The organism is Providencia sp. 6390 (assembly GCF_058148425.1).
In genome coordinates, this window is sequence record NZ_JBYVYL010000005.1 from 346,029 (window position 1) to 393,743 (window position 47,715).

36 protein-coding genes and 5 tRNA genes are annotated in these 47,715 nt (G+C 42.1%); 10 read left to right on the forward strand and 31 right to left on the reverse strand.

The window, feature by feature from the left end:
* Positions 1-117: 117 nt before the first annotated feature.
* Positions 118-435: an iron donor protein CyaY gene (gene cyaY, locus AC3Z9T_RS13220; RefSeq protein ID WP_490126576.1), complete on the forward strand. Its 318-nt coding sequence runs from the start codon at positions 118-120 to the stop codon at positions 433-435.
* Between the two features lie 7 nt (positions 436-442).
* Here the strand turns inward: cyaY and AC3Z9T_RS13225 are convergent, their stop codons facing one another.
* Positions 443-3,019 carry a class I adenylate cyclase gene (locus AC3Z9T_RS13225; RefSeq protein ID WP_490126577.1) on the reverse strand — a complete coding sequence of 859 codons (2,577 nt, stop codon included), beginning with the start codon at positions 3,017-3,019 and terminating at the stop codon, positions 443-445.
* Positions 3,020-3,621: 602 nt separating this feature from the next.
* On the opposite strand from AC3Z9T_RS13225, the gene hemC reads away from it, so the two are divergent.
* The 4 genes from hemC to hemY are packed head-to-tail and all read left to right on the forward strand — an operon-like array spanning position 3,622 to position 7,740.
* A complete protein-coding gene (gene hemC, locus AC3Z9T_RS13230) occupies positions 3,622-4,566 on the forward strand; it encodes a hydroxymethylbilane synthase (protein WP_490126578.1) in 945 nt (314 codons plus the stop codon).
* Positions 4,563-5,318 (forward strand): uroporphyrinogen-III synthase, encoded by a 756-nt coding sequence (locus tag AC3Z9T_RS13235; protein ID WP_490126579.1) that lies wholly within the window; start codon positions 4,563-4,565, stop codon positions 5,316-5,318. The genes hemC and AC3Z9T_RS13235 overlap by 4 nt, the downstream gene beginning before the upstream one ends.
* A gap of 2 nt (positions 5,319-5,320) precedes the next feature.
* Positions 5,321-6,547: a uroporphyrinogen-III C-methyltransferase gene (gene hemX / locus AC3Z9T_RS13240; RefSeq protein ID WP_490126580.1), complete on the forward strand. Its 1,227-nt coding sequence runs from the start codon at positions 5,321-5,323 to the stop codon at positions 6,545-6,547.
* A gap of 2 nt (positions 6,548-6,549) precedes the next feature.
* Positions 6,550-7,740: a protoheme IX biogenesis protein HemY gene (hemY, locus tag AC3Z9T_RS13245; protein WP_490126581.1), complete on the forward strand. Its 1,191-nt coding sequence runs from the start codon at positions 6,550-6,552 to the stop codon at positions 7,738-7,740.
* 105 nt (positions 7,741-7,845) lie between these two features.
* Here the strand turns inward: hemY and AC3Z9T_RS13250 are convergent, their stop codons facing one another.
* The 20 genes from AC3Z9T_RS13250 to trxA form a co-directional block, all read right to left on the reverse strand.
* Complete coding sequence (locus AC3Z9T_RS13250) at positions 7,846-8,904, reverse strand: hypothetical protein (protein ID WP_490126582.1); 1,059 nt, start codon at positions 8,902-8,904, stop codon at positions 7,846-7,848.
* A 1,680-nt stretch (positions 8,905-10,584) separates the two neighbouring features.
* A tRNA-Pro gene (locus AC3Z9T_RS13255) sits at positions 10,585-10,661 on the reverse strand.
* Between the two features lie 41 nt (positions 10,662-10,702).
* Positions 10,703-10,789: transfer RNA gene (locus tag AC3Z9T_RS13260), tRNA-Leu, on the reverse strand.
* 15 nt (positions 10,790-10,804) lie between these two features.
* Positions 10,805-10,880 (reverse strand) — tRNA-His (locus AC3Z9T_RS13265).
* Positions 10,881-10,961: 81 nt separating this feature from the next.
* Positions 10,962-11,038: transfer RNA gene (locus tag AC3Z9T_RS13270), tRNA-Arg, on the reverse strand.
* A 153-nt stretch (positions 11,039-11,191) separates the two neighbouring features.
* Complete coding sequence (gene thrP / locus AC3Z9T_RS13275) at positions 11,192-12,583, reverse strand: bifunctional threonine/serine APC transporter ThrP (RefSeq protein WP_490126583.1); 1,392 nt, start codon at positions 12,581-12,583, stop codon at positions 11,192-11,194.
* Between the two features lie 387 nt (positions 12,584-12,970).
* Positions 12,971-13,708 carry a lipopolysaccharide N-acetylmannosaminouronosyltransferase gene (gene wecG, locus AC3Z9T_RS13280; protein ID WP_490126584.1) on the reverse strand — a complete coding sequence of 246 codons (738 nt, stop codon included), beginning with the start codon at positions 13,706-13,708 and terminating at the stop codon, positions 12,971-12,973.
* 9 nt (positions 13,709-13,717) lie between these two features.
* On the reverse strand, positions 13,718-15,073 hold the full coding sequence (gene wzyE / locus AC3Z9T_RS13285) for an ECA oligosaccharide polymerase (RefSeq protein ID WP_490126585.1): 1,356 nt from the start codon (positions 15,071-15,073) through the stop codon (positions 13,718-13,720).
* Positions 15,070-16,152, reverse strand: a complete 1,083-nt coding sequence (locus tag AC3Z9T_RS13290; RefSeq protein WP_490126586.1) for a TDP-N-acetylfucosamine:lipid II N-acetylfucosaminyltransferase — start codon at positions 16,150-16,152, stop codon at positions 15,070-15,072. Before AC3Z9T_RS13290 ends, wzyE begins: the two co-directional genes overlap by 4 nt.
* The gene (wzxE, locus tag AC3Z9T_RS13295; protein WP_490126587.1) at positions 16,149-17,399 is read right to left on the reverse strand and encodes a lipid III flippase WzxE; all 1,251 of its coding nucleotides are present in this window, start codon (positions 17,397-17,399) and stop codon (positions 16,149-16,151) included. Before wzxE ends, AC3Z9T_RS13290 begins: the two co-directional genes overlap by 4 nt.
* Complete coding sequence (gene rffA, locus AC3Z9T_RS13300) at positions 17,399-18,529, reverse strand: dTDP-4-amino-4,6-dideoxygalactose transaminase (RefSeq protein WP_490126588.1); 1,131 nt, start codon at positions 18,527-18,529, stop codon at positions 17,399-17,401. Before rffA ends, wzxE begins: the two co-directional genes overlap by 1 nt.
* On the reverse strand, positions 18,516-19,256 hold the full coding sequence (gene rffC, locus AC3Z9T_RS13305; RefSeq protein WP_490126589.1) for a dTDP-4-amino-4,6-dideoxy-D-galactose acyltransferase: 741 nt from the start codon (positions 19,254-19,256) through the stop codon (positions 18,516-18,518). Before rffC ends, rffA begins: the two co-directional genes overlap by 14 nt.
* On the reverse strand, positions 19,234-20,115 hold the full coding sequence (gene rfbA / locus AC3Z9T_RS13310; RefSeq protein ID WP_490126590.1) for a glucose-1-phosphate thymidylyltransferase RfbA: 882 nt from the start codon (positions 20,113-20,115) through the stop codon (positions 19,234-19,236). The genes rffC and rfbA overlap by 23 nt, the downstream gene beginning before the upstream one ends.
* A gap of 9 nt (positions 20,116-20,124) precedes the next feature.
* Positions 20,125-21,192 carry a dTDP-glucose 4,6-dehydratase gene (gene rffG, locus AC3Z9T_RS13315; protein ID WP_490126591.1) on the reverse strand — a complete coding sequence of 356 codons (1,068 nt, stop codon included), beginning with the start codon at positions 21,190-21,192 and terminating at the stop codon, positions 20,125-20,127.
* The gene (gene wecC, locus AC3Z9T_RS13320) at positions 21,189-22,451 is read right to left on the reverse strand and encodes a UDP-N-acetyl-D-mannosamine dehydrogenase (protein WP_490126592.1); all 1,263 of its coding nucleotides are present in this window, start codon (positions 22,449-22,451) and stop codon (positions 21,189-21,191) included. Before wecC ends, rffG begins: the two co-directional genes overlap by 4 nt.
* Positions 22,448-23,578, reverse strand: coding sequence for a non-hydrolyzing UDP-N-acetylglucosamine 2-epimerase (wecB, locus tag AC3Z9T_RS13325; RefSeq protein WP_490126593.1), 1,131 nt, complete (start codon positions 23,576-23,578; stop codon positions 22,448-22,450). The genes wecC and wecB overlap by 4 nt, the downstream gene beginning before the upstream one ends.
* Positions 23,579-23,674: 96 nt before the next feature.
* On the reverse strand, positions 23,675-24,733 hold the full coding sequence (wzzE, locus tag AC3Z9T_RS13330) for an ECA polysaccharide chain length modulation protein (RefSeq protein WP_490126594.1): 1,059 nt from the start codon (positions 24,731-24,733) through the stop codon (positions 23,675-23,677).
* 31 nt (positions 24,734-24,764) lie between these two features.
* Positions 24,765-25,850: a UDP-N-acetylglucosamine--undecaprenyl-phosphate N-acetylglucosaminephosphotransferase gene (wecA, locus tag AC3Z9T_RS13335; RefSeq protein ID WP_490126595.1), complete on the reverse strand. Its 1,086-nt coding sequence runs from the start codon at positions 25,848-25,850 to the stop codon at positions 24,765-24,767.
* A gap of 1,308 nt (positions 25,851-27,158) precedes the next feature.
* Positions 27,159-28,418 (reverse strand): transcription termination factor Rho, encoded by a 1,260-nt coding sequence (gene rho, locus AC3Z9T_RS13340; protein WP_140182136.1) that lies wholly within the window; start codon positions 28,416-28,418, stop codon positions 27,159-27,161.
* 681 nt (positions 28,419-29,099) lie between these two features.
* Positions 29,100-29,426 (reverse strand): thioredoxin TrxA, encoded by a 327-nt coding sequence (trxA, locus tag AC3Z9T_RS13345; protein ID WP_070928555.1) that lies wholly within the window; start codon positions 29,424-29,426, stop codon positions 29,100-29,102.
* A gap of 117 nt (positions 29,427-29,543) precedes the next feature.
* Between trxA and rhlB the strand changes: the two genes are divergently transcribed.
* Both rhlB and gppA read left to right on the forward strand, forming a co-directional pair.
* Complete coding sequence (gene rhlB / locus AC3Z9T_RS13350) at positions 29,544-30,830, forward strand: ATP-dependent RNA helicase RhlB (protein WP_490126596.1); 1,287 nt, start codon at positions 29,544-29,546, stop codon at positions 30,828-30,830.
* A gap of 11 nt (positions 30,831-30,841) precedes the next feature.
* Positions 30,842-32,347, forward strand: a complete 1,506-nt coding sequence (gene gppA, locus AC3Z9T_RS13355; RefSeq protein ID WP_490126597.1) for a guanosine-5'-triphosphate,3'-diphosphate diphosphatase — start codon at positions 30,842-30,844, stop codon at positions 32,345-32,347.
* Between the two features lie 57 nt (positions 32,348-32,404).
* Here the strand turns inward: gppA and rep are convergent, their stop codons facing one another.
* Both rep and ilvC read right to left on the reverse strand, forming a co-directional pair.
* Positions 32,405-34,426: a DNA helicase Rep gene (gene rep, locus AC3Z9T_RS13360; protein ID WP_490126598.1), complete on the reverse strand. Its 2,022-nt coding sequence runs from the start codon at positions 34,424-34,426 to the stop codon at positions 32,405-32,407.
* Between the two features lie 160 nt (positions 34,427-34,586).
* Positions 34,587-36,062 (reverse strand): ketol-acid reductoisomerase, encoded by a 1,476-nt coding sequence (gene ilvC / locus AC3Z9T_RS13365; RefSeq protein ID WP_490126619.1) that lies wholly within the window; start codon positions 36,060-36,062, stop codon positions 34,587-34,589.
* Positions 36,063-36,243: 181 nt separating this feature from the next.
* On the opposite strand from ilvC, the gene ilvY reads away from it, so the two are divergent.
* Positions 36,244-37,140 carry an HTH-type transcriptional activator IlvY gene (gene ilvY / locus AC3Z9T_RS13370; RefSeq protein WP_490126599.1) on the forward strand — a complete coding sequence of 299 codons (897 nt, stop codon included), beginning with the start codon at positions 36,244-36,246 and terminating at the stop codon, positions 37,138-37,140.
* Here ilvY and ilvA read toward each other — a convergent pair.
* The 6 genes from ilvA to ilvL all read right to left on the reverse strand — a co-directional run bounded on the left by ilvA (position 37,132) and on the right by ilvL (position 43,710).
* Positions 37,132-38,706, reverse strand: coding sequence for a threonine ammonia-lyase, biosynthetic (gene ilvA, locus AC3Z9T_RS13375; protein ID WP_490126600.1), 1,575 nt, complete (start codon positions 38,704-38,706; stop codon positions 37,132-37,134). The two genes, ilvY and ilvA, sit on opposite strands and share 9 nt — an antisense overlap.
* Before the next feature lie 2 nt (positions 38,707-38,708).
* Positions 38,709-40,559: a dihydroxy-acid dehydratase gene (gene ilvD, locus AC3Z9T_RS13380; RefSeq protein WP_490126601.1), complete on the reverse strand. Its 1,851-nt coding sequence runs from the start codon at positions 40,557-40,559 to the stop codon at positions 38,709-38,711.
* Between the two features lie 63 nt (positions 40,560-40,622).
* The gene (locus tag AC3Z9T_RS13385) at positions 40,623-41,552 is read right to left on the reverse strand and encodes a branched-chain amino acid transaminase (protein WP_490126602.1); all 930 of its coding nucleotides are present in this window, start codon (positions 41,550-41,552) and stop codon (positions 40,623-40,625) included.
* A gap of 11 nt (positions 41,553-41,563) precedes the next feature.
* Positions 41,564-41,833, reverse strand: a complete 270-nt coding sequence (gene ilvM / locus AC3Z9T_RS13390; RefSeq protein ID WP_490126603.1) for an acetolactate synthase 2 small subunit — start codon at positions 41,831-41,833, stop codon at positions 41,564-41,566.
* Entirely contained in the window at positions 41,830-43,476 is a 1,647-nt protein-coding gene (gene ilvG, locus AC3Z9T_RS13395) for an acetolactate synthase 2 catalytic subunit (RefSeq protein WP_490126604.1), read from the reverse strand. Before ilvG ends, ilvM begins: the two co-directional genes overlap by 4 nt.
* Before the next feature lie 132 nt (positions 43,477-43,608).
* Positions 43,609-43,710, reverse strand: a complete 102-nt coding sequence (gene ilvL, locus AC3Z9T_RS13400; protein WP_071599630.1) for an ilv operon leader peptide — start codon at positions 43,708-43,710, stop codon at positions 43,609-43,611.
* Between the two features lie 481 nt (positions 43,711-44,191).
* On the opposite strand from ilvL, the gene AC3Z9T_RS13405 reads away from it, so the two are divergent.
* Positions 44,192-45,718 carry a YifB family Mg chelatase-like AAA ATPase gene (locus tag AC3Z9T_RS13405; RefSeq protein ID WP_490126605.1) on the forward strand — a complete coding sequence of 509 codons (1,527 nt, stop codon included), beginning with the start codon at positions 44,192-44,194 and terminating at the stop codon, positions 45,716-45,718.
* A 192-nt stretch (positions 45,719-45,910) separates the two neighbouring features.
* Here AC3Z9T_RS13405 and AC3Z9T_RS13410 read toward each other — a convergent pair whose 3' ends face one another.
* A complete protein-coding gene (locus tag AC3Z9T_RS13410) occupies positions 45,911-46,249 on the reverse strand; it encodes a MaoP family protein (RefSeq protein ID WP_490126606.1) in 339 nt (112 codons plus the stop codon).
* A gap of 111 nt (positions 46,250-46,360) precedes the next feature.
* Between AC3Z9T_RS13410 and hdfR the strand changes: the two genes are divergently transcribed.
* Positions 46,361-47,206, forward strand: a complete 846-nt coding sequence (gene hdfR / locus AC3Z9T_RS13415) for an HTH-type transcriptional regulator HdfR (RefSeq protein WP_490126607.1) — start codon at positions 46,361-46,363, stop codon at positions 47,204-47,206.
* A 429-nt stretch (positions 47,207-47,635) separates the two neighbouring features.
* On the opposite strand, the gene AC3Z9T_RS13420 is transcribed toward hdfR, so the two are convergent.
* Positions 47,636-47,711 (reverse strand) — tRNA-Trp (locus AC3Z9T_RS13420).
* Positions 47,712-47,715 lie beyond the last annotated feature (4 nt).

Sequence of the window (47,715 nt, forward strand, 5' to 3'; positions counted from 1 at the left end):
GATTTTCTTCCCTATCCACAATGTGATAACCACCTGAAAAAGGGCTGATTGACCCTCATCCACTTTCCCCCCTATAATTTCTATTAGCAAATTATTTGAGCAGATAGGAATTTAACCGTGAATGACAGTGAATTTCACCAACTTGCAGACACAATGATGTCATCCATTGAAGAACATTTGGATAACTATGATGGCGATGCTGATATTGATTGCGAGACAAATGGCGGTGTAATGACGCTCAGTTTCGAAGATGGCAGCAAGATCATCATCAATCGACAAGAACCTTTTCATCAAATATGGCTAGCCACCAAACAAGGCGGTTATCATTATGATTATAAAGATAATCATTGGGTATGTGACCGCTCAGGCCAGCGATTTACTGACATGTTAGCGCAAGCCATCGCTTTTCAAAGTGGTGAGCCGTTTACTTTTTAATTATTGATTAATAGTAGTGTGCTTGGTGCTGAGGTGATGGCTCAATCGACTTTACCTCCACTGAGTCATCATCTTTTTCGATATCAAAAGGCCAAGTTCCCCCTGAAAAGGGTATCACTTGGCTTTTGCCTTGCTGGCTCACGATTTGATAGAACTGCGGCAAGTTAAAGTTAATAAAATTAGCGCCATAAGTAAAACGGTCGTGAGACGATGAGTAGAAGCGGCTGACATCACGCACCAGATCTTCTTTTGAGCCTTCACAATGTGAATATATTTCAACCCGATTGGCTTCATCTAACACATAAATATTAAACCCTGTGTTATCGGCGGTATTTTCAAAGAAAAACTGCACGATCCCTTCGCTCGCATAACCATCAACCACCGCAGGTAAGTGGTGCTCTTCTTTTGCATTTAGTTTAACAGGCCAACCATGCAGTTTGTTATGAGAAATCGCCCCATAAAACTCAACCGCATTTTCCAATTTTTGCACAGAAACGTTTAAACGCTCAAAGAACAAACCCCATGTCTGCCCAGCAATACGCAATGCTTTAAAACGACCTGGATCATGGCGGTTGCTAGATAAACGTAATTCAATACACTCAGATACCAGTTGTTGCACACGAGTTCTCACTAAACCACGTAAGTGCTCGCTATAGCAGAAGACTTCAACTGCATCAGGTGGAGCTGCATCTTGATGCATCTTACCTAAAATGGTTTTTAACGCCTCTAACATGCACTGATCACCACTAAAATGCAGTGTTCTCACTTCATTCCATGAGTTGCGATACAGCAGGTCAATACTGCCAATTAAGCAACGTTGCTCTTCACCAAAACTAAAGACATCCAGCTTTCTGAAATCAAAGTGAACCACCTGATCAGAATAGATTTGTGTTGGATCATTCTCTAAATTGACAATGATCGCCAAATGACGAATTTCACAAGGACTATATAAGGCTTTTGGTGTTGGAGCCGGTAAACGGATCGGGAAATGCCCTGAAACATCGTGCATCAACTCAAGCAATTTTTTCTCATCACACTGAGATTTACCATGGTGCATATACACTTGAGTATTTTCAGTTAACAACCCATTAAAATACGCCCAAGCGACCAATTTATTTAAGTAGCGGTTATATTCTAATGGTTGGTGACCAATGATGGTTTCAATATGCGGTGCTTGATTATAAAGATACCAACCACTACGGTTTGCACGACCCGCAGGCACATAAATAAAGGTGAGATGTTGTTCACTTAAATCAGGGGTAATTTGCGGGTTCACTAATGTCACTTTGCCCGGCAAAGCTTCAAATGCGGCATATAACTTACGGGTCAACACCCCAATATCTTGTGGGCTCGCGCTGACACTTAAATTATTACGACGAGCAAAACGAATTAAGTTGCGGTAACTTTGCATCATCGTGTCGAGTAATTCGTTATGGGCTTCGCGGACCTGCTCAATTTTCCACTGATTACGTGAATCAAGCATCGCTAAACGTTCTGCCCCCCAACCCCACGATTCAACTAACTGAGAGAGCACGTCACGGCGCCAACCTGAGCAGGTATTTTCAGCGTCATCTTCGGAGAGTTTTTCACAAACTTTAAGGTAGAAACAGCGGCGAATTAAATCTAGACGGGTAGTGTCATTGATTTCAATTAAATAACGAGTAACGCGTTCTAACATTAAACAATAGGAATCTAAACCATAACAGACGATCTCACCTGCATGCAGATGACGTTTAAATTCTAAGGCTAGCAATTTACCTTTAGGGTAATCCCATGAATAAGATTCGAGTAATAAGCTTTTTAAAACCGCTTTATACGGCGAATCGACACTTTTATAAAGTTGCCATAAACTCGCGCCGAAATACTCAGCGGCAGACAATTCACCTAAGCCGCCAAGATCGAGCCATTCATTCGGCGTTAATACACCTTGTGCATAGAGAGCCATAACATATTCATCATAGTGCTGTTCTTCTTCAACAGGCACCATCGTCCACAACAATCTTTTACCCGCCATGCGTACTGCGGTACGGTAAAATTCATCCAGCAATAAAATATGTTGTGTCGAACCACAATCTTCACCGCCAATATGACCACTGGCGTGGTGACGAAAACGATTTTCATCAATTAAAAATACGGTGACATCGATGCCTAATGAAGCTGCCCACTGTTCTATCAGTGTGCATTTTTTCTGTAGTAAGCGTTTCTCTTCATTATCTAGCCATGCAGGATGGCAAACCCAAATATCAATATCAGAGCATTGGCTTTGCCCTACTGACGAAGTACTGCCCATCGAATAAATACCAGTAATCGGCAATTCACCGTTCGCTTTATCTGCTTGTGGGAGGTATTTTTCGAATTGAGACAACCAAATTTGTTGGTCACTATCTGGGGTAAAGAAACAAACGCCGTGGGGAACATGACCTTCTATATAGCCAGGCATCATTGGGTGATGATAATGAAACAAGACAGGCAGCAGGCTGTAAACCTTACAAAAGGTTTCATCCATTGACGCTGTTGCGCGATCTAACCGAAGTTGGTTTATCGCATCAAGTCTCTGTTTTAAAGTTTCAATATAGAGATACAAGGGATACGCCTGGCTGAATAACTAAACGACAAATCTGGGAAACCCCAGCACCCACTAGCAATAGATAAAGATATGTTTAAATTTTTTTTCAAATGAATTGTTGGAAACGTGATCAATTTAACACCTTGCCGCAAAAGGGTAAAGTAGATCACATAATTTTCTCTGTGTATTTTTGATACAAATTAATTTTCAACATATTGTATAAAAAGACTTTTTATTTTTTATACACAAAGAATATCCCTTGTTTATCAATGGAATAATAACAAATTGCTTGCATACACAGAAAAAGCACTTCTTACACTCATTTTATATGTAATTCGCATTGTGCCTAAGCTTGCACGCTTCACCATAAAATGGTCGTGGTGTGATCTTTTTTTATCCACATAACAGCACAATTAGCTAAATTTATTTGAGCAACTCACTCTGCTTTTGATGATCTCCTCCCTTATTTATCCATCATAAAAAGATGCAATCTATCAATAATCGTCTTAATGTTTAACAAGCTTTAATGGCGTTAACTGGAAAACCAGCTGCTAAAATGTTAAAACTAGGGATAATTGTATGGTTAATCTATGGCATTGAATGCCTGAGAAAGCAGCGAAATGACAGCAACGAATATCGTCCGTATTGCGACGCGTAAAAGCCCTTTAGCCATGTGGCAAGCTCACTTTGTTAAAGAAAAACTCGAGCAACTTCATCCAAATTTACAGGTTGAACTTGTTCCGATGGTGACTAAAGGCGATATCATTTTAGATACTCCGTTAGCAAAAGTCGGTGGTAAAGGGCTTTTTGTTAAAGAGCTAGAGTTAGCACTACTTGAAAAACGCGCTGATATTGCGGTGCACTCAATGAAAGATGTGCCTGTTGAATTCCCTGAAGGGCTTGGATTAGTCACCATTTGTGAACGTGAAGATCCGCGTGATGCCTTTGTTTCTAACCACTTTGCTAACCTTGATGCACTGCCAGCAGGGAGTATCGTTGGCACTTCTAGCCTACGTCGCCAATGCCAAATCAGAGAGCTACGCCCTGATCTGATTATTCGTGATCTACGTGGTAACGTTGGAACACGTCTTTCAAAACTGGATAACGGTGAATATGACGCCATCATCCTTGCTGTTGCAGGCTTAAAACGCTTAGGTCTAGAAGACAGAATTCGTACCGCACTCGCACCTGAGCAATCACTCCCTGCGGTTGGGCAAGGAGCCGTTGGTATCGAATGCCGTTTAGATGATCAATACACACGTCAATTGCTTGAAAAACTTAATCACGATGACACGTCAGTATGTGTTCTCGCAGAACGCGCCATGAATATGCGCCTTGAAGGCGGTTGCCAAGTTCCTATCGGTAGCTACGCGATTTGGCAAGAAGGCCAAATTTGGTTACGCGCACTCGTTGGCTCGCCTGACGGCAGCCAAGTGGTTCGTGGTGAGCGCTTAGTTTTCCCTGAACAAGCAACACAAGCGGGTATTTCCCTTGCTGAAGAATTGCTCGACAAAGGTGCCCGTGAAATTCTAGCCAAAGTTTATGCAGGAAATGCACCTGAATGAAAGTGCTTGTCACTCGGCCGGCACCATCAGGTGCGGAATTGATAGCAGCTATTCATGCGCAAGGCGGTGAAGCTTTTGCTTCACCCCTAATTGAAATTGGGCCGGGGGCTGAACTTGATTTATTGGCAACAAAGCTTCATCAACTCGATAAAAACGATTTAGTGTTTCTTTTGTCCAAAAATGCGGTCTGGTATGCAGATTTAGCCCTTAAGCATGCGGGACTCAACTGGTCAGATAAGTTATCCTATTATGGAATTGGTCGTTCAACTGGCCAGTATTTTGAAGAGCTCACAGGATGTACTATTCGCTGGCCTGAACATGGCGAAACGAGCGAAGCACTGCTTAGTCTTCCTGAATTACAGTTTCTTGAAGGTAAACGTGCACTATTAGTACGGGGTAACGGCGGAAGAGAGCTTCTTGCCTCAACATTAAGGTCTCGTGGCGCACAAGTTGAATATTGCGAATGCTATACAAGACACCCTGTTGCATACGATAAAACTGAATTTAATCAAAGATGGGTTGACGCTGACATAACTGATATTGTTATTAGTAGTGGTCAAATGTTAACCTTACTAAACAAATTAATTGCTGAGAATACAAAAGCATGGTGGTTTAAACGCCGCCTATTGGTTGTCAGCGAACGAATTGCAGACCAAGCTCGCCAAGATGGCTGGCAAAAGGTCTGTGTGGCAAATAGCGCAGATAATAATGCTTTATTGGAAGCATTGATTTCAACCGACATGGGATGCTAATTATGACGGAACAAGATAAATCCACCGAGGCGGTTAACAATGAAACGGTAGCGGATACTCCAAAAAACCGCCAAACAAAGCCGTCTTCGGAACAAAAACGTTCAGGTCTCATCGGTAGTGCCATCGCTATCGCTATTATCATCGCTATTGGCGGTGGTATCTATTATTTCACTCAACAAAATAATGCTCAGCTTATTAATGAGAACAATGAGTTGAAGCAGCAACTGAGTGATTTAGTCGAACAACAGAAAGCAGATAGGCAACGTTTAGATTCACTGATTGCCTCACAATCAGCGATTAAGTCGCGCGCTAATGAATATGAAGAGCAGCTCAACCGCCGTATGCAAGAGCTACAAGCTCATGTTAATGCCCTATCCAGCTCTGATGTCAAAAACTGGTTATTGGCTCAAGCCGACTTTATGGTCAAAATGGCAGGCAGAAAACTATGGAATGATCATGATCCTGTCACCGCAGCTGTTTTACTGAAAAGTGCCGATTCCAGCCTTGCTGAAATGAACGACCCAAGCCTGCTGGATATTCGTAAAGCGATTGGCAATGACATCGCTGCTCTCGCAGCAATAAATCAAGTCGATTACGACGGTATTATTTTACGTTTAAACCAACTCAGTAATGACGTTGATAATTTACGCCTAGATGACATCAACAGTGGTGACGCTAAGGCCGATGATGGCCAAGTTTCCAGTGACATCGCTGATTGGAAAGACAATTTAGCCCGTAGTTGGAAAAGCTTCACCAGCGACTTTATTACCGTTCGTGCTCGCGATGGCTCAGAAGCGCCACTACTCGCACCAAATCAAGATATCTACCTGCGTGAAAACATCCGCTCTCAATTGCTGATCGCAGCGCAAGCCGTACCTCGTTATCAAGAAGAGACTTATAAACAGTCTTTAGAGCAAGTCTCAACATGGGTTCGTGCCTACTTTGATGTTGATGCACCTGCCACAAAAGCGTTCTTAACCGAAGTCGATGATCTGATTAACCAGCCAATCGCGGCAGAGATGCCTGATGCATTAGAAAGCCAACCAAAACTGGAAAAAGTGATGCAAACGCGTGTGCGTAACTTGCTATCACAGTCAGGTGAAAATACCTCAGCGCCTGCGGTAGAAGAACCCACACAACCAGCAGAAACTGAAGCACAGCCTACTGAGCCAGCAGTGAAACCTGAAGCTCAGCACCCAGAGATAGCAACCAATGAGCAGAAGGGGTAACTATGATTAAGATACTCATACTGTTTATCGTCCTAATTGCTGGCGTGATTTTGGGGCCGCTACTCGCGGGGCACCAAGGTTATGTTTTTATTCGTACTGACAATTACGACATTACCACTAGCGTCACAAGCCTAGTATTGTGCTTTATTTTACTGCAATTTGTTTTGCTATTCTTTGGCTGGTGCTATCGCCGCTTTATTAGCACCACATCGAGAACCAAAGGCTGGGTCAGTGGTCGTAAATACCATAAAGCACATTCACAAACCCAAAAAGCGCTCCTCAAAATGGCCGAAGGTGACTTTGATCAGGTTGAGAAACTGATGAGCAAACATGCTGATTTTTCTCAACAACCTGTGGTCAACTATTTGTTAGCCGCTGAGGCTGCACAACAACGTGGCGATGAACATCGTACTCACCAATACCTCGATAGAGCCGCCGAAGTTGCAGGTAATGATCAGCTCCCTGTTGATATCACCCGCGTTCGTATCCAATTGGCCGAAGATGAAGTGTATGCAGCGCGCACTGGCATTGATAAGCTACTTGATCAGGCGCCAAGGCACCCTGAAATTTTACGCCTTGCGGAACAAGCTTATTTACGTTCAGGTGCATATCAGGCATTGATTGAATTATTACCTGTCATGGCTAAAGTGCAGCTGCACAATGAAGATGAATTAGAAGCATTGAGACTCAAAGCCTATAAAGGGCTAATGAACCAGTGCATCGCGGAAAATGGCAGCGAAGGACTTAAAAACTGGTGGAAAGGCCAGCCACGTAAAGTTCGCCATGAAACCGCTCTACAATCTTTCTTAGCTGAACATCTTATTGAATGTAATGATATGCCAAGTGCTGAGAAAATCATTATCGACGGTTTAAAACAGCAATACGATGAGCGCTTACTGCTCTTGGCACCAAGGCTACGTACTGATAAACCTGAATCACTTGAGAAAGTGTTGAAACAGCTGATTAAACAATCAGGTGCAACACCGCTGTTAAACAGTACCATGGGGCAAATTGCGCTACAGCATGCACAATGGGAACCAGCGGAAGCTTATTTCAAAGCCGCACTAGCTCAGCGATTTGATGCCCATGATGCCGCATGGTTAGCCGATGCCTTAGATAAACTGCATAAAGCAGAAGAAGCTGCAAAAATTCGCCAAGAAGCTTTATTACATTCATTAAAAGAAGGGCGATAACTGTGGGTCTGCTCCACCGTTAAATTATATACTCGTCATACTTCAAGTTGCAGGGCTGTTGACTACCTGCAACTTGAATTTTCTAAAGTAGAGTTATAAAAATCATCAGTGAAGATCAACAGGACCTATATATGGGGCATAAAGGATCCTATGATTCTTATTAAATATTACATCCGCATGATTATTTCTACTAACAATCTCTGCTGTTTGAGGTAATTGTGACATTAAACCAGCCAAACTTGGAAAGTTAAATACAGTATTCACAAAAGCGACATCTTTTTGATTGGAGCTCTGTATCCTTGCTTTCATTGCCTTGATACTATCCTTTCCATTAATATCTTTATAATATTTTTCTAAAAGAGTATCTGGTTTAGGCCTGTTTCTTCCACGCTGAACCCATGTGGTAAAAGCATCATGCCTACCCATTTCAACAATTAATTTAAGAGTGCTAATGTCAGAGAGATCCTTTGCTTTCAGATCGGAAATATTACTCGCTGACTCATACAAATTAGATAATGATTTTTCTAAGCCTTTTCTTGCCATCTCGCTTTTAGGATTTTGTATAAGTTCTTTCATTGAGCTATTAGCTTGATCTAATAAATCAATAAATTCAATTTGATTATTCAATTCAGTCAGAGTTATAGATTTATTTGTTTTGTTATATTCTTCAACGAATTCTATTCCAATTTTCAAGAACTCTTCAGAAGTTTCACGCTGTACTCTATTGAGAGATCCAATTACAGGTATTGATCCTAATTTTACAACATCTTGATAGGTAGTATTTTTAGTTATCCGATTAATATCAGAGAATAGTTTTTCAATATTTTTCTCACCATTACCTTCAATAAATGAAGTCAATAATGATATCAGTTCATTTATACCATTATTAATTTTTACACTGAATTTATCTAACTTGTCTAAGTCATCGAAAACAGCTTTAATATCATATGAATGCTGACCTTGAATATATCTATACTCGGTTCCCAAAAAATCTCCATCTGTTGTACGAACCGAGACAATAGTTATTCCATTATAAATTTCAGTTATACACTCTGAATGGCTCTCATTATGCCTATTAAGAGTATCACGCAAGCCAGCTATTTTTCTTTCCAGAAAATTTTCCATCGGTGAAGCCATTCTATGCGAGTTATTTCTTTTGAACATAAAAAATCCTTATTTAAGTTCTATTATCATTAATTTTTAAAATATGTATTTTCAAAGCAACTATATTATTACACGCAAAAATAGAAAAATGAAAGAACAAAACCAAAGAAATTACTCTTGATAATTATTTATTAAATACAAAGAAAATCACTTTAAATTAATATCATGCAGTTAAAAAATCAAAATTAGAATATTAATATATAAACCTTCATGTGGTTTATATATTAATAACAATTACTTTCTCACACAAAAGTCTTTCTGCTATATAATATACCATTCACCTAGTATATACTTATCTTACATTAAGTTGTTATGTGACTATAAATGATGATAATTGCGCTTATTTTATAAACTAAAAAGTTCTATTGGTATCATTTTTCTCATCACTTAACGACATAAAGCAACGATTAGAACACACACAATTGATACCGTCGGTGTAACAAAACTTAGGATAATCATATGAATGTAATTAAAACTATTTGGCGCTGGATAATTTCTACCCCAAATCGCCTGCAAGTCTTTTTTGATCTGTTACTTTTGATTTGTTCACCCTTTGTTTTTATCACCATTGTCGGTTTTAACACTGTCGACCTAAACAAAGATGTTTTCATCATTACATTCATCATTCTTTGCTACGCCTACATCACCCGTTGGTTCAGCAAATGGTTTTGCAGTAGAAACCGTTAATTGATTGTGCTCCTCTTCATCTCACCATCGAAGAGGAGCGATGAAATAGATAAAAAAAACACCTGCCAATATTGGCAGGTGTAAATATACAATCAGGTCTACAGACGGATGGTGCCTCACTCAACGTTACGTCCATGGGTTGATGAGAAGAGGATTAGCTCTTGTTCATCTAAATTGGACAATAGGCACCGATAATCGGCTTGCATCATTCCTGGGTTTATGAAGCAGAGCTATCATAAGAAGTGGAATGAGCATCTACATAATAGATAATGCAGGATGCGTGCCAACTTTTTAAAAATGGCAATTTCGCTTTTCTTCCCCACAGTTACTCTGAAAATAAACGTCTTATGCCATGCTTACCTCGTTTTTTACAACCACTTCTTTTGCTAATATGAGATAGTTACTGGTTACTCTAATTATCCTTGGCAAACTTGTCTCAATTAAGAGACATCAAAAACAGCTTAAAAAATTATCTTTATAAATCATAAAGTAATATGTCTCCATTTAGAGACAGTGAAATGCGGTTTTGTATCTATTTTACGACACAGACTAATTAATCAGAAAAATTATAAGTAAAAACAAGCAATTAATCTCCCTTCTTCATTGCCTGAACATGCAAAAGAAACCACTCTCCCAATCCCTTAAAATTATCACTTACTATATAAAGGAACCGCGAATGAGACAGATTGGGTTGGGTTGGGTTGGGTTGGGTTAATTTGATTTGATTTGATTTGATTTGATTTGATTTGATTTGATTTGATTTGATTTGATTTGATTTGATTTGATTTGATTTGATTATTTTAACTGGAAAAATAACACTGACTATACTCTAAATAATTCGAGTTGCAGTTAGGCGACAAGCGAATGAGTCGCTAGGAGCCTACATAAGTAGGTGACTAGTGCGAGTGAGCGTAGTCAACAACACTGTAACTTGAAGTATGACGAGTATATAGCAAAAACCCTGCTATAAAACATAGCAGGGTTCTTTAAATTTGGTCGGCGAGAGAGGATTCGAACCTCCGACCCACTGGTCCCAAACCAGTTGCGCTACCAAGCTGCGCTACTCGCCGAAATGTTTACTACTATGTCACCTATTACATGCATCTTTTCGTGGTGCGAAAGGGGGGACTTGAACCCCCACGTCCGTAAGGACACTAACACCTGAAGCTAGCGCGTCTACCAATTCCGCCACCCTCGCAATGTCACAAAAAAATGGGGTGGCTAATGGGACTCGAACCCACGACAACTGGAATCACAATCCAGGGCTCTACCAACTGAGCTATAGCCACCATAACTTCACTTTATTCAAAGCGTTGCTATCATACTACATACAACTTTGTTTTGCCAACCGTAGCAGCACGCTAATTAAATGGCGCGCCCGACAGGATTCGAACCTGAGACCTCTGCCTCCGGAGGGCAGCGCTCTATCCAGCTGAGCTACGGGCGCTTAACGCCGTTGCGGGTGTGGATAGTACGGACTTAATCACTCTCTGTCTAGTTCTTTTTTAAATAAAAATATCGATTGCTTGTGTTTTGCTCATTTCGTCGATAAAGAGAGCATATTTTCCCTCTTTATCACGAAAGGATCCAATGACTCTACTTAGTTTGAGTTAATCGTACTATTATTTCCACCACGATTAATCGCACGGATCAGAAAATAAAGTGCAGACACCGCTAATAAAAATATCGCGCCCACAATCAACGACAAGCGAGTATCAGGGTTGATCGCCATTCCAACAATCACACAGGCTAGAAACAGCAAAGTCGCATAGTTCACCCAAGGAAATAGAATCGATTTGAATGGATGGTCGGCAAGTTTGTCTTTGTTTTGTTGGCGAAAGCGCAGCTGGCTAGTGAGGATCACGATCCAAGGCACCATACCCGGTAGCACACTGGCGCTGTAGACATACACAAACACTTTTTCTGGATTAGGGATAATGTAGTTCAAACTTGATCCCGCTAAGAGACACAGAATAGTAAAACCAACACAGCGTGCAGGAACGCCGCTACGCGTCAATTTTAATAGTGATTGAGGTAACTGCTTATTGTGAGCCAATGCGTATAGCATACGGCCACCGCTATACATCCCGCTATTACAGCCAGACAACGCAGCTGTTAACACGACAAAGTTGATAACCGCAGCCGCAGAGACAATACCAACTTTTGCAAAGGTCAACACAAAAGGACTACCTTGCTGCCCAACTTCCGTCCATGGGAACAAAGTCACAACAATAAAGATAGCACCGACGTAGAAAATCAAAATCCGCCATAAAATATTATTGATGGCTTTTTTCAATGTCACCTGTGGATTTTTTGCTTCACCAGCAGTGATACCGACCAGTTCTACCCCTTGATAGGATGCAACTACGATACACAGAGCAAATAAGAAACCTTTCCAACCACCCGCAAAGAACCCACCATGCTCAGTGAGATTCCCTAGGCCAATTGGTTCAAAGTTATTGCCAATACCAAAAAAGATCAGGCTCAAACCAATCAGAATCATCACGACAATGGTGGTCACTTTGATCATGGCAAACCAAAATTCAAGTTCCCCGTACAGCCTGACTGCTGCTAGATTCGCTAAAGCGACAGAAGCTACTGCAATCAAGGCAAATACCCATTGCGGCACATCAGGGAACCAATATTCGGCATAGACGCCGATGGCTGTGATTTCCGAGATACCCACAGCCACCCACATAAACCAATAGCCCCATGCAGTTAGGCAGCCCCAAAAAGGACTTAAATACTTATAGCCAAACGAGGCAAAAGAACCGGTGACAGGCTCAACATAGAGCATTTCGCCCATTGAGCGCATGATAAAAAAGACAAAGATCCCAGCGATAATATAAGCTAATAAAACCGATGGGCCTGCCCATTTCAATGTACTGGCAGACCCCATAAATAGGCCAACGCCAATTGTTCCACCGAGCGCTATTAGCTCGATATGACGAGCTTCTAACCCACGCTGAAGTCCTTGTTTAGAACTCTCCATAAATTCCCCTGTTATTACTTAAAAGGATCAATCATTACTTATACTCGTCATACTTCAAGTTGCAGGGGTGTTAACTACGCTCAGCTAGCCGAATCACATAGTTTATCTATGCTCATCGTCTATCTTCGCTTGTCGCCTACCTGCAACTTGAATTATTTAGAGTATATCTGTATTTGTAGTAATAAGTATGATCATATAATCATATAATGACTATTATACTAGTTGAAAAAAATGCCATAAGCCTGAGTTTGAGCCAAAAGCTCATATCTTGCATGTAATTTTGAAGGATTATAGAAATAATTGAGGTAGGAGGCCAGAAATGCAGAGATTTTATTGTCACAGCGCAGCAAAGCAAAATACATACGCCGTGACATGTCGTGCTATAAATTACAACTTGCCACCATAGTAGTAAGCTAAAAATTTAAGTAATTTAAATTGTCTTTTAATACGGGTAGGCTGTGATAACAAGCGATACAGCCATTCTAAGCCTAAATTTTGCCAAACCTTCGGCGCACGCTTCACATGCCCCGTAAATACATCATAAGTACCGCCAACCCCCATATACAAAGCATCAGGGTGAACTTTGCGGCAATCACGCATCAGGATTTCTTGCTTTGGAGATCCCATTGCCACAGTGACAATTTTAGCGCCACTTGCACGAATACGTTCAAATAACGCCTCACGATCTTCCGCAGTAAAATAGCCGTTCTGTGAACCAACAATGTTCACATTCCACTGTGCACGCAGCTTGCTTTCGGTTTGTTCAAGAATTTCAGGTTTACCACCAATTAAAAAGACAGGTGTTCCTTCTTGCCCTGCACGCTCCATGAGAGCTTCCCACAAATCAGCCCCTGCAACACGAGAAACCTGTGCTTGTGGGTATTTGCGACGAATAGCACGTACAATACTAATACCATCTGCATAGAGGTACTCTGCTTGCCCAAGCAGTGTGTTCAATGCTGTGTCGTTTTCTGCCGTCATCACTTTTTCAGCATTGATTGCCACGAGTGTGCCAGACTTAGTTTCGCCATTAGCAAACAGATGATCCAAAAAATGTGCCATATCTCTGAAACCCCAAATTTGGTGGCCTCTGATGCTATATTGTGGAATAGATTGCTGTTCCATAAAGCTCCTCTAGCGGTTTTCGCGACGTTGGTTTTTTAAGTAAAAAACCGCTCTATCACGAATAAGCCCCGCACTTTCAAATAACCAGTACAGTAATTTCGCCAAAATCAAACAAAGCCCAAAAATTAGGCAGAAAAAGACGACACGTGACACAAAAGAATCGACCCCTTCGCGAGCTAACACAATCATGTTAAAAATCGCACCAAAGCAGAACGCTTGCATAATCGCTGCTTTATAACGATTGGGTTCTTTGAGGCTCATGCCATAGATCCAATCGAACCATTTGATAATTAAGCCAACCACGATAGCGCCAAGAGGGATAAAGACGACCCCGCCCATTACCACTAATGAACCAATCAAAGTCGGTGATATTGCCAAACCTGAATGGTTGTTAAGCACTTCCCATGTGAAATAATTCGCTGAGTTCAATACCGTATCAGGCCGATCAGGCCACAACCACGATGGGATAAATACGTAAAAATCGCGCACAATCGGCGCTAACCCTTGGAATTCTATCTTATCGTAATTGCTTAACAGTAGCCCAAGGTTCTCCCACGGCGAGAAGGTATCGCGAGTTAAATACAAGAAGGTATAGAATGCCTCCGCACCACTCACATCCAGCCCATAACGTTTGAGCGCTAACCAGAACATACCGACAATACTGGCGACACCAGCAGCAGCCAACATCCACAACGTGATCCAGCCTCTGACAATACCGATAAACAGAAAGAGTGCGAATGCAATAATGATATTTGCTCGTGTGCCACCGACGATAACATAGGTTAAAAAACCAAAAGCCACCGTGCTCACAAGGAATAAAATCCAGCGCTTCTGGGTTGGACGTAAAAAATAAACAATCAACATGGCAGGTATAAAGAAGTAGAAAAAGCGTTTCAACGCCACCCCAGAAACCTGACTGGAAAATATTTGGCTATAAGTTTTGAGTTTAAATAACAAGAAACCATTTTGCAGGAAGAAGATCCCCACCGTCACCACAGCCACTGCAATCAACAGTAAGCAAGTGAGATTGGTTTCCACCTTGTTCATGGTAAATAGCGGACGTTTTGCCACCGCAGGGCTTTTCGTCAGCCGTGTTTTGTAAGCAACGTAATAAATGGCATAGAAACTAGTTGCCGCAAGTTGGGCATACAACAGGTATTCCGCAGGTACTACCGCCACATCAAATTGAAAAACTAGCGCACAAGTTAACGGAAAACCAAAGTAAAAGGTCAGTAAATACAATAGTGAAAAAAAGATATTAAAATTAAAACGTACGCGTCGGAACTCTTTATACAGCAGCGTTCCCATAAAAATAATGGAGATCAGATAGACAAGCGATAAGCCTCCCAACTCGGCTAAGGTCATGCTTGCTCCTCCGCAATGTCTAAAATTGAGCGCCAGCCATCGGTGAAGTTTGGCGCAAAGAAATCAATGTGTTGCTTATCTAACTGCGCCATTTGGCGCTGTGCCTCTTCAACTAACCCGACAGATAGCTCATCACCATAGAAAAACACAGGAACATTTTGTGCAGTCAAATCCTGCCAAAATGTATTTTGGCGGCTGATAACAAACGGGATACCAAACTGGATCAGTAAGCACACGGTTCCCACGCCTTGCTGGCGATTAAAAATAAAATAGCCGAGATCACAGGTTTTCAGCAAATTCAGGTAGTCGCTAAACTCCATACGCTCTTTCAGGATATTGACTTGGTTGGAGGTAAACAGTGATTGAGCAGTTTGCTCAACCTGCTGGATATAGGTTTGGTTATTTGCTGGATAGCCCATTGGCACTATCACCTTCACTTGCTCACCAAACTGCTGTTTAATCGCTCCCAGTGCCTCTATATGACGATTTGATTGGTCACCTGAGTTACCCAATAAGATTGTTAAAGTCTCGCCCTGACGCACTGGAGGCGTATTGACGGTCAATGCAGGATCCATACGCGTTGGAAAATACAGGACTGATGCAGGCACTTTTGGATTAGATTGCTGGAAATAACACAAGTCACCTCGTGTTGCGCAGACATGCCCCACTTTCTTTTGTGCCAATCGACGCAAAATATAGAACAATTTAAATTTTAGAGAGCTAGACTCTTCATACAGATCAGCCCCCCAAATGTGCCACCAAAATTGGTGTGACTTAATTTTACCAAATAGCAGTGCCAACCAAATAGGTGCATTGAATTGCCCGTGGAAGAAGAAGCGCTCGCGACGGTCAGCCATAGCACGGCGGATCACTGCGTCAGCAATCGACTTTTTGTTCTCAAAAACCTCAATATCCAACTGAGGATAGGCATCCGCCAGCTGCGCATCAAGGCTCACCACCATAAAACGTGGCTTTAATGATGCAGCGTTGTCTTTGCAGATCACATCATTAAAGAATGTCAGCACCGTTTGGTTATGGTGAGGGAGGTCAGATCCCAGTACATGTATTAAGGTTGTCATACTCGCCTACGGTAGATCAAAAATACACAACAACAGAGGAGAAAATACACGATATAGGTCGCCATATAAGCCTGCGTTGCCCCTACAGCACCGTGTGCAGGTATCAGCCAATGGGAAAAGCCCATTAAGAGGATAAACTGACTCACCTCAGTCAAAATATAAAAACGCAAAGCAGCCTTTGCAATGACCAAATAGCCAAAGACATAAGCGCCTACTTTCAAAACATCACCAACTAACTGCCACGCAAACAAATCGCGCATGCCATAAAATTTATCAGAAAACAGTAACCAAATCGCAAAATCGCGCAATAGCCACACCATAAAACTCGCGACAGCCACTGCGGGCAGAACAAATTTTAAGGTTTTGATGATCTCTGCTGAGATCTCATGTTTATGTTGCAATCGAGAAAGCGTTGGTAGCAAATACACAGAAAAGGTTGCTGTAATAAACTGCAAATAAGCATCTGAAATAGTGCTCACCCCAGTCCATAGCCCAACATCATCCCAACTGTACTTTGTTGCCAATAAATTCCGCATCATGATGTATGCAACAGGTAAGGTAACCGACGTAATTAACGCCATAATGGTAAACTTACCTAAATTAGTCGCAATTGCTTTATCCCAAGCCGGTTTTAACATTGATAATGCAAACCGCTTACGGCGAACAATCATCACCGCTGCGGGTAGGACAACAAGTGCCGGCACCAATGCCAGCCCCGCTAAGGCGCCATCATAGCCCCCCATGCTGTAGCATAAATAATAGGCAACAACGCCAATTATACTACCGAAAATAATAGATTGAGCATTACCGGATGCGTCTCGATAGCCTTTCAAGATCGCCAAAAAATAGTTGGCATACGCAATACCCATCTGAATGAAAGCAACAGCTTGGATAACGGGTTGGTAACCTTTGCTATCAAATAGCCCTTCACTGATTGGGCCACTAAAGACTAAGAAAACTAATGCAAGTAGTGTCGAAAACCCTAAGATTAGGGTTGATGACGTCCCGAGTACCGCCCGTAGCTTGTCAGGATCTTGATGATGTTCAGCAACATATTTAGTGACACCATTAAAAATTCCTGCACCTGATAGCACACCAAGAACAGTGATGAGCTGACGGAAGTTACCCGCCAGCCCGACCCCACTAGGGCCAAATGAGACAGCTAATAATTTAACAATCAGTAGGCCCGCCCCGATTTTTATCAGGGTAGACCCAGCTGTCCAAATAGAGGCTCTGGCTAATGACATTAGGCAAAGAACGCCTTAATGGTTTTAATCACCGTTTGCTGCTCTTCATCAGTCATGTTGTAGAACATTGGCAAACGGACTAAACGGTCACTTTCGCTGGTGGTATAACGATCTTCACCATCGAAACGCCCAAACTCTTCACCCGCTGGGCTAGAATGCAGTGCTACATAGTGGAACACGGTCAAGATGCCATTGGATTTCATGTACTCATTAAACTCAGTACGTTGTTCAACATCTTTTAATTTAATGTAGAACATATGCGCATTGTGCTTTAAACCTTCAGGAACGATAGGCAATGCCAGTTTATCTGCCTGAGCCAAAGGTGCTAACGCATCATAGTAGCGCTGCCACAGCAGTAAACGACGCTCATTGATTTTTTCGGCTTCTTCTAACTGCGCCCATAGATAAGCCGCTTGCAGATCAGACATCAGGTAGCTAGAACCAATGTCGCGCCATGTGTACTTATCAACTTGGCCGCGGAAGAACTGGCTACGGTTGGTGCCCTTTTCACGGATCACCTCAGCACGATTTATCAGTGACTTATCATTGACCAGTGTTGCTCCGCCTTCACCACCTGAAGAGTAGTTTTTAGTTTCATGGAAGCTATAAGCACCAATATGGCCAATCGTTCCCAAAGCACGACCTTTATAGGTAGACATCACCCCTTGCGCAGCATCTTCAATCACAAATAGGTTATGCTTTTCAGCGATAGCCATAATGGTGTCCATTTCACAAGCAACACCTGCATAATGAACTGGCACAATCGCACGTGTGCGTTCGGTGATCGCCGCTTCAATTTTTGTTTCATCAATGTTCATGGTATCAGGGCGGATATCCACAAACACAATGGTTGCGCCTCGAAGCACAAACGCATTAGATGTAGAAACAAAGGTAAAGCTAGGCATGATAACTTCATCGCCCGGCTTAATATTAATCAGGATTGCCGCCATTTCTAAGGAAGCGGTACAAGAAGGTGTCAATTGGACTTTAGGGCAATCAAAGCGCTTTTCCATCCACTCTTCACAACGTTTGGTAAAACCACCGTCACCACACAGCTTGCCGCTATCCATGGCTTGCTTCATATACGCTAATTCAGTCCCTACAACGGGTGGCTTATTAAATGGAATCATGTTGTCCCCTATATAACCAATACGCAGTGCTAGCAACCGCAGCACCGCTACGTGAATAAAGATTCAATGCCGCAACATTACTGATTTGCGTAGCAACATTTAACTGTCTTTTTTTGTGTTGCTTACACCAACCCCATGCTGCTGACATCAATTTACGGCCAATCCCTCGCCCGTTTGCCCCTGGCATCACAGCCAAAAGACCAATACGTGCTGTGTCATCATCAAGGTGTCTTAAACTAACAAAGCCTAAAATCGCCCCTGACGCCTCTTTAACTAATAAACATGTGTGGTCAAAAGAGCCTAAAACCGCTTTTTCTATCCACAATGCATAAAAGCGCCCGCTGTCACCTTCACGATACCAAGGAGCGCGAAAACGGCTATTACTAAACACCTGCTCAGCCGCCTGACGTAATACAGGAATTTCATCAGCAACAGCAACTTCAACCCGATCTATTGCCAATAAGCCACTGTTCAAATAAGCATTTTCTATGCCAATAGTCAGCGCAAAATCGACTTCACCTTCAACCAAAGAGAAACCGAGTTGCGACAACCCATCAAGGCGCTCAATGTCATGTGCTGCAATTTTCGCTTGAGTAATAACATAGTCATTTAATTGACTCGCAAGAATAATCTCCGCTTGCGTGGCCGTGAAGTCTAACTTGGCTGTAGAGAGTCCGAAAAAATCAGACTCCCACTGTAGGTGATCAATATTGGCGCGGACGGACACGAAGTAAATCCTCTAAATACTGGCCATAACCTGTTTTATTGAGCTGTTTTGCTGACTGTTGAACTTGTTCATCGGTCAACCAACCGTTACGCCATGCAATCTCTTCCAAACAAGCCACTTTAAAACCTTGACGTTTTTCAACGGTTTGTACAAAAGTACCCGCTTCAATCAAGCTATCGTGAGTGCCTGTATCTAGCCAAGCAAAACCACGACCTAACAGCTCAACATTCAGTTCACCACGCTCTAAATACATTTGATTGATTGAGGTGATTTCGAGTTCGCCGCGTTCTGATGGTTTAACTTGTTTTGCAAATTCAACCACTTGGTTGTCATAGAAATACAGGCCGGTTACCGCCCAATTTGACAGCGGTTTCTTTGGTTTCTCTTCGATAGATAACACTTTAAAGTCATCATCAAACTCAACCACGCCAAAACGTTCAGGATCCATCACTTGATAACCAAATACCGTTGCGCCCTTGGTTCTCGCTGCAACCGATTTCAGTTTTGGACTAAATGAATGACCAAAGAAAATATTATCGCCCAATACTAAGCAACATGCGTCATTACCGATAAATTCTTCACCAATAATAAAGGCTTGTGCAAGACCATCGGGTGAAGGTTGCTCTGCATAGCTCAATTCAATACCGAACTCATGACCATCACCTAACAAACGCTTAAACATCGGTAAGTCATCAGGTGTTGAGATGATTAAGATTTCGCGGATCCCCGCAAGCATCAGCACTGATAGCGGATAATAGATCATCGGCTTATCATAGATGGGTAACAACTGCTTCGAGATACCACGTGTAATTGGATGCAAACGCGTTCCCGAACCACCAGCAAGTATTATACCTTTCATGATCCCTCCTTAACGGCTCAGACCTAAACGTTCCCCTGAATAGGAACCATCTTGAACACGACGCCACCACGTTTCATTATTCAGATACCACAGCACGGTTTTACGAATACCGGACTCAAACGTTTCTTGTGGCACCCATCCTAATTCATTGGCAATCTTATCGGCATCAATGGCATAGCGCATGTCATGGCCCGGTCTATCTGTCACATAAGTAATCAAGTCACGATAATGTGCGACACCTTGTGGCTTTTGCGGGCACAATTCTTCAAGTAACCCACAAATGGTTTCAACCACATCAATATTGCGGCGCTCATTGTGACCACCAATATTGTAAGTGCTGCCCGGCTGTGCTGTTGTGGCCACCAAATGCAACGCACGTGCGTGATCTTCAACAAATAACCAGTCGCGGATCTGTTCGCCTTTACCATAAACAGGTAATGGTTTACCTGCCAAAGCATTCAAAATAATCAGTGGGATCAGCTTTTCAGGAAAATGATAAGGCCCATAGTTATTTGAACAATTGGTGATCATTGTTGGCAAGCCATAAGTGCGTTGCCACGCACGTACTAAATGATCACTGGATGCTTTCGATGCCGAATAAGGGCTACTTGGCGCATATGGCGTTGTTTCAGTAAAGAAGCCATCAGGCCCTTCCAAATCACCATACACTTCATCGGTCGAAATATGGTGAAAACGGAATCGGGATTTTTGCGGTTCTTCGAGCGCCATCCAATAGTTGCGTGCAGCCTCTAGTAAGGTATATGTGCCAACAATATTGGTTTCAATAAAAGCCGCAGGGCCATCAATGGAACGATCGACATGGCTTTCGGCAGCTAAATGCATCACTGCATCAGGCTGATATTTCGCAAATACGCGATCTAACTCTGCACGATCACAAATGTTAACTTGCTCAAAGGCATAGCGCTCACTACCTGAAACTTCACTTAATGACTCTAGATTGCCCGCATAGGTTAAACAATCCACGACAATGGCGCTGTCATTGGTGTTTTCAATGATATGACGAACAACCGCAGAGCCGATAAAACCGGCTCCACCTGTGATTAAAATGCGTTTCAACGCCAAACTCCTTTGGTATCTACAACCCATTTTTGCTTAATCAATGAACCCTGAATCGCTTTGAATTGGCTATGATCAACAAGCATTAAAATAATGTCAGCATCAGTCACCGCATCTTCAATAGAGGCCAGTTCAACGATACCTTTTAATGCCGTTGGCAGCTCATGAATGTGAGGTTCGACCGCATAGGTTTTACCTTTGTTCCAGTTGGCAATCATCTTAGTGATATGCATCGCTGGGCTTTCACGCAAATCATCAATGTTTGGTTTAAATGATAGACCGAAACAAGCAATAGTCACTTCACTGGCAGTTTTGCCCGTTTCCGCTAAACAATCTGCAACGGCAGCTTTAACTTGATCAACAACCCAAATCGGTTTGCCATCGTTCACTAAACGCGCAGTGTGGATCAAACGTGATTGTTGTGGGTTTTGTGCCACAATAAACCATGGGTCAACAGCGATACAGTGACCGCCAACGCCTGGACCTGGCTGCAAAATATTGACGCGAGGGTGGCGATTAGCCAAGCTGATCAGCTCCCAGACATTGATATTTTGTTCCGCGCAGATCAGTGATAATTCATTAGCAAAAGCAATATTCACATCACGGAAGCTGTTTTCAGTCAGCTTACACATTTCTGCTGTTCTTGAGTTGGTGATCACACATTCCCCTTCAAGGAAAATGTTGTATAGCTCACTCGCACGTAGCGACGATTTCGGGTTCATACCACCCACAACACGGTCATTTTTAATCAATTCAACCATGACCTGACCCGGCAATACACGCTCAGGGCAGTAGGCCACATCGATATCGGCTTGCTCACCCGCTTGGTGAGGGAAAGTTAAGTCAGGGCGTGCTTGTGCCATCCACTCAGACATTTGTTCTGTCGTTCCGACAGGCGAAGTTGATTCTAAAATGACCAAATCACCTTTTTTCAGCACAGGGGCAATCGACTCAGCCGCAGCTCTTACATAAGTCAAATCAGGCTCGTGTTCTCCTTTAAATGGGGTTGGAACCGCAATTAAATAAGCATCTGCTGGCTGTGGCTTAGTAAAAGCTTTCAGATGGCCTGCTTCAACAGCCGCTTTAACGACTTTGTCGAGTTCTGGCTCAACAATATGGATTTTACCCTGATTAATGGTATCAACCGCATGTTGGTTGACATCAACACCAACAACTTGCTTTTTACGCGAGGCAAATGCTGCTGCTGTTGGTAAACCAATATAACCAAGGCCGATAACAGAAATAGTTTCAAAACTCATAATTTCACCTGATTGCTTTTTAGTGCTTCAAGAATACGCTGACAAGCATGACCATCCCCATATGGGTTATGAGCGCGGCTCATTGCATGATATTCCGCTTCATCTGTCAGTAACCGGTTAACTTCTGCAACAATTTTTTGAGTATCTGTACCAACAAGGCGTACTGTGCCTGCATCGACAGCTTCTGGACGTTCTGTTGTATCCCTCATGACTAAAACAGGTTTGCCCAGTGATGGAGCTTCTTCTTGGATCCCGCCTGAATCTGTCAAAATCAAGTAAGAATGGTTCATCAAGTAGACAAAAGGTAAATACTCTTGAGGGCTAATAAGAATAATATTGTCAATGCCATGCAAAATACGTTTTACAGGTTCACTGACATTTGGGTTTAAATGTACAGGGTAAACAACCTGAACATCAGGGTGGCTTTGGGCGATTTCTGCCAGTGCATGACAAATGCGTTCAAAACCACCACCAAAGCTTTCGCGACGGTGACCCGTCACTAAGATCATTTTTTTGTTTGTATCAATAAATGGGTAATTCGCCGCCAACTTGTCGACCATATATTGGTCACTCATCACTTTATCACGCACCCACAGCAACGCGTCGATAACACTATTGCCTGTGACAAAAATATGGCTATCTGGAATAGATTCTTTCAGTAGGTTTTGGCGAGAGTTTTCTGTTGGTGCGAAGTGGTACATGGCCAAATGACCTGCAATTTTGCGGTTTGCCTCTTCTGGCCAAGGTGAATACAGGTTACCAGTGCGTAACCCCGCTTCCACATGACCTACAGGGATACGATGGTAAAATGCCGCAAGGCTGGTTGCCATTGTAGTCGCAGTATCACCATGCACTAAGACAACATCAGGTTGGAAATCAGCAAATACGCTTTTTAGCCCTTCTAGAATACGGCAGGTAATGTCAGTTAAATCTTGCCCCGGCTTCATAATGTTGAGATCGTAATCAGGCGTGATCTCAAATAGCTTCAGTACCTGATCGAGCATTTCTCGATGCTGGGCCGTTACACATACTTTAGCTTCAAAAGCCGTATCATTAGCAAGTGCATGAACCAGCGGGGCCATTTTGATGGCTTCCGGTCGAGTGCCGAATACAGTCAATACTTTCACAGTGACTCTCTTATGTTTATCTATGCAGTTAGCTGCTTTTATTTAATTATAGTGACTTTATGCGGTGGCTGACATGATGCCAGCCACTTATACAAATCAGGATGGACGGCGGCGAGCAAGCACAACGCCTGCACCAACCAACGCACCAATAGCACCCCAAAGAACCATCATAAAGGCTCTGCGTGGGCTATCACGTTTGACAGGATCCTCAGGTGTCCGCAGGTAACGGTAAGCCTGAAAATGGTCTTGGAGAGTTGGCCCGACACTCAATGTTGATAACATTGCAATGTTTTGATCATAATCAGTATCATGATCAGGCCCTGTTGCTTTCAATGTTTCAATCTGAGCTTCCAGTAGTGGAACCCCTAACATAAACATTTTTGAATCTGGAATTTCATCGACCGGTGCAGTGCTTTGGTTACGTGAAATACCTTGTTTTTGTGCAACTTTCAATGCTTGTTCAAGTAAATTTAAGCGCCTTTCATAAGCCGACTCAGCAACCATATCTTCACGTTTAACCAACGCTTTCATAGACTGCAATTTCGTCGCCCAAGTACCCTTAATTTCATCATTCAAGTTTGCCGTTGCACGTTGATTGGCAAACTGCACATATTCACGCAATAACTGATTGGCATCCTTCGATGTTTCAGCAATTAACTTAATGCTGTCATTGGTGATTTTTAGGTTATCTGCTGGCGTAAATTCGATATTGTCGATCAACTCATCCAACAGTGCGGCGTCTGCCTTCGGGTCATTCTCTAAGCGCTGCTTATAGTAATCCGTTGCTAACCAAAACTGACGTCGAGTATCATAAGCACCTACTTGCTTTATAAACTCTTGGTATGCTTCATTAGCAATCGTTGGCAGTTGGCCTTCTTGACCCGTCGAATTGATTCGAGAATCCAGATTACGTAAAAATTGCTGTTGTGAATAATAACTACCTAAATTATTCACTGTTGGCAGGTCAGTGATCGCCGTAGAACTCCATTTTTGCTGCATAAAATAGGAAGCTCCCAATGCAATTGCAGCAAATAAGACTGCAATTGCAACGATCCAAATTTTACCTTGCCATAAGGAACGGCACAAACCACGGATATCCAATTCCGGTTCTATCGGCGGCTGATACTGATTAGGTTGTGTTTCTGAGTTTTTCACTGCACAGAACCTCTATTATTTCCGTTTGTCGTTACCGTACTGCACCTCTACGCATACGACGTCTGACGCGTTTAATAAAACGAGCCACTTTCCACGCCCGTTTGATGCAGTAACCATACATAAAGAACACAAGCAAAAAGAGTGCCAACATTACCCATTCAGGAATAAATGTCAGGCGTTCACCAATAATTCCTACGCATGCCAAAAACGCAGCAGACAAAGTAATCAGAACAAAAGCCCCTCTTGGGGTAAAACCTGAACGCATAATTAAATGATGAATATGCTGACGATCAGGTGAAAATGGGCTCATGCCTTTGCGAATACGACGATACATAATCGCAACCATATCCATTAGCGGGATCGCAATAATCCATAATGCGGTGACAGGATTGATTGGGTGTATCGTATCTTGGGTTGATTCCACAAGGATCCAAATAATAGTAAACCCAATGAGTGTACTCCCCGCATCACCCATAAATACTTTAAAGCGACGGCCTAAGATACCCAAATTTAAAAAGATATAAGGAAGGATAGCTGCAATAAAAGCAAAACACCAAAATGCTAACGCATAGTTACCACTTTGATATAATAAAAAGCCTAAGGCCCCGAACGAGACACAAGATAACCCACCTAGAAGCCCATCAATACCATCAACCATGTTGAATGCATTGATCGCAGCCCAGACAGCAAACAGCGTGACAATATAACCGAATGGCCCAAGGACAAGTTCCCATGGCCCAAATGCATGACCCAACGATTCTAATTTTAGATCCGCGATCGTCATCATTGCGACGGCAACTATCGCCTGCACGCCCGCCCTTAATTTAACACTAATATCGAATCGGTCATCTAACGCACCGATCAATACCAGCAAGCCGGCACAAATAAGGTATAACCATTTATGGGGAATATATTCCTCAGTAATGACAAACGCAAAACAGATACCAAAAAAGACCGTTATCCCTCCTACTAAAGGGACCAATCCTACGTGTTTTTTTCTAAAGTTAGGTTTATCTACCAGCCCGATTTTGGTTGCCACAACCCGAGCGATAAAAATAAATACTAACGTGAACAAAAAAACGTAAAACAGACTAGCAAAAAATTGTGCGGTGTCCACGAGTCACTCTCTTATCTTTTTATCTAACTAACCTAAAACTAAAATGTTCGAGCCCATATAACCACAGGCGACAGCACATGCATTATCATCTCAAAACAGATAAGCGCTATAAGACGAGTCTTTAATAATGACATTAAAAATAGTCCCATAGGGTTATCACCGTCTCCCCATTATACTTCAAATTACAGCATAGCTTTCAATGGTACACATCACATAAGCCCTACACGCCTAATGATTCATGTTGTTGTCATCTAGCTGCACTTCAAACTATTTTGTGTATAACAATTATACGACATCTTCTTATTTATGGGTTTTATACTGACATAAAGCAATATACATGCCATAAAAACCAGTAACTCTCTAGAATTATAATTTTAGGCTTATTTTTCGTTTAATAATTGAACCCTTTTTGATAAATCAAAAAAAAGCCAATCTGCAAATGATATTCTCTTTTAATAAATACACCAACGGCATGTATTACGCCAAACCAATCAGAATACAAATAAAACAAAATTTATTTTACTTAACAAATTGATTCTCCGTTTTATGATAGAAAAAATCCAATACAAAAATTATTATTTTGTTGATAATCATGATACCAATGCGCTTACCATGATACTTTTCTTGACTCTCATTTTCTTACCTTTCTGTTTATCCTTCATTTATAAGGCTAAATATTGTTTTTCAGCCTGTCAGCATAAAAACAACTCCTTCTAGGCTAAACTAATTTAAACAGAAAGAAAGATTGAAGTAGTATCTCAAACCACTCATATAATATACAAGAAAAATACTGTTAATAGATAAAGTTATAGATAGACATACGAGCTAAACGCGTACTCATTGATTTTGTATCACAATAAATTACTTTAACTATTTACAGCCATTACATTCTAATAAATCCGATAAAACCACACTTTTTCTGTATATTTCACAATCAACAATGGTGTTAACAAGAAATACACTCATTTTTCGTGTCTGACCCTATGAATTTTAAGCCATCACTATTTATGTTTTTGCAAAATACATTTCAGTTTGAATGCTATCTATCGGTATATAAAATATTTAATGACAGATATCTTATTTTGGGAAGGTAAGAATGAAATCCATATTGCAGCTCATAGTTTAAAATACTCATTAACACCTATAGTGAATACATTAATAGAGCAGAAATTTTACAAACGCTTCACTCCTCTTCCCTTTTTAAGATTAATTTAACAGCAAATGTCTATCGTAAAATAACAAACTCATATAAAAAAGCGCTGTCATAGACAGCGCTTTTTTGATTTCGCAATACTGAAAATTTATCGATTATGATCTTTTCATAAAATCGAAAAACTCTTCGTTAGTTTTCGTCATTGCTAATTTACTGATGAGGAATTCCATTGCATCGATTTCGCCCATTGGGTGAATGATCTTACGAAGGATCCACATTTTCTGTAATTCTTCTTGTGAAGTAAGCAGTTCTTCTTTACGTGTACCCGAACGATTATAATCGATAGCAGGGAAAACACGTTTTTCTGCGATCTTACGAGACAGGTGTAATTCCATGTTACCTGTACCTTTAAACTCTTCGTAAATAACTTCGTCCATTTTAGAACCTGTATCCACAAGAGCAGTCGCAATAATCGTTAAACTACCACCTTCTTCAACATTACGTGCTGCACCGAAGAAGCGCTTCGGACGATGTAATGCGTTTGCATCCACACCACCTGTCAGAACTTTACCTGATGAAGGAACAACGGTGTTGTAAGCACGAGCAAGACGTGTGATTGAATCGAGTAAAATAATAACGTCTTTTTTATGCTCAACGAGACGTTTTGCTTTTTCGATGACCATTTCAGCAACTTGAACATGACGCGCAGCGGGTTCATCAAAGGTAGAAGCGATAACTTCCCCTTTAACCAAACGTTGCATCTCAGTCACTTCTTCAGGACGCTCATCAATCAGCAGAACCATCAAAACGCAATCAGGGTAATTGTGAGCAATATTAGCTGCAATATTTTGCAGTAACATTGTCTTACCTGCTTTTGGTGGAGCAACAATCAAACCACGCTGCCCACGGCCAATTGGAGCAGCCAGATCCAATACACGCGCAGTTAAATCTTCAGTTGAACCGTTACCACGTTCCATACGAAGACGATTATTTGCATGTAATGGGGTCAAGTTTTCAAAAAGGATTTTACTGCGAGCGTTTTCAGGTTTATCAAAGTTAACTTCATTAACTTTTAATAGGGCAAAATAGCGTTCGCCTTCTTTAGGGGGACGAATTTTTCCTGAAATGGTATCGCCTGTGCGAAGGTTAAAGCGGCGGATTTGGCTGGGAGAAACGTAGATATCATCGGGACCTGCGAGGTAAGAACTGTCTGCTGAACGGAGGAAACCAAATCCATCCTGCAATATCTCCAGTACGCCATCGCCGAAGATATCTTCCCCGCTTTTAGCATGCTGCTTCAAAATCGAGAAGATAATATCCTGCTTTCTCATACGGGCTAAGTTTTCTAGCCCCATATTTTCGCCTAACGTAATCAGTTCTGATACTGGCGTATTTTTTAATTCGGTAAGATTCATAATGGTGGGTTCTTTAACTCGGGGTATTTCTCGAACTATGAACGTAAATTGAAGACATCATATATACATAATCTATATAGGTGCCAGTTTAACTTTATAACGCCCTGTTAATAGTTACAAACAACAACGATTAACAATGCGTAAAAATTCTTGCGCTTGTTATTGCTAAGACCGCACTAACATATGGCGTCGAATCATCGGAACGATGTGCGACCTATTATTAGAAACACAGACAATATTAGCAATAGTTTTTTTGTACATTTAAGACAACATCGATCCCAATACAGTAAATTCGCGGCATCCAAAGCACCAAAACACAAATTGAATGCTCTTTCGCCGACAGTGACTTGAGTCACCACTGACACATACTTCAACATAACTATCTCATACTGATTTATAACAAAACATCACAAATAAGATAACTGAATATTACAAGCGCAATCAGCATTCAAATTAATAATTTTTGAAATCAATACACTATCAGCCCTAGATCACAATAATGAACCACAACTGAACTGATAAACCAGATATTTATGATAAGAACAACGGATTATAAAGCAAGCCATACGGATACTATATGAGGATGCAGATAACTTATCATGCTTCAGTGAGGACGTCTAGCGGTCCCCTATATAAAATAGATATACCGCTAAACGTTTTGACTTAAACAGCAGCTATAACTTACAGATTTTCGTCTAGAAAATCTTTTAACTGAGATTTAGACAATGCACCAACTTTTGTTGCTGCGACTTCACCATTTTTGAATAGTAAAAGTGTTGGAATACCACGAATACCATATTTTGGTGCAGTTGCTGGGTTATCATCAATATTCAGTTTTGCGATGGTCAGTTTGCCTGTATATTCTTCAGAAACTTCATCAAGAATTGGCGCGATCATTTTACAAGGGCCACACCATGCAGCCCAGAAATCGACGAGAACAGGTGAACTTGCTTTTAGTACTGCGGTCTCAAAGCTTGCATCAGTTATATGTATAATTTTGTCGCTCATGTTGTACTCCAATGGATCATTTTTACCGTCTTAGTGTAACATTAATTGGCAGCAGTATGCTTTATTTCAAAAGATACACTTTCGTAAACCAACCGTTAACTGATATTCTACCATACTATGAGTAAAGCACACTTGACAGAAAAGAAGTTTTCCGACTTCGCCTTGCACCCAAAAGTCATTGAAGCACTTAATAAAAAAGGCTTCAATTTTTGCACGCCTATCCAGGCGTCAACCTTGCCTTTCACTGTCGAAGGCAAAGATGTTGCGGGGCAAGCGCAAACTGGTACGGGTAAAACGTTAGCATTTTTAACGTCAACATTTCACTATTTACTAACACACCCTGCTATTGAAGGGAAAAAAGTCAATCAACCACGCGCACTGCTCATGGCTCCAACACGTGAACTTGCCGTGCAAATATACTCAGATGCAAAAGAGTTGGCTGAGTATACTGGCTTAAAAATGGGGCTTGCTTACGGTGGTGATGGCTACGATGAGCAATTAAAAGTACTGCAAAATGGCGTTGATATCCTTATCGGCACCACTGGCCGTTTAATTGACTACGCTAAACAAGGTCATGTTGATCTCGGCGCTATCCAAGTTGTCGTACTGGATGAAGCAGATCGCATGTATGATCTTGGCTTTATTAAGGATATTCGTTGGTTGTTCCGCCGCATGCCTGTGGTTACTGAAAGGTTGAACTTGCTCTTTTCAGCAACCCTTTCTTATCGTGTAAGAGAGCTTGCGTTTGAGCAAATGAATAACCCTGAGTATATCGAAGTAGAACCGCTACAAAAGACGGGTCATCGCATCAAAGAAGAGCTATTTTACCCATCTAACGAAGAAAAAATGCGTTTATTGCAAACGTTGCTCGAAGAAGAGTGGCCTGAGCGCTGCATCATTTTCGCTAACACCAAACATCGTTGTGATGATATTTGGGCGCACCTCGCTGCTGATGGACATCGTGTTGGGCTATTAACTGGCGATGTTGCTCAGAAGAAGCGTCTACGTATTTTAGAAGAATTCACTCAAGGTAATCTCGATATCTTAGTTGCAACAGATGTGGCGGCTCGTGGGCTACATATTCCATCAGTCACACATGTATTTAACTATGATTTACCTGATGATTGTGAAGACTATGTACACCGTATCGGTCGTACTGGGCGTGCTGGTGAAAGTGGTAACTCAATCAGCCTAGCTTGTGAAGAGTATGCTCTGAATTTACCTGCTATCGAAGAATATATTCAGCATTCTATTCCAGTCAGTAAATATAACAGTGAAGCACTGCTAGCTGACCTCCCAGCGCCAAAACGTCGTCATCGTCCGCGCCCTGGAGGGCCTCGCCGCAATTCGAATTCGCCACGTCGCCATAATGGCCCACGTAATAACCATAAACGTCCAGGCTGAGTAATAACGATATGCTGAAATCATCTTCTCTCTATGCAGCAATTGATTTAGGCTCGAACAGCTTTCATATGTTGGTCGTGCGTGAAGTTGCCGGTAGCATTCAGATTATTTCTAGGGTGAAACGTAAGGTACGTCTTGCTGCAGGTTTAGATAGCAGTAATATGCTGTCAGAGCAAGCGATGGAGCGCGGGTGGCAATGTCTGCGCCTCTTCTCTGAACACTTACAAGACATCCCAAATAATCAAATACGCGTAGTCGCTACCGCAACGCTGCGTCTGGCTAAAAATGCAGATGTTTTTGTGCGAAAAGCCAGTGAGATCCTCGGCAATACTGTCAAGGTTATTCAGGGGGAAGAAGAAGCACGATTGATCTACCAAGGCGTTGCCCACACTACAGGTGGCCCAGATCAACGTCTAGTCGTTGATATTGGTGGAGGCAGCACAGAGCTCGTCACTGGCACAGGGGCAAAAGCCGAACAGTTATTTAGCCTAGAAATGGGTTGCGTGACTTGGCTCGAAAGATATTTCAGTGATCGTTCTTTAACTGAAGAGAATTTTGCTCAAGCAGAGCGAGCTGCTCATGCGGTCATCACCCCAATTGCTGATACTTTAAAAAATCATGGTTGGAAAATTTGTGTTGGTGCATCAGGTACTGTTCAGGCCATTCAAGAGATCATGATTGCACAAGGAATGGATGAGCTGATTACGCTAGATAAGCTACAGCAGCTCAAGTACAAAGCCATTCAGTGTCACAAGTTAGAAGAGCTAGAAATTGAAGGGTTAACCTTTGAACGAGCACTCGTATTCCCTAGCGGTTTATCAATCCTCATTGCTATCTTTGAAGCCCTGTCTATTGATAATATGACATTGGCAGGCGGCGCATTACGTGAAGGGCTCGTGTATGGCATGCTTGAACTCCCTATCGAGCAAGATATTCGTGCCCGAACCTTACGTAACATTCAACGACGCTTTCAGGTTGATATAGAGCAAGCCTCACGGGTTAGCCAACTAGCTGAACATTTCTTTTTGCAAGTATCGAAAGATTGGGGCTTAGACTCTCGATGTCGTGATTTATTATTAGCCGCCTGTACATTGCATGAGATTGGTTTAAGTGTTGATTTTCGCAAAGGCCCAGAACATGCAGGTTACTTAATCACCAATCTTGATTTGCCTGGTTTCACCCCTGCACAGAAACGTTTACTCGCAGCCTTATTACGTAATCAACAAGGGCCTGTTGACCTTGCTACACTTAGCCAACAAAATGCATTGCCAATCCAACAAGCTTATAGCTTATGTCGCCTGTTACGATTAGCGATTATTTTTGCTAGCCGCCGACGTGATGATACCTTACCAGCACTGAGGCTCCATGCAGAATCAACTTCTCTGAAGATTATGTTGCCATATCGCTGGTTAGCTGAGCACCCGCTACGCTCAGAAAATTTACAGCAGGAAGTGCAATGGCAAGGCTATGTGAGCTGGCCTCTCACGCTTGAAGAACGCAATAGCTCCAATAATTAAATTATTATTCATTTCCCACACTGCGCTCTCATCAGTGTGGGAAATGGCTATATTTGCCTATCCTTTCTTGTTTAACCCTAAACGAGCCTTTATATCAGCGAGTGCTGATTGCCCTTTTTGCATCCGCTCTTCCGCAGTAACAACCTTGCGCTGTTGCTCCCATTCTAGGTCATCTTGTGGTAGTTCTAATAAAAAACGACTTAGTTCAGGGCGGATCAACTCACCATATTGCCGACGTTCGCGACAGTGCGTGAAAAATAACTCTTTCTGAGCACGAGTGATCCCTACATAGGCCAATCGGCGCTCTTCATCAATATTGTCTTCATCGATGCTACTTTGATGAGGAAGCAACCCCTCCTCCATACCAACGAGGAAAACATAAGGGAACTCTAATCCTTTTGATGCATGCAATGTCATTAACTGCACCTGATCGGACTCTTCATCATCTTCTCCACGCTCCATCATATCGCGTAAAGTAAAACGGGTTACCACTTGGCTTAATGACATAGGGTCATTCAATTCATCGCCTTCAACCATTTCACTCATCCATGTAAATAATTGATTGACGTTTTTCATGCGCATTTCAGCCGCTTTAGTGCTCGCAGAGGTTTCATAAAGCCAGCTTTCGTAGTCCATTTCCCGTAATAAATCACGGACTGCTAATAGCGGCTCACGTTCTGACAGCTGCACAATTTTGTCCATCCAATGGGTGAATTGTTGCAATGCGGTCAGACCTTTGCCTGTGAGTGTCTGCTCTAAACCTAAATCAAAGCTGGCTTGATAAAGGCTCTTACCACGTTGATTTGCCCACTCTCCAAGTTTTTGGATCGTTTTAGGGCCAATTTCACGGCGAGGAGTATTTACAATACGTAAAAAAGCGCTGTCATCTTCTGGGTTAGTCAACACGCGCAAATAGGCTAAAAGATCTTTGATTTCAGGACGTGAAAAAAATGAAGTCCCCCCTGAAATTCGATAAGGAATGCGGTTTTGCATTAGCATTTTTTCAAAAATACGTGATTGATGGTTACCCCGATACAAGATCGCATAATCTTTATATTGCGTTTTATTAATGAAATGATGTGCGATCAATTCACCGATCACCCTTTCTGCTTCATGATCTTCGTTATTCGCAGTGATCACTTTCAACGGAGCACCATAACCCAACGTTGAAAACAATTGTTTTTCAAACACATGAGGATTGTTAGCGATTAAAATATTGGCCGCTTTTAGAATGCGCTCCGATGAACGATAATTTTGCTCTAACTTAATCACATTCAGTTTTGGGAAGTCTTCACTTAACAACACCAAATTTTGCGGCCTGGCACCACGCCAAGAGTAGATTGACTGATCATCATCACCTACCACAGTGAAGCGCGCTCGTTGACCAACCAACAGTTTAACTAATTGATATTGGCTAGTATTGGTATCTTGATATTCATCCACCAGCAAATAACGGATCTTGTGTTGCCAACGCTCACGTACTTCCTCATTTTGAGATAACAATATAGTTGGCTTGCTGATCAAATCATCAAAATCTAAAACATTGCAGCTTTTTAAATGCAGCTCATAACGGCGATAGCACTCTGCAAAGTGGTGCTCTTTCTCGCTTCTTGCTCGCCCAACCACTTGCTCAGGCGATAATAGATCATTTTTCCAATTCGAGATCGAAGAGATCAGCTGCTGTAACAGATCTTTATCTTCTTCCAATAAATCAAAAGTAAGCTCTTTTAGCAGAGCCATTTGGTCCTGATCATCAAACAGAGAAAAATTAGCCTTAATGCCTAGCGCCTTATACTCACGCTTAATGATCTCCAAGCCAAGAGTATGGAATGTGGAGATAATCAGACCACGCGCTTCTTTTTTACCTAGCGTTTGAGCGACTCGCTCTTTCATTTCACGCGCTGCTTTATTGGTAAACGTCACTGCTGCAATTTGGCGTGGTTGATAGCCACAATGGCGGATCAAATGCGCTATTTTATTGGTAATGACTCGGGTTTTCCCTGAGCCGGCTCCCGCCAACACAAGGCATGGGCCATCCACAAATTCAACAGCCTGCTGTTGGCTTGGATTTAATCGCATGGTTTCTCTAGATCAGGTTATTTAAAAAACAGATGAGGAGGATTGTAGCAGAAAGCGTGTACGGCATAAAAACAAAGAAACCGTGCCACCAGTGCAACACGGTTTCAATACTACAATTTTTATACATCAACCTAGCCTATCGCACTAGAGTGACGAAAAATCAACCAGCAACAGCGATTTTCTTCATATCCGTCATATACCCACGCAACGTCTTACCGATTTTCTCGATAGGGTGGTTACGGATAGCTTCATTAACATCGCGCAATTGCGCATTATCGGTACCGTTGTCTGCAACAGATTTCGCTAAATCACCTGCTTGTAGCTTTGTCATAAAGTCTTTCAACATCGGAACAACTGCGAAAGAGAATAAGTAGTTACCATACTCAGCGGTATCAGAAATAACCACGTTCATTTCATACAGGCGTTTACGAGCAATAGTATTCGCAATCAATGGCAGTTCATGCAGAGATTCATAATAAGCAGACTCTTCAAGAATGCCAGCTTCCAACATTGTATCAAATGCCAATTCAACCCCTGCTTTAACCATAGCAACTAACAGAACACCGTGGTCAAAATACTCTTGTTCAGAGATTTTGCCTGCGTATTCAGGGTAATTCTCAAATGGAGTTTTACCTGTCTCTTCACGCCAAGTCAGCAAGTTTTTATCATCATTTGCCCAGTCAGCCATCATCGTTGCAGAGAACTCACCTGAGATAATGTCATCCATATGTTTTTGGAACAATGGCGCCATGATGGTCTTCAGTTGCTCAGATAGTGCAAATGCACGCAATTTCGCAGGATTAGACAGGCGATCCATCATCAATGTGATACCACCTTGCTTCAGTGCCTCGGTAATGGTTTCCCAACCGAACTGAATTAATTTACCTGCATAGCCCGGCTCAACACCATCAGCAACCATTTTGTCGTAACTTAATAGAGCACCTGCTTGCAACATACCACACAGAATAGTTTGTTCGCCCATCAGGTCAGATTTAACTTCAGCAACAAATGAAGATTCCAGAACACCTGCACGGTGACCGCCAGTAGCAGCAGCCCAAGCTTTAGCGATTGCCATTCCTTCGCCTTTCGGGTCATTTTCAGGGTGAACAGCGATCAATGTCGGAACACCGAAACCACGCTTATACTCTTCGCGAACTTCAGTACCCGGACATTTTGGTGCAACCATCACAACAGTAATATCTTTACGGATTTCTTCACCAACTTCGACAATGTTAAAACCATGCGAGTAACCTAATGCTGCACCTTGCTTCATCATTGGTTGAACCGCACGAACAACCGTTGAGTGCTGTTTGTCTGGCGTTAAGTTAACAACTAAATCTGCTTGAGGGATCAGTTCTTCGTAAGTGCCAACTTTAAAACCATTTTCAGTCGCTTTACGCCATGATGCACGCTTCTCAGCGATTGCTTCCGCACGTAATGCATAAGCAATATCTAAGCCTGAATCACGCATGTTCAAGCCTTGGTTTAAACCCTGTGCACCACAACCGACGATGACGATTTTTTTACCTTTCAGGTACCCTGCTTCATCAGCAAATTCTTCGCGTTTCATAAAACGACATTTGCCTAACTGCTCTAACTGCTGACGCAGATTCAAAGTATTAAAATAATTCGCCATTGTCTTACTCCATTGTTCTGTTGTGTTCGTTATTTCAGGCATTTCATTTCACCTGCCGCTGTTATCAAGCGATTATGGTTTTACTATATGCGATGATTTGCATTGCTTAAATTGATATATTAACAATACAATGTTGCAAATTATGCAACACTATTTTTATTCGATTCAGTGGAGGCTCCAAATGGATATTAGAGATTTAAAGCTATTTCTGCATTTAGCAGAAAGCTGCCATTTTGGTAGAACATCGAAAGCCATGTATGTCAGCCCATCCACTCTGTCTAGGCAAATACAACGCCTAGAAGAACAGCTAGGGCACCCACTATTTATTCGAGATAACCGCTCGGTAAAATTGACCCAAGCAGGTGAGCAGTTAAAACAATTTGCTCAACAAACACTGTTGCAGTATCAGCAACTGCAACACGTATTAAATCAACAAAGCCCATCGTTGACAGGAGAGCTACGCCTTTTCTGTTCCGTTACCGCGGCGTACAGCCATTTACCACAGGTTCTAGATAAATTTAGAGCCTTGCATCCGCTCGTTGAAATAAAACTTACGACTGGTGATGCTGCTGATGCAGTCGATAAAGTGGAAACTAAGGAAGCAGACCTTGGGATCGCAGGTAAACCTGAACGACTACCTGACAATGTCAGATTCACCAAAATCGGTGAAATACCTTTAGTCCTGATTGCCCCTGCACTACCTTGTGCAGTTCGTACTATGGCCACAGAAGAAAACCCTGACTGGTCCTCCATTCCCTTTATCTTGCCTGAGCATGGCCCTTCAAGAAAACGTATCGAGTTGTGGTTTCGGCGTCACAATATTAATAACCCTGTTATTTATGCAACCGTTTCTGGCCATGAAGCGATTGTCTCAATGGTGGCACTAGGTTGCGGTATCGCTCTTATTCCAAGTGTAGTTGTTGATAACAGCCCTGAGCCTGTCCGCAGCCGTATATTGCAGCTTGATAACATTTCACTAGTTGAACCATTTGAACTAGGCGTCTGCTTACTGAGCAAACGCCTACATGAACCATTGATTAAATCGTTTTGGCAGCTATTACCTGAAAACTCAATCTAATGTCTGTGGTGCATCTTGAGGTGCTAAAAAGAAACGGAACGACGGGTTACCCGTTTCGTCATGATATTCATAACCAAGCGCTTCAAGATGCCTATCAAAACGAACTTCTGGCTCAGCAAGCTCAAAGGCTGCCAATACGCGGCCATAATCCGTCCCATGGCTACGATAGTGAAATAACGTAATATTCCAATAGGTTCCCAACGTCTCTAAAAATCTTAATAACGCGCCCGGTGACTCTGGAAATTCAAAGCTATATAGGCGTTCATTTAATGGTTTAGATGGGCGCCCACCGATCATATAGCGCACATGAAGCTTTGCCATTTCATCATCAGAAAGATCAGCAACTTCATAACCGTGTTGCTTCAACTCTTGAATAATTTCAACACGCTCGCTTTCACCACCATTTAGCCTTACCCCAACAAAGATACAAGCTCGATCAGGATCAGCATCAGTATAACGATAGTTAAACTCTGTAATGGGACGTTGCCCTAACAATTGGCAAAATCGTAAAAAACTGCCTTTTTGCTCAGGGATCGTCACCGCCAGCAAAGCTTCTCGTTTTTCACCGATTTCACAACGTTCAGAAACATAACGCAAACCATGAAAATTCATGTTCGCACCAGATAACACATGAGCTAGGCGCTCACCTTTAATATTATGCTGTTGAACGTATTTTTTTAATCCTGCTAACGCTAAAGCTCCTGAAGGCTCTGCAATTGCCCGTACGTCCTCAAAAATATCTTTCAACGCCGCACAAATTTCATCACTGTCAACCGTGATCACATCATCAACATACTGTTGGCAAAGCCTAAATGTTTCATCACCAATACGTTTTACTGCTACACCCTCGGCAAATAAACCAACGCGAGGTAGGTCGACCGGATGCCCAGCCTTCAACGCAGCTTTTAGACAAGCGGCATCTTCTGCTTCAACACCAATGATCTTGATTTCAGGCATTAACTGTTTGATTAAGACCGCAACCCCTGCAATTAAGCCACCACCACCAACTGGGATAAAAATACGGTCAAGGTGAGCATCTTGCTGTAATAACTCCAACGCGATTGTCGCTTGCCCTGCAATCACTGATGGATGATCAAACGGAGGAACAAAGGTGTAGCCATCTTTTGCTGCCATTTCAATGGCTTTCGCTTTCGCTTCATCAAAATTTGCGCCATATAAGATGGCTTCGCCACCAAAACTGCGCACAGCATCAACCTTAATATCTGCTGTCGCAATTGGCATCACAATTTTTGCTTTTACGCCAACACGACTTGCTGATAAAGCAACCCCTTGAGCATGATTGCCAGCCGAAGCTGTAACAACCCCTTTTGCTTTTTGTTCATCGCTCAGACTTGCAATCATCGCGTAAGCACCACGCAATTTGAAACTATGAACAGGTTGCCTATCTTCACGTTTAACTAATACCGTATTGCCCATCCGAGCAGAAATTTTATTCATTTCTTGCAAAGGTGTAACTTGGGCAACTTCATAAACCGGCGCACTCAGCGCCGCTTTTAAATAATCAGCACCAGACGGTGCTAATGGTAATGGTTTTGCAGCGGCCACAATCAGCCTCCCAGTTTAGATTTGTCGCGTACAGCGCCCTTATCTGCACTGGTCGCAAGAGATGCATAAGCACGAAGCGCATAAGACACTTCCCGCTGACGATTACGCGGGGTATATGCTTTATCGCCACGAGCCAATTCAGCATCACGACGCTTACTCAATTCACTTTCATTGACATCAAGTACCATTGTTCTCTTAGGAATATTGATATCAATAATGTCACCATCTTGCACAAGAGCTAATAAACCACCACTCGCTGCTTCAGGAGAAATATGGCCAATTGACAGCCCTGAACTACCACCAGAAAAACGCCCATCCGTGATTAATGCGCAACTCTTACCTAATCCCATCGATTTCAGATACGATGTTGGATACAGCATTTCTTGCATCCCAGGGCCACCTTTCGGGCCTTCATAACGGATAACAACGACATCACCTTCAACGACTTTACCGCCTAAAATTGACTCTACCGCATCGTCTTGGCTTTCAAAAACTTTTGCTGGACCACGGAATATTAAGCTTCCCTCATCAACACCCGCTGTTTTCACGATACATCCATCTTCTGCGATGTTGCCAGCTAAAACCGCTAATCCACCATCTAAGCTATAAGCGTGCTCTATATTGCGTATACAACCATTTTCACGGTCAGTATCTAGCGAAGGCCAACGGCAGCTTTGAGAAAATGCTTGGGTAGTACGAATACCCGCAGGACCCGCAGAGAACATCGATTTAACAGCTTCATCTTTTGTTAACATGACATCGTATTGTTCAAGTGTCTGCTGAAAAGTCAGACCGAGAATATTTTTAACATCTTCTTGCAACAAACCTGCACGGCTCAACTCGCCTAAAATACCAATGACACCACCAGCACGATGGACATCCTCCATATGGTATTTTTGTGTGCTTGGAGCAACCTTACATAAATGTGGAACCTTACGTGACAAACGATCAATGTCAGTCATCGTAAAATCAACATCAGCCTCTTGAGCCGCGGCTAATAAATGTAGAACAGTGTTAGTTGAACCACCCATCGCAATATCTAATGTCATCGCGTTTTCAAACGCCGCTTTATTAGCGATATTACGTGGCAATGCACTCTCATCATCCTGCTCATAATAACGCTTAGTCAACTCAACAATACGCTTACCTGCGTTAATAAATAACTCTTTGCGATCAGCATGCGTTGCCAAGAGCGAACCATTACCCGGTTGTGATAAACCCAACGCTTCTGTTAAGCAGTTCATTGAGTTAGCAGTGAACATACCAGAACAAGAACCACACGTCGGGCAAGCTGAACGTTCAATTTGCTCACTATCTGCATCACTAACATTAGGGTTAGCACCTTGGATCATCGCATCAACTAAATCTAATTTAATGATTTGATCTGAAAGCTTTGTTTTACCCGCTTCCATTGGGCCACCCGAAACAAAAATAACAGGGATATTTAGACGCAACGATGCCATCAACATACCTGGGGTGATTTTGTCGCAGTTGGAAATACAGACCATTGCATCTGCACAGTGTGCATTTACCATGTATTCAACTGAATCTGCAATTAACTCACGGGAAGGTAAGGAATAAAGCATTCCGCCATGCCCCATAGCGATACCATCATCAACAGCAATTGTATTAAACTCTTTTGCGACACCACCCGCAGCTTCAATTTGCTCTGCAACCAGTTTACCTAAGTCACGCAAATGAACGTGACCTGGTACGAATTGGGTAAATGAGTTAACAACTGCAATAATAGGTTTTCCAAAATCAGCATCTGTCATACCCGTGGCGCGCCATAATGCGCGAGCGCCTGCCATATTACGACCATGAGTGGTTGTTGCTGAACGGTACTTAGGCATATCTTTACTCCCGTGTTTTTAAAGCAGGCGGGGAACGACCGCCTGTAAATCAAGCTGTATTTGTTATTGAGGGTTAACTGGATCCAACCAACCCCATTTGTCTTCTGTTGTGCCATCAAACAGCCCAAAGAATGCTTGCTGGATCTTCTTCGTTACTGGCCCACAACGACCAATGCCAACTTGGATACCATCAACACTACGTACTGGGGTGATTTCTGCTGCTGTTCCGGTCATAAAGACCTCATCAGCAAGATAGAGAGATTCACGAGACAGTGTTTGTTCACGAACTTCAATTCCCATATCTTTAGCAAGGGTCAAAATCGCATCACGAGTGATCCCCGGAAGTGCTGAAGACGTGAACGGAGGGGTAAATAAAATGCCATCTTTAACTTCAAAAATGTTCTCACCCGCACCTTCAGATAAGTAACCATGAACATCTAAAGCAATACCCTCTTGATATCCATGACGACGTGCTTCGCTACCAACAAGTAGAGATGATAAATAGTTACCACCAGCTTTCGCGCCCGTAGGAATTGTATTTGGTGCCACACGATTCCAAGAAGAAACCATAGCATCAATACCTTGGTCTAAAGCTTCTTCGCCTAAGTATGCTCCCCATGGGAAAGCAGCCATGATAACGTCTGTTTTGTAACCATCTGGCGGGTTAACCCCCATACCGACATCACCAATGAAAACTAATGGGCGAATATATGCACTGACTAAGTGGTTTTCACGCAGCGTTGCACGACAGGCTTCCATTAACTCTTCAACACTGTAGCTGACTGGCATACGGTAGATTTTTGCGGAATCACGCAAACGCTGCATGTGTTCGCGATGGCGAAAGACAACAGGCCCTTTGTGTGAATCATAGCAACGGACGCCTTCAAATACCGATGTTCCATAATGCAGAGCATGAGACATCACATGAACTTTCGCATCAGCCCATGGCGTCATTTCACCGTTAAACCAAATATAGTCAGCTTTCTTAGTCATTTTATAATTCCTTACATTGCACTTTGTGTGCGTAATAGTCGTGATTCTATTTCTTTTATTTCAACTTCTGAAACATCAGACAGTTTGGTTAACTGAGCATAAAGCTGAGCTAACGGCCGCTGACTATTTACAGTCATCGCTATATTTACATTATCACCATCTGGCATGTGATCCATGGTCATTGAACTGATTTGGAATCCACGATGGCGGGTGACGCGCAATATACGCTCTAAAACTTCAGGGCGGAAACGGGCTTGTATGGCAAGTTGATGTTGCATCATAACGGTTTCTCCATCATTTTTTCATTGCTCGCCCCTGGAGGAACCAACGGCCAGACGTTTTCTAATTCGTTTATTGATACCTGTAAGATGAAAGCGCCTTCACTATTGAGTAATTCATCCAACGCTGAATCAACTTCAGATTTTTTGTTAATACGACGCCCTGGGATGTCAAATGCACGAGCTAAAGCCACAAAGTCAGGGTTATCAGTTAAAATAGTTTCGCTATAACGTTGCTCAAAAAACAGCTCTTGCCATTGGCGAACCATGCCTAATCGCTGGTTATCTAACAATAAAATCTTTACTGGTAGCTTTTTGCGTTTAATCGTGCCAAGTTCTTGGACATTCATCATGAAAGAACCATCACCAGAAACACAAATTACCGTATCCTCTGGGCGAGCAACCTGTGCACCTATTGCCGCAGGGATACCAAAACCCATTGTTCCTAAGCCACTTGACGTTATAAAGTTTTCAGGTGATACCACAGATATATGTTGTGCAGACCACATTTGATGTTGCCCAACGTCAGTAGTCACAACAGTATTCGCATCGATACGATCAGATAACTGTTTTAATAACAACGGTGCATAGATTGCTTCACCTGGGTGATCGTATCGCCAGTTAAAATCATGCTTTAGCTGCTGCACTTCTCTCTGCCATGGGGAGATATCTTTGTCCATCATCAATACAGGCAACAGTACCTTCGCATCACCTAATAACCCCACATGAGCTTGGCGTAACTTATCCAATTCAACATGGTCAATGTCGATATGGATCACTTTTGCATTAGGCGCAAAAGTATTCAACTTACCCGTCACACGGTCATCAAAGCGGGCACCGACAGCAATCAGTAAATCACAACGCTGTACTGCAAGGTTTGCAGCTTTCGTGCCGTGCATGCCTAACATTCCAAGATAAAGAGGCTCTGATGGCGCAACCGCACCAAGCCCTTTGAGTGTTACGACGGAAGGTATACCTGTCTGAGCAATAAAGTGCCTTAATTCATCAACAGCGCCAGACATTCCTACACCGCCACCGATGTACAGCATAGGCTTTTCAGCGCATTTCAGTAATTCTCTCGCTTGGTTGATTTCATCATTTTGTATTGGCAAATCTTGTTCAACAGGCATTAAAAATGGTGCTAAATCTGCGTTCTGTAGCTGAATATCTTTCGGAATATCAATCAGTACAGGCCCCGGACGACCACTATTTGCGATTGCGAAAGCTTCAGCAACAATGCGAGGTAAATCGTCGATACACTCAACTAAGAAACTATGTTTTGTACAAGCCAGCGATAAACCTAATACATCTATTTCTTGGAAAGCATCCGTTCCAATAAACTCTGAGCTAACTTGCCCAGTGATAGCAACAACAGGTACCGAATCTAACAAGGCATCAGCTAAACCAGTGATCAAATTTGTTGCACCAGGCCCTGAAGTGGCAATACAAACCCCAGTTCTTGATGTTGAACGTGCATAGCCAATTGCAGCGATGACTGCACCTTGTTCATGGCGACATAACAGATGCTGAACACCGCCGTCATACAAAGCATCATAAACTGGCATGATTGCACCACCAGGGTAACCAAAAACAGTATCAACTCCCTGTGTTCGTAATGCTTGAACTAACCACTGTGCCCCATTCATGTTTCTCTCCTGTCTCTAGCTTATTTATCTATTTGTATTTATTCTATTTTTGTAGATTTAATAATGTTGGCAAACTAAGTGTCAAAAAAAACCCCGCGCCTTTCGGTGCGGGGTTCTCGTAAGATCTGGCTACTAATTTAGCCTTCGTCGTCCAAGTGCAGCCCCGCACGGTGGGATAATAATCACCACCACGCTGATAATAATTAGGCTAATCACTCGGAAGAATGCGTTCATGAATATCTATTTTCACTATTGTTGTTCATTGTCTGTCTTTAAGAGGTATCATTTTAAAATTATTTTGACAACTTTTATTTTATTTTTTTATTATCAAAATATATATTCATTTAAAAATCATGATCTTACCATGAAATCAGAGCAATCAACTGGTTTTTCATTTAAAAAATAGCAAATACAATTATAGATGACAGGATAATTAGCCCAATACTCCATCTCAAAAAAACAACATTAATGGTAATGATTATAATTTCCATATCATCACGTTACAGATGTTGGCAAAATTTATATCAGCTCATTATTTCTAATAAAAACTTAACATCATGATTAAACATTATTTTGCGGGCGCTATCGCAAAAAATAAATAACAGGGGAATACCTTACATATTAGTTATCGATAGCTTTCGCACACTTAAAAAGTTTGCTTGCTCCCCTTGATTTCAAAACAGAATATTACTCTGTTCATGTATGAGGAGGAGATATGGCGTTAGCAATTGTTTACACAAGGGCATCAATTGGTATGGATGCCCCACTCGTAGCCGTTGAAGCACATATCAGTAATGGGCTTCCTGGCTTAACACTTGTCGGTTTACCCGAAATTGCGGTCAAAGAAGCAAGGGATAGAGTCCGTAGCGCTTTAATAAATAGTGGGTTCGAATACCCTGCAAAGAAAATGACAATTAACTTAGCGCCTGCGGATTTACCCAAAGAAGGTGGACGCTATGATCTTGCTATTGCGATCGCAATATTAGCTTCTTCAGGGCAAGTACCAGCTAAAACACTTCATCAATTTGAATTTGTTGGAGAACTTGCCCTATCTGGCACTATTAGGTACGCCAATGGTGCCATCCCTGCCGCACTCGCTGCATTAAAGCAAAAAAGGCAATTAATACTTTCAATAGAAAGCCAACATGAACTCAATTTATTACCTGACAATAGTGTGAAACTAACGCAAACATTGATAGAACTTTGCCATTTTTTACATGAGAAAGGTTCTTTACCCAGTAATATTTACGCAACCGCATTTCCACCGCCATCAGATTATGAGAGCAATATCAATGACATTATTGGCCAAGAACAAGGTAAAAGAGCCCTAGAAATTAGCGCTAGTGGGGGACATAACCTGTTACTTTTAGGGCCTCCGGGTACCGGTAAAACAATGCTAGCAAGTAGATTACAAACTTTGTTACCCTCACTAACGCAACAGGAAGCCTTAGAGGTTGCTGCGCTACGTAGTCTATGCCATATGTCAAATCAAGCTCAAGTGTGGCCGACAAGGCCATTCAGAACACCACATCATAGCGCTTCAATGGCAGCATTAATTGGTGGAGGTAGCTTGCCAAAACCAGGGGAAATTTCTCTTGCCCATAATGGCATTTTATTTCTTGATGAATTACCTGAATTTAGTCGTTCTGTACTCGATGCACTACGTGAACCACTTGAAGCAAGGCAAATCATTATTTCTAGGGCTAAGGCTAAAGTCTGCTTTCCTGCTAACTTCCAACTGGTTGCGGCATTAAACCCAAGCCCAACAGGCCAGTATCAAGGGGAAAACTGCCGCAGCTCACCAGCGAAAATATTACGTTATCTTTCACGTATTTCAGGGCCTTTTCTTGACCGATTTGACCTTTCTATAGATATCCCTTTGCTACCGTTAGGAGCACTTAGTAGTCAACAATATCAAAGTGAAAACAGCGAATTAATACGAACTCGTGTCATTATGGCAAGGAATAGACAATTAGAGAGAATGGGAAAGCTGAATAGCCAACTAACCGCCAGAGAAACAACAAAACTCTGTCAACTCACACCTAAAGATGCTCTTTTTTTAGAGAGTGCGCTAAATAAGCTTGGGTTATCGATTCGAGCATGGCACAGAATATTGAGGGTCGCACAAACTATCGCTGATATGCAGAATACATCACAGATAGATAAACAGCATCTTCTTGAGGCACTAAGCTACCGAGCTATGGATAAGTTATTGCTTCATTTGCAAAAACAAGTAAGCTGAATACTAGGAGCATAGAAAACGATGAGATCGGCATGGGTGGCTGAATCACAATACTTCAACGTGAAGCGCTGCAACTCGAAGAATGACGAATATATGCCATTAATATAAGCAACAATTATCAGTAGTGCTTAAATTTAAAAGGTAGCAGCCATAAACTAAGGGGCCGAAGCCCCTCTAAATATGTTGATGATATTAATCATCCGTATCTGTATAGTCTTCTGAGGGGTCAATTTGAGGTTTACCGCCAGAAAGAGTATGGAAGCGTTTAGGACGATTTATACGGCTTGAATATTTCGCCCACACTTTTTCTTCAGGAGTTGCTGGTTCACGTTCACCGCGACAAGCAGCGACGAAAAGCTTTTCTTCGTCAGTTTGTGCAGCGCGTTTTCCTGAATCAAGCTCATTAAAAGCTTGTCCATAGCGTTCGAGCAATTGAGCTTCCTTGATGGTGAAATCACCATGACGAGAAAAGCCACGTGGGTAATGTTTATTATCAAAAAAACGATTAGTCGTGATGAAGCTTTCTGCCATCTGACACACTCCTAACTTATTACTGTCAACTCGTTATGGCGCGGAGTATTAGACAGCATTGACAATCTGTAAAACAAAACATTTAAATCATCACGACAAAAATTATTGGAGATGTATGTGGATACTGAGTTATTGAAAACTTTTTTGGAAGTCAGTAGAACCAGACACTTCGGCCGAGCCGCAGAATCACTCTATTTAACACAATCTGCTGTTAGCTTTCGTATAAGGCAATTAGAGACACAACTTGGCACTAACCTATTCACTCGGCATCGTAATAACATTCGCCTCACTGCTGCCGGCGAACGTTTAGTCCCTTATGCTGAATCTTTAATGAATACATGGTTACAGGCAAAAAAAGAAATCTCACACGCATCACAGCATACAGAGCTTTCAATAGGCGCGACTTCTTCACTCTGGGAAGGCTATTTAACAGATTGGATACAATCTTTATACGAACAACATGATGAGCTTCGACTTGAAGCAAGAGTTTCAACGCGCCAATCATTGGTTAAGCAGCTACACTCTAGGGAACTAGATTTACTCATAGCAACTGAACCACCTAAGATGGATGAATTTGAAAGCACGATTATTGGCACAATCGAGCTACAGCTAATGGCATCCCAAAAAAATATTGCTTTAACAAATTATAACTATATTAAATTGGAATGGAGTGCAGACTTTCATCCTAAAAATGAATCGATGTTCACTCCTGACGATACACCTGTAATGATAACGACATCCGCACACATTGCACGCCAATTACTGCCTGTATCACTTTCTGCCGCGTTTTTGCCTGCACATTGGAGTATTCAGTACCCAGGGCTAAAAACGCTCTCAGAGACCGTTATTACAAAACCTCTTTATGCTGTATGGCTACAAAAAAATGATCAACAGGCACTAATTAGCCAGTTGATAAAAACACCAATTCAGAATGCCCCACTCAATGCACCTTTTTAAGGCTTCCAATTCTGTTATCTTAAATGCTCAATAAAATTTATTGAGCATTTTTTGTATATAGCTCCTACTAGGTTGGGGGAGTGAAAAGAACTTAGCGCGCAGACAGTGGAACTATAAATGTCATACTGTTTTTTTACCCTTACGTGACTGCTCCTCGCCGTAAACGACGATGGTTTTTTAAAGCCGTCTGGGCTTTTCGCCGTATCTCTCCGCCCGTATTGGGCAAAGGTTTACGGCAGATCTTGCTAATTTTAGAGGGCCATAAAGCAGTTGGTGGGTAATTTTTTATTGGAACAATATTGAAAATGAGAAAATATAGATAGATAGATAGATAGATAAGGCAGGAAGACAGCTTTAAAAAAGAAAAACCCGACTAAAATAATCGGGTTATCAATAAGATACTTCTTTTATTTTTACTTAATTGGTAACTGGCAGGGGCGGAGAGACTCGAACTCCCAACACCCGGTTTTGGAGACCGGTGCTCTACCAATTGAACTACGCCCCTAAAT

Bases quoted from the DNA above. Each gene is read 5' to 3' on its own strand.
- hemC (WP_490126578.1), top strand. From the start codon at position 3,622: ATGACAGCAACGAATATCGTCCGTATTGCGACGCGTAAAAGCCCTTTA.
- AC3Z9T_RS13235 (WP_490126579.1), top strand. From the start codon at position 4,563: ATGAAAGTGCTTGTCACTCGGCCGGCACCATCAGGTGCGGAATTGATA.
- hemX (WP_490126580.1), top strand. From the start codon at position 5,321: ATGACGGAACAAGATAAATCCACCGAGGCGGTTAACAATGAAACGGTA.
- hemY (WP_490126581.1), top strand. From the start codon at position 6,550: ATGATTAAGATACTCATACTGTTTATCGTCCTAATTGCTGGCGTGATT.
- AC3Z9T_RS13250 (WP_490126582.1), bottom strand. From the start codon at position 8,904: ATGTTCAAAAGAAATAACTCGCATAGAATGGCTTCACCGATGGAAAAT.
- thrP (WP_490126583.1), bottom strand. From the start codon at position 12,583: ATGGAGAGTTCTAAACAAGGACTTCAGCGTGGGTTAGAAGCTCGTCAT.
- wecG (WP_490126584.1), bottom strand. From the start codon at position 13,708: ATGGAACAGCAATCTATTCCACAATATAGCATCAGAGGCCACCAAATT.
- wzyE (WP_490126585.1), bottom strand. From the start codon at position 15,073: ATGACCTTAGCCGAGTTGGGAGGCTTATCGCTTGTCTATCTGATCTCC.
- AC3Z9T_RS13290 (WP_490126586.1), bottom strand. From the start codon at position 16,152: ATGACAACCTTAATACATGTACTGGGATCTGACCTCCCTCACCATAAC.
- wzxE (WP_490126587.1), bottom strand. From the start codon at position 17,399: ATGTCATTAGCCAGAGCCTCTATTTGGACAGCTGGGTCTACCCTGATA.
- rffA (WP_490126588.1), bottom strand. From the start codon at position 18,529: ATGATTCCATTTAATAAGCCACCCGTTGTAGGGACTGAATTAGCGTAT.
- rfbA (WP_490126590.1), bottom strand. From the start codon at position 20,115: ATGAAAGGTATAATACTTGCTGGTGGTTCGGGAACGCGTTTGCATCCA.
- wecC (WP_490126592.1), bottom strand. From the start codon at position 22,451: ATGAGTTTTGAAACTATTTCTGTTATCGGCCTTGGTTATATTGGTTTA.
- rho (WP_140182136.1), bottom strand. From the start codon at position 28,418: ATGAATCTTACCGAATTAAAAAATACGCCAGTATCAGAACTGATTACG.
- trxA (WP_070928555.1), bottom strand. From the start codon at position 29,426: ATGAGCGACAAAATTATACATATAACTGATGCAAGCTTTGAGACCGCA.
- rhlB (WP_490126596.1), top strand. From the start codon at position 29,544: ATGAGTAAAGCACACTTGACAGAAAAGAAGTTTTCCGACTTCGCCTTG.
- gppA (WP_490126597.1), top strand. From the start codon at position 30,842: ATGCTGAAATCATCTTCTCTCTATGCAGCAATTGATTTAGGCTCGAAC.
- rep (WP_490126598.1), bottom strand. From the start codon at position 34,426: ATGCGATTAAATCCAAGCCAACAGCAGGCTGTTGAATTTGTGGATGGC.
- ilvC (WP_490126619.1), bottom strand. From the start codon at position 36,062: ATGGCGAATTATTTTAATACTTTGAATCTGCGTCAGCAGTTAGAGCAG.
- ilvY (WP_490126599.1), top strand. From the start codon at position 36,244: ATGGATATTAGAGATTTAAAGCTATTTCTGCATTTAGCAGAAAGCTGC.
- ilvD (WP_490126601.1), bottom strand. From the start codon at position 40,559: ATGCCTAAGTACCGTTCAGCAACAACCACTCATGGTCGTAATATGGCA.
- AC3Z9T_RS13385 (WP_490126602.1), bottom strand. From the start codon at position 41,552: ATGACTAAGAAAGCTGACTATATTTGGTTTAACGGTGAAATGACGCCA.
- ilvM (WP_490126603.1), bottom strand. From the start codon at position 41,833: ATGATGCAACATCAACTTGCCATACAAGCCCGTTTCCGCCCTGAAGTT.
- ilvG (WP_490126604.1), bottom strand. From the start codon at position 43,476: ATGAATGGGGCACAGTGGTTAGTTCAAGCATTACGAACACAGGGAGTT.
- ilvL (WP_071599630.1), bottom strand. From the start codon at position 43,710: ATGAACGCATTCTTCCGAGTGATTAGCCTAATTATTATCAGCGTGGTG.
- AC3Z9T_RS13405 (WP_490126605.1), top strand. From the start codon at position 44,192: ATGGCGTTAGCAATTGTTTACACAAGGGCATCAATTGGTATGGATGCC.
- AC3Z9T_RS13410 (WP_490126606.1), bottom strand. From the start codon at position 46,249: ATGGCAGAAAGCTTCATCACGACTAATCGTTTTTTTGATAATAAACAT.
- hdfR (WP_490126607.1), top strand. From the start codon at position 46,361: ATGTATGTGGATACTGAGTTATTGAAAACTTTTTTGGAAGTCAGTAGA.